Source organism: Dyella sp. S184, assembly GCF_009766065.1.
Classification (GTDB): domain Bacteria; phylum Pseudomonadota; class Gammaproteobacteria; order Xanthomonadales; family Rhodanobacteraceae; genus Rhodanobacter.
This window is the reverse complement of record NZ_LMUE01000009.1, coordinates 563,995-619,700: the sequence shown is the minus strand read 5'-3', so window position 1 is coordinate 619,700 and position 55,706 is coordinate 563,995. Positions and strand designations below refer to the sequence as shown.

The window sequence follows — 55,706 nt, the reverse complement described above, 5'->3', positions numbered from 1 at the left end:
CACCCAGCTGCTGGCGCAGTTGTTCGACGGCACGCCGTACGCGCACACGCCGCTGGGAACGCGCGAGTCGTTCAACAAGACCAGCGCGGCGATGCTGCGCACCTTCCACGACAGCTGGTACACGCCGAACAACGCGATCCTGGTGATCACCGGTGATGTCGACCCGGCAGCGACCTTGGCCAAGGTACAGGCGCAGTTCGGTGACATTCCACGCAAGCAGCTGCCGGCGCGGCCGACGTTCGATTTCAGGCCGGTGCAGGCGAAGACCGTGAAACTGCCTACCGACAGCCCCTATGGGTCGGTCTATATCGGCTACCGCATGCCCGGCATGCAGGACAAGGATTACGCCACGGCACTGGTACTGAGCGAAGCGATGGGCTCGCAGCGGGCAGCGCTGTTCGGAATGGGCATGGATGGCTCCGCACTGTATGGCGGTTTCTCCGGGGAGTGGATGCCGCGGGCGGGCGGGGCCGTGGCGATAGGTATCTTCCCGCGCGGCGGTAACCCGCAGCCGGTGCTGGCAAAGATGCGGTCCATTCTCGCCGAAGCAGCGACCAAGGGCATCGATCCGGCCTTGGTCGAGGCGGCCAAGCGCAAGGCGATTGCCGGGCTGGAGTTCAAGAAGAATTCGGTCGAGGGCCTGGCCAACGCATGGTCGCAGGCGCTGGCATTCCAGGGGCTGGATTCACCTGACGCGATGAAGCAGGCACTCGAGGCGGTGACGCCCGAAGCGGTGAATGCGCTGGCCAGGGCCACGTTCGATCCGGCGCATGCGGTGACCGCCATCCTCACCCCGGAAAGTTCCGGCAAGCCGGTGGAAGGCAAGGGCTTCGGCGGTGCCGAAAACTTCGCCTCCAGTCCCGACAAGCCGGTGACGCTGCCGGACTGGGCCGCGCAGGCGTTCGCCAAACTTGAAGTACCGCAATCCACCCTCAAGCCGGTGTCATACACGCTGTCCAACGGCATCCGGCTGATCGTGCAGCCGGAGTCGATTAGCGACACGGTGGAGTTGTTCGGCCGGATCAAGACCAACCAGGATCTGCAGGCGGGCAAGGATGAAGAGGGCGTGGCCGACGTGCTCGATGGCCTGTTCCCGTTCGGCACTGCCAGCATGAACCGGCTTCAGTTGCAGCAGGCGCTGGATGCGATCAGCGCGAAGGAATCGGCCGGCACCAGCTTCTCGCTGTCAGTACCTTCCGCGCATTTCGCCGATGGCATCGCGCTGCTGGCCGACAACGAGCTGCACCCGGCGCTGCCGGCACAGGCCTTCGCGGTGGTGCAGAACCAGATGGCCGGCATGGTGGCGGGCCAGTTGCAGTCGCCGGACTTCCTCACCGAGCTGGGTCTGGCCAAGGCCTTGCTGCCGGCGAATGATCTGCAGTTGCGCCATCCCACCCCGCAAAGCGTGACCGGGCTGACCCTGGCCAAGGTGAAGAGCTATTACGCGCAGACGTTCCGGCCGGACATGACCACCATCGTCATCGTTGGCAAGGTCGATCCGGCGCAGGCGAAGCAGCTGGTGGAGCAGGCGTTCGGCGCGTGGAAGGCGCAAGGTGCGAAGCCGGATGTGGACTACGTCGCAGTGCCGCCGAACAAGCCCGGCCAGTTCAACGTGCCCGATACCAGCGCCAGCCAGGACAGTGTGCAGATGGCACAGACCATCGACGTGACCCGCAACGACCCGACTCGGTATGCCCTGAACCTGGGCGACCAGGTGCTCGGTGGCGGCTTCTACGCGTCGCGGCTGTACCACGACCTGCGCGATACTCGTGGGCTGGTCTACAACGTCGGCACCAAGTTCGACCTGGACCGGTACCGCAGCACCTATACGGTGTCGTTCGGCTCCGACCCGGACAAGGTCGCCGCCGCCAGCGCCATCGTGGTGCAGGACCTGAAGCTGATGCAGCAGGCACCGGTGTCCGACAGCGACCTCAAGCGCGCCAAGGGCATCCTGCTGCGGCAGATCCCGCTGGGTGAATCCAGCTTCGGCGCGATCGGCAACCAGCTGCTCATGCTGTCGATCGAGGACAAGCCGCTCGATGCGATGACCATTGCCGGCCAGCACTACCTCAAGCTCACCGCGCCGGAAGTGCAGCAGGCTTATGCCAAGCACGTCCGACCAGACGCGTTCGTCACGGCGGTGAAGGGACCGGCACCGAAGGGGTGAGAGTCTTTCTGCGGTGCCTAGTCGTCAGGCATTGCCTGTGAAAAAGCGGCGCTGCTTTTGAAGCAGCGCCGTTTCTATGTTGTTTGATCGATCCGTTTTTACTTCAGCAACGAGCGCAGCATCCAGGCCGTCTTTTCGTGTGCTTTCAGTCGTCCGGTGACCATATCGGCCGTCCCCTCATCGCCCGCTGCATCTGCGGTCTTGATGGTGCCGCGGGCGGTGTGGGCGGCGATCTCGTGACCCTCGACCAGCTGGTTCACCATCTCCTTCCACTCCGGCGCGCCGGCCTCCTCCTTGATCGAAGTGAGTTTGCCGAACTGGCTGTAGGAGCCCGGCGCGAACACGTCGAGTGTGCGGATGCGTTCGGCGACTTCGTCGGCGGCCAGCCACAGTTCGTTGTACTGGGTCTCGAACATGGTGTGCAGGCTGTTGAACTGCGGGCCGGTGACGTTCCAGTGGAAGCTGTGCGTCTTCAGGTACAGCGAATACGTGTCGGCCAGCAGCTTGGATAGATGCCTGGCGACCCCTTCGCGGTCCTTCCTGGCGATACCGATGGAAATGGCCATGTGCTGCTCCTTCCGGTTTGCGAATGCGTTGTACAGACAGTAGCGGTTCGATCGGTGGCCTGGAAATGAATCCTTCCGATGCCGTTGATAGTTTCAGGCTATCAAGTGAGTGAGTCGCCAGCGGCTATCATGTGCGGCCCGATGAACGATATCCGCATGCCCGCTCCCGACTCCGCCGCCGATCCCGGTTTGCGTAATTTGCGCAAACAACTGGATACGGTCTCCAGCCGTGATTTCGGCCGCCTGCTGGGTCGCTGGCGCACGTTGTCGCGCCGGCCGGACGAGAAGAAGCTGGCAGCGCTGGTCGCGGATATCGAACGTTCTGCCGCCAGACGCCGCGCGCGCGCTGCGGCCAAACCGGTTATCCGGCTGGAAGAGTCGCTGCCGATCAGTGCGCGCGGCGAGGACATCATCAAGCTGATCCGCGAACACCAGGTGGTGGTGATCGCCGGCGAAACCGGTTCGGGCAAGACCACCCAGCTGCCGAAGTTGTGTCTGGCCGCCGGTCGCGGCGAAGCCGGCATGATCGGCTGCACCCAGCCGCGCCGGCTGGCTGCACGGTCAGTGGCGCGCCGCGTCGCCGAGGAGCTGGATACTCCGCTCGGCGACCTCGTCGGTTTCCAGGTGCGCTTCAACGATCAGGTGTCCGAGCGCAGCCTGATCAAGTTTATGACCGACGGCATCCTGCTGGCCGAGACGCAGGGCGATCCGTGGCTGTCCGCCTATGACACCATCATCATCGACGAGGCGCACGAGCGCAGCCTCAACATCGACTTCCTGCTCGGCTACCTGAAACAGCTGGCGCTGAAGCGGCCGGAGCTGAAGATCATCGTCACCTCGGCGACGATCGACACGGCGCGCTTCTCCGAACATTTCGATGGCGCACCGGTGGTCGAGGTGGAAGGGCGTGCGTATCCGGTCGAGCTGCGCTGGCGCTCGCTGGACGAAGTCGCGGCGCGACAGGGCCGCAACAAGGACATGCAGCAAGGCAGCGCAGAACATATCGCCGCGGTGCTGGATGAAATCAGCCATGACGATCCGCGTGGCGATGTGCTGATCTTTCTGCCTGGCGAGCGTGAAATCCGCGACGCACATCTGCTGTTGTCACGCCGGCAGTACCGTGAAACCGAGATCACGCCGCTGTACGCGCGGCTGTCCGCCGGTGATCAGGATCGTGTGTTCAAGCCGGGCATCAAGCGTCGCGTGGTGCTGGCGACCAATGTCGCCGAGACCTCGCTCACCGTGCCGCGCATCCGCTACGTGATCGACACCGGCACGGCGCGGGTGAAGCGTTACAGCCAGCGCAGCCAGCTTGAGCGGCTGCATGTGGAGCCCGTGTCGCAGGCGGCTGCGGACCAGCGCAAGGGTCGCTGTGGCCGCGTGGGTCCCGGCATCTGCTATCGACTGTACGACGAGGCTGATTACGCCAGCCGTGTCGCGTTCACCGATCCGGAGCTGTTGCGTTCGTCGCTGGCGAACGTGATCCTGCGCATGCTGGCGTTGCAGCTGGGCGAGGTGGACGAGTTCCCGTTCCTCGAGGCGCCCGATCCGCGCGTGGTAGCGGACGGTTATCGACGATTGGCGGAAATTTCTGCGATCGACGATGCGCGCAAGCTCACCTCGATCGGCCGCACGCTGGCGCGGTTGCCGATCGACGTGCAGCTGGCACGCATGCTGGTGGAAGGCGAGAAGCTGCATTCGTTGCGCGAGCTGCTGACGATCGTGTCGTTCCTCAGCATCCAGGATCCGCGCGAGCGTCCGTCCGACGCACGCCAGCAAGCCGACGCTGCACATGCTGCGTTCGCTGATCCGAAGTCCGACTTCGTCGGCGTGCTGAACCTGTGGCGTGTGTACCACGACGCGCACGAAGAGCTGACCCAGTCGAAGCTGCGCGACTGGTGTTCGCGACATTTCCTCAGCTTCATGCGCATGCGCGAATGGCGCGAACTGCATCGGCAGTTGTTGCTGGTGGTGCAGGAGTTGGGCTGGAAGCTGGATGGATCGAGCCCTGCGCCGCAAGTCATGGAAAAGAGGGTGGAGCCGAAGGGACATCCTGCTTCGAAACGGAATGGCTCTTCGCGTATCTATCCCGCGCATGAGTCGGCGCCTCCCAAGGCGGCGAGGAGCGAGGACGATGCGAATCGTTTGTACGAAGCGGTGCACCGCAGCCTGCTCGCCGGCCTGCCGACCCAGGTCGGCCGCAAGGACGAGAGGGGCATCTACCAGAGCACGCGTGAGCGCAAGTTCCACGTGTTTCCCGGCTCGGCGTTGTCCAAGGTCCCACCGAACTGGATTTTCTCCGCGCAGATCCTTGATGTCGGTGGCCGCGTGTGGGGCATGATGAATGCGCGCGTGGAGCCGCTGTGGATCGAGCAGCAGGCCGCGCATCTGTTGCGCATGAGTTGCCGCGAGGCGCATTGGTCGAAGAAGCGTGGCTGCGTGGTGGCCTATGAGCAATTGAGCCTGTTCGGGCTGGTGCTGGTGGAGAAGCGTCCGGTGACGTTCCAGCAGCAGGATCCGGCGCTGGCACACGCGATCTTCCTGCGCGAGGCGTTGACCCGTGGCGACATCGACAGTCGCGTAGATTTCGTGCGGGCCAACCAGCGCGTGCTTGAAGAGGCGCAGGGCATCGAGGCGAAGCAGCGTCGCGAAGGACTGATCCGCCACGAGAATGAACTGGTCGCGTTCTTCGAAGGCAAGGTACCCGAAGAGATCGCCAGCAGCCGCGCACTGGACGCGTGGTATCGCAAGGCACGCCCGGCTGAGCAGGCGGCTTTGCGCTGGTCGCTGGATGACGTGATGGTGGGCGGCGCCGGGCTGGATGCGAAGGCGTTTCCGTCAACGCTGGAGTTGTTACCGCTGGCCATGGATGGACGAGTGCCGCGGGCGCAGGATGCGCAAGAGCGGCCCCAACGCTACCGGCTGGAATACCGCTTCGTGCCCGGCGACGAGGCCGACGGTGTGACCTTGCATCTGCCGCTGGCGATGTTGAACGCGTTGCCGGCCGCCCGCTGCGAATGGCTGGTGCCCGGGCTACTTGGCGAGAAGGTGGCAGAGCTGATTCGTGGTCTGCCGAAAGCGCTGCGGCGCAACTTCGTGCCGGCGCCGGATTTCGCGCGTGCCTTCATCGAGGCCGAGCCGCCGCGCGACGAGCCGCTGGCGAAAGCGCTGGCGACATTCCTCAAGCGTGCCACCGGTGTTGACATTGCGGCGGCGGAATTTGCCGGTGTCGAGCTGCCAGCGCATTTCCGCATGCGCTATCGCCTGCACGAAGAGAACGGAAAAACGCTGACCAGCGGCCGTGATCTCGCTGCGCTGCGCGGGCAGTGGGAGGGTCAGGCGCGCGAGGCATTCTCGCGCAAGACCGATATCGAACTGACTCGCGAAGACGTCGCCAGCTGGGACTTCGAGGAAATTCCCGCGCAGGTGCGGTCGGATGGTGGCCTGACGGCGTTCCCTGCGCTGGTCGATCTGGGCGAGGCGGTGGCACTGCGCGTATTCGAGCGTGCCGACGAAGCGCGCGCGGCGCACCGACAAGGCGTCGTGCGCCTGCTGCGCAATGCGCTGGCCGGCGACGCGAAGCAGGCGCGGCGACGCTTGCCGATCGGCAATGCGTTGGCACTGAAATATGCACCGCTGGCCATGGATGGCCGAGTGCCGCGGGCGCAGGGTGCGCAGGAGCGGCCGCTCGGTGGCGTTGAGGGATTGCGCGAGGACCTGCTCGAAGGCGGCTTCAGCGATCTGCTCGACCGGCATGAACTGGATGTGCGTACCGCCGGGACGTTCGAGGCACTGCGTTCGCAATGTTCACGCGAGTTGTTTGCTGCCGGTGTCGAGCGCTTGAAGCTGGCCGAGCCGATCATCGAGGCGCAGGCCGAACTGAAGCCATGGCTGCAGCCGCCGCTGCTGGGTTTCGCCCGTGCCAGTTACGACGACCTGCGCGAGCAGTTCGATGCGTTGCTCACACCGGGGTTCCTGCGCGAACTGTCGCCGGCGCGACTGGTGCACTACCCGCGTTACCTGAAGGCGATGCGTTTGCGTGGCGAGCGGCTGCGCCAGGATCCGGCAAAAGACCAGCAGCGCATGCTGCAGGTCATGCCGTACTGGCGAGCATATCTGCAGCATCGTGCCGCCGGTACCAGCGCGGCAGATTTGGCCGAGCTGCGCTGGTTGATCGAGGAGTGGCGTGTGTCGCTGTTCGCACAGGAGCTGAAGACCGCCGAGCCGGTATCGGCCAAGCGGCTGGCGAAGGCGCTGGCTGCGCTGGCCTGAACTACGCGGTCAATGCACCCGTTCGACGTGCGCGTCGCCGTTGCAACCATCCACGTACATCAGCCAGCTGCCCATCAGTGACGGCTTGAGCTTGACGAGCGGATGGTCTGCGCTCATGCAGGAAGGCGCGTCGGAGCTGACCTGTTTCCACACCTGGCCATTGTCCAGGGTGAACTCGTCCTGGCCATGCCAACCGCTGAAGTGCCCCACGATATGCGCGTTGAATTTGACGCGTTCGCTTTTGTCGGCATAGAACACGGGCTTGCCATTGGTATCGACCAGCTTGGTGGTGACCTTGCCGTGTGTACTCAGCCAGCTGTCGAGGTTGGCCAGTTCCTGTGGCGACAGCTTGTCCAGTCCGGCAGCCTTGAACTCGGCGTCACTCATGCGTTGCTGCAGGCCATTGGCCTGTTGGGCATGCAAGGACAGGGAGCACAACGGCAGCGCCAGCAGCAAGGACAGGATCAGGTGACGTGGGCGGATCGGCATGGGTGAATCCTCTGGGCACGATGGGCGGTGGAACGGAATGATGGGCGATTCTGCGCGGTAAACCGTCTCCAAGCCAAGCATCGCGGCCGGTTCGTCCGTGCAACGGCTGCCGGTGCATGGCTGCGGCTACCATAGAGACCTATACCGGACACCTAGTCTCATGGCCCGTGCCGTCAAATCCTCCAGCTTGCTGCAATGGCACGATCGTGCCGGCATCCCCTCGCCGCTACTGGCCGAGGCGCTGCAGGCGTGCGTAGCGCAGCCGGTGCCCGAAGCCGAGTGCTGCGACGTGCTGGACCTGCTCGGCATGCTCGGTTGCGATGCACAGACCCAGGCCGCGGCGCTGTGGTTCGAGCTGGCGCGGGTCGATCCAGTGCTGTGGGCAGCGAAAGCTCCGACCCTGCCGGCAGAACTGCAGCGGTTGGTCGGCGGACAGCAGGCGGCCGAACAGGTGTGGGCGCTGCATGCGCAACGTTCGCCTGATGGCGCTGCGGAAGGTTTGCGGCGGCTGTTGCTGGCGATCGTGCGCGATCTGCGCGTGGTGTTCGTGTTGCTGGCGCGCCAGCTGGCGCGGATGCGCGCGGTAGCAGCGCTGCCGCCGGAACAGAGCGCGGCGCTGGCGCGGCTGACCCGCGACATCCATGCGCCGCTGGCGAACCGGCTCGGTATCTGGCAGCTGAAGTGGGAGCTTGAGGATCTGGCTTTCCGCTTTCTGCAACCGGAAACCTACCAGCGCATCGCGAAGCTGCTGGACGAACGCCGTGCCGATCGCGAAGGCTTCATCCGCGATTCGCTGGCGGAATTGAAGGAGGCGCTGGATGCGGCCGGCATCCCTGCCGAGTTGGCCGGGCGGCCCAAGCACATCTATTCGATCTGGAAGAAGATGCAGCGCAAGGCGCTGGATTTTTCCGACCTGTACGACATCCGCGCAGTGCGCGTGCTGGTCGACAACGTGACCGACTGCTACGCCGCGCTGGGCGTGGTGCACGCACGCTGGCCGCATCTTCCGGACGAATTCGACGACTACATCGCACGACCCAAGGGCAACGGCTACCAGTCGCTGCATACCGCCGTGCTGGGCCCCGCCGGACGCACGCTCGAGGTGCAGATCCGCACCCACGAGATGCATCGTGCGAACGAGCTGGGCGTGGCTGCGCACTGGCGTTACAAGGAAGGCGGCAGCGCCGATGCGGAGTTCGAGGCGAAGATCGCCTGGATGCGCAAGCTGCTGGAGCCGCGCGGCGAGGATGACAGCGCGTTGGCCGCCGACCTGCACACCGAGCTGCTGGAAGACCGTGTCTACCTGTTGACGCCCAAGGGCGAGGTATTCGATCTGGCGCGCGGGGCCACGGTGCTGGACTTCGCCTATCTGGTGCACACCCAGGTCGGTCATCGCTGCCGCGGCGCCAAGGTCAACGGCCGCATCGTGCCGCTGACGTTCCAGCCGCAGAGCGGCGACCGTGTGGAAATCCTCACCACCAAGGTGGCCGATCCCAGCCGGGACTGGTTATCGCCGCATCACGGTTATCTGCACACGGCGCGAGCGAAGGACAAGGTGCGCGCGTGGTTTCACCGAATCGCCCAGGACACCAATCTCGCGGTCGGCCGCGGCATGTTCGAGCGCGAACTGAAGCGCCTGGCGCTGTCGACCGCGGACGTGGCGAAACTGCCGGCATACTTCCACCTGAAGAACCATGACGAATTGCTGATCGCGCTGGCGCTGGGCGAGATCACGTCGGGCCAGATCGCCCGCGTGCTGCAGGAGGCGGCGCAGCCGGCGGAGCCAGCGCCGTCGGTTGCGCCGGTCGGCGCACGCGCGAGCGCGCCCGAGCACGGCGCACTCAGCATCGAGGGCATTGGCAACCTGTTGACTACGCTGGCGCGCTGCTGCCAGCCGTTGCCGGGCGATCGGGTGCGTGGCTTCATCACCCGGGGGCGTGGCGTGTCGGTGCATCGTGCCGATTGCGGCAGTCTGGCGCGCTTGGCGCGGCGTGACCCGGATCGGGTGATCGAGGTCAGCTGGGGGCGCTCCGCGAGCCAGGCCTACGAGGTCGACATCGAGCTGCGTGGCTATGACCGCAAGGGCCTGCAGAAGGATGTCACGGGCGTGATCAGCAACGCCGGTACCCACATCATTGCCTCGTCCAGCCGGCTGATGGCGAACACCGGCGAGGTGGAGATGCGCTTCACCCTGCGAGTGCGCGATTTCGACCAGCTGTCGACCTTGTTCGGCAGGTTGCTGGCATTGCCGAACGTGGTCGATGCGCGACGTATCGGCGTCGGCTGAACTACTCGACACCTTCACGAGTCTCAATCTGGACAGCTATGCCGTCAGGCCAGCGCGCAGGCGCCTGCAGCGCAAGCTGAACGCCCGCTCCAGCGACGCGAAGTGCGCCGACGGCCCGATGTTAAGCTGCATCCGTTGCTTTCACAGACATGGATCATGAGCGGACGCCGAGACCAGCACGACGCGGATTCACACGGTCGCACCGAACCCACCCTGGGTGATCTCGATCACCTGGATGCGCCGCCGCGCGCGCCATTACCATTAAATGATGGCCTGCCGCAGGTGACGGTCGAGCCGCGCCATGGGCGCACGCGGACGACACCGCCGCCACGCCGGGGCGGTCGACGTGGTTGGTTGGTTCCATTGTTGCTGGTGCTGGTCATCGCGTTGGTCGCCGGGTTGTGGTTTAGCCAGAATCGCCTGCGCGGCATGTTGCCGCGTACCGATTTCAACAACGTGCTGGGGCAGGCGCAGCAGGCGTTGCAGGCTGGCCATCTGGATGGCCAGGACGGCACCAGTGCACGCGAGCTGTTCCAGGCCGCGCTGGCACTGGAGCCGGACAACGACGGTGCCCGTGATGGCCTGCACCAGGTGGGTCAGGCCGAACTGTCACAGGCCGATGCGGCGCTGCAGGCAGGCAAGCTTGACCAGGCGGCACAGCAGGCCGGCGTAGCCCGTGAACTGCTCGGCGGCGGCAGCGACATCGACCGGCTCGATCACGCGATCAGCAGTGCGCGCACTGCACAGGTGCAGACCGTGGATCTGGTCGGCCGTGCCCAGCAGGCCCTGGCGGCTGGCCAGTTGGAGGGACCGCAGGGTGCCGGCGCGCTGTACAAACAAATGTTGCAGGCTGATCCCAGTAACGCGGTGGCATCACACGGACTGGATCAGGTGGGCGACGCGCTGGCCGCGCAGGCGCGCAAGGCATTCGATGCGAACGACAGCGCAAAAGCGAGCACCATTGTCGAACAACTCGCTGCGCTGCAACCGAACAATGGCGCATTACCGGCATTGCGCGCACAGCAGGCGCAGGTGCAACAGCAGGACAGCAGCGCACTGGATGCCGCACTCAGGCAGGGTCAGGATGCGCTGCGCGCAGGCCGCATCGGCGGCTCCGGCGACGATACCGCGCTGGCCCACTACAAGGCTGCGCTTGCGCTGGATCCGGACAATGCACAGGCCAAAGCTGGCCTCGGTGATGTGGCGGAGGCGCTGACCGTACAGGCGAGTGCGGCGATCGACGCCGGTGACACGGCGCAGGCCGGCCAGCTGCTCGATCAGGCTGCAGCGCTGGCGCCGAAGTCGGCTGACCTCGCGGCAGCGCGTGCGCGCCTGACCAGTGCCGTACAGGCACCAGCAGTTGCCACGGCGACTCCATCCGATGATGGAGTCGCTCCCGCAGCAGCATCGCTATCGCCCGAACAGGCCGCGGCGGTGGCAACGCTGGTGCAGCGCGCGCAGATCGCCACCAGCAATGGCGACATCATGATGCCGCCCGGCGACAGCGCATATGACCTGTATCGCAGCGCGCTGGCGATCGACGGCAACAATGCGGCCGCCCAGCAGGGATTGCAGGCGCTGCCTGGCCAGGTCGAGCAGCAATTCAACCAGGATCTCGCCAGCGGCAAGCTGGGGCCGGCCAACGACATGCTGGCCAACCTCGCCGATCTGGCGCCGGGCGATGCCTCGCAGGTGGCGCTCAGCAACCGGCTGGCATCGGCATGGCTCGATCAGGCCGAGCAGCAGTTGTCGAGCGGCGATCGCGTGGGCGCCTCGCAGTCGCTTGAGCGGGCCCGCAAGCTGGCACCGACTCACCCGCGCGTGCTGGACCTGAGCGCACGCCTGCAGGCCAGCCAGTGAGCGCGGAATGACGGTACTGGTTCTTGGCGGCAGCAGTCAGATCGGTCACTTCCTGCTGCCACGGCTGCAAGCCAGTGGCGAGCATGTGCTGGCGCTCAGTCGCCACCCACGACCGCTGCAGACCGGCGTGGACTGGCTGCAGGGCGCGCTGCCCGATGCCGTGCCGGAGCTGCCGCCGTTGTCGGCAATCATCAGCTTCGGGCCGCTGTGGGCACTGGCCGCATGGTTGGCGCAGGCCCCGCTGCGCGACGCACCACGGGTGATCGCCACCAGTTCGATGAGTGCCGAGACCAAGCGTGATTCCAGCGTGCCGGCCGAGCGCGAGATCGCACGCCAGTTGCGTGACGGCGAGGCCGCATTGGCCGCAGCCTGCGCCCGCCACGGCTGCGCCTGGACAGTGCTGCGGCCGACCTTGATCTATGGAGCCGGGCTGGACAAGAGCCTGACCCCGATTGCGCGTCGGGCGATGCGCCTGCGGCTGTTCCCGCTGCCGGCCGGCCATGGTCTGCGCCAGCCGGTGCATGCGGACGATATTGCGCAGGCGGTGCTGGCCGCGCTGGAGTGTCCGACGGCGGCAGGGCGAATCCTGCCGATCGGTGGCGGCGAGCGTCTGCCGGCCGCGGAAATGTTTGCGCGGGTACGTCGCAGCCTGTCGCGACCTACCGTCCCGCTACCGCTGCCGGCATGGCTGTTGCGGCTGGGCCAGCGTGCACTGCCGCCGTTGCGAGGCCCGCTGAACCGGCTGGATGCCGACCTGATTGCGGACAACGGGGAACTGCAACGATTGCTCGGCATCAACCCTCGTCCGTTCCGGCCCGAGTCCACGATGTGGATGCCGTCGCCATAGCGACACCCGCCACATTGCCCGCGTTCTGCCCCGAAACCGGCCGCGGCGTTCATTTGCCCGCCGGGGTGCAGGCCCTATGATCGAAACACTTTGCTGCCGGATTCACCCACGTTGGATTTCCTGACCCGTCTAGGTTTGTTCGCGCGCCGTTGCTGGCCATGGGTGCGCATCCCGTTCTGGATCGGCATGGGCCTGTTGCTTGGCTTCGTGCTGCCGTACACGCTGGTGCTGAACAAGCGCGTGCAGGATCGTTTCAACGATCTGGTATTCGCGGTGCCCACCCGCGTCTACGCGCGCCCGCTGCCACTGGCCGCCGGCATGCCGATGACACCGGCTGCGCTGGAGCTGGAGCTGACCTTTGCCGGCTACAGCAACGACGGTCATGGCGAGGTGGCCGGCAGCTGGGTGAAGCAGGGCACGCGCTACACCATCGTCTCGCGTGGCTACGCCGGCCCCGATGGCGGCGAGTTGCCCAAACGCATTCGCGTGACGCTGGGCAACGGCACCGTGCAGCAGGTGCAGGACACCGCTGGCGACAAGAACATCGCGCTGGCGCATCTGGATCCGGCGCGCATCGCCACGCTGTATGGCGCCAGCCAGGAAGAACGTCGGTTCGTGCATCTGGCTGATGTGCCGCCGCTGTTGCTGAGTGGCCTGCAGGCAGTCGAGGACCGTGACTTCAAGCATCACATCGGCATCGATTTCAGCGCGATTCTGCGCGCCGCGTTCGCCAACATGCGTGCGGGGCATACCGTGCAGGGTGGTTCCACGCTGACCCAGCAGTTGGTGCGCAACCTGTTCCTGAGCCGCGACCAGAATTTCACGCGCAAGATCAATGAAGCGCTGATGTCGATGCTGTTGGAGGCGCACTACAGCAAGGGACGCATTCTCGAGGCCTACGTCAACGACGTCTTCCTCGGTCAGCAGGGCGACCAGGCGGTGCATGGGTTTGCTGCAGCGTCGGAGTTCTACTTCGGGCGCCGGCTGGAGGACTTGCGTCCGCAGGAGATCGCGCTGCTGGTCGGCATGGTGAAGGGGCCGAGCTATTACGATCCACGCCGTGCACCGGACCGTGCGCTGACCCGGCGCAACCTGGTACTGCAGGAATTCGCCAATACCGGCCTGCTCACCGCCGCGCAGACCAATGCTGCGCAAGCCACGCCACTGGACGTTGTCAACAACGGCCAGCTGCCGCATAACCGCTTCCCGGCGTTCATGCAACTGGTGCGCACGCAGATCACCGCCGATTTCGACGATGAGACCCTGAGTCAGGGCAACCTGTCGGTATTCACCACGCTCGATCCGGCCGCCCAGCTGTACACCGAGCAGGCGATCACCAGCGCCATGAAAAGCCTCGGCAAGCGTGCCGACATGCTGCAGGCGGCAGCGGTCGTGACCAATGCGCAGACCGGCAGCGTGCTGGCCGTGGTCGGTAGCAAGATTCCGGGCGACCAGGGTTTCAATCGCGCGCTCGATGCGCGCCGTCCGGTCGGTTCGACGATAAAGCCGTTCGTCTACCTGGTGGCGCTGACCGAACCGCAGCGCTGGAATCTGGCCAGCCTGCTCGATGACAGTCCGCTCAGCATGCGCCAACCCGACGGCAGCGCGTGGACGCCGCAGAATGACGACAACCAGAGCCACGGCCAGGTACCGATGGTCGATGCGCTGGCGCATTCGTGGAATATCGCCAGCATTCGCCTGGGCCTGGCCGTGGGCTTGCCGCGGATCAAGTCATTCCTCGAATCGTTCGGCCTCACCAACGTCAATCCCGGTCCCTCGCTGCTGATTGGTGCGATCGATCTGGCGCCGCTGCAAGTGGCGCAGTTGTATCAATACCTGGCGGCTGACGGCCACGCCTTGCCGCCGCTGGCGGTGAGCGGTGTTGTCGACGGCAACGGTCGCACCATCAAGCGCTATCAGGTGCAGGGTGGCAACGGCGAATACCAGGACGCGGTGCACCTGACCACTTGGGCGATGCAGCAGGTGGCGCTGCGCGGCACCGCCAGCGCGATCGGCAGTTCCGGGCTGGCGTGGCTGCATGCCGCTGGCAAGACCGGCACCAGCAACGACACCCGCGATAGCTGGTTTGCCGGCTTCACCGGCGAGCATCTGGCGGTGTTCTGGATGGGTCGCGACGACAACAAGTCGACCGGCCTGTTCGGCGCTACTGGCGCGCTGCGCGCCTGGCGCGAACTGTTCGCCAAGTTGCCGACCCAGCCGCTATCCGCCGCGCCGGCTGCGGGACTGGAAATGGCCTGGATCAACCCGGCCGACGGCAAGCGTACCGAGTCGCAGTGCGAAGGTGCGCTGCAGGTGCCGGTGATTGCCGGCACACTGTCCAGTGATACCGAAGGCTGTTTCTGGCAAGGTGTGCAGAGCCTGTTCGGTGGCGGCGAGCATCCAGCGTCTGCCGCCAGCGTTGCGCCTGCCGCAACCGACACACCCATCCGGAATTGACTATGCTGCATTCCTCGAAGCAATTATTCGTATTTCCCATCCTGCTGGCCGTCAGCTTGCTCGCCGGTTGCAGTCAGACGCAGGCGCCGGTCAAACCGACCGTCGTGCCGGATCAAGACATGATTGGTGCGATCCATGCCGCCGGTGATCGCGAAAAATCCGTCATCGACGTCAACCCGCTGCGCGATCCCGGTGTCAGCGCATTGCAGGACGCGGCAAAGAACGATGAGCAGGCCGGCCGCTACGCAGACGCGGCAGTCAAGCTCGACCAGGCACTCAAGCTCAGCCCGGACTCACCCGACCTGCTGCAGGACCGCGCCGAGATCGCGATACGCCTGAAGGATTTTGCCGGTGCCGAAAGGTTCGCCCACCAGTCATGGTCACTCGGTCCCAAGCTCGGCCCGTTGTGCGCACGCAACTGGCAGACCATCGTGGAGATGCGCCTGCAGGCCGGTGACGAGGCCGGTGCCGACACCGCACGCAAGTGGGTACCGCATTGTCACAAGGCGGGCGTGCCGCGGTATTGAGTTGTGGATGCCTGCAATCAGCGGCCATTATTCGTTCGCTATTTGTCGATGTGCTGACGCAGCCCTGCGCTGAGTTCACGCAGGTTGCCGCGATACAGCCATAGGACTCCACACAAGCCATACAGAGAAAGTGAGGCTGGCAAATTGGCGTCGCGCATCAGATGGAGCGCGACGGGGCTCCTATAATGCCAATAGAGCCAGTAACAACCATCGACACTGAACCAGGTGACGAACAGCATCGCGGGCCAGAGCTTCCAGCGGCGTTCGAGAATGACCCGCAGTGACCATGGTGCGGTCACGTAGGTGAGGGTGGCCATGATCAGGCTGATCGGAATGTCCCAGTCGGGCGCCCGATAGTAGAACGCGCCTGCCACCAGCAAGGCGATGCCACCCGCGAGCGTCAGCAGCTTCCAGGGCCTGCAGTATTCGCTCAATGGCAGCCCCATGTTTTCTGGTAGCCGATGCACGAAGCAGGTTGTCAGAACAGTACTGTCAACAGCAACACGATGCCGACGATGCTTCCTGCCCAGATCAGGGTGCGCAAATAAGGGATGCCCGCGGCATAGACCGGCACATAAGCCAGGCGTGCCCAGAAATAGAGTTGCGCACCGAGCACGGTCATGCCGCTGTGAAGTTGCAGCAGGTGGGCGATCAGTACGACGGCGACGAAGAACGGAAAGGTCTCCAGGAAATTGGCGCGGGCACGATCCAGTCGGGCGGTGACGCCGGTCAGCGGTGGCGCGATGCCATCGCGTGCACCGGCGGCCCAGCCCAGTCCGCGTTGATTGGTCGAACAGGTTGCGGCAAGCGCAATCTGCACCAGTCCAAGCACAGCACTCCATACCAGCATGGTCAGTTCGGTCGTCATGATGTGTTCCCCGTGGTGGTGTTGGCATGGTGAACCTTTGCGATTGCCCGTGCCAGTGGGCAGCCTGGTTTGCCGCGCTGGCCCACTCGGCCATACTTGATGGATGACTGATCTTGATGACACTGGATCCGACGACACTGGCGCCCTGCTTGGTGCGGATGGCCCGTTCGCGCGTGAGCTGCCGAACTTCGCGCCGCGCCTGGCGCAGCAGGCGATGGCGCGCGCGGTGCAACACGCGATCACCGGGCGCGACACGCTGATTGCTGAAGCCGGCACCGGCACCGGCAAGACGTTCGCCTATCTGGTGCCGGCGCTGTTGTCGGGCGAGCGGGTGATCATTTCCACCGGCACCAAGACGCTGCAGGACCAACTGTATTTTCGCGATCTGCCGAAAGTGCGTTCGGTGCTGGGCGCGCGGCTGAAGACGGCGCTGCTGAAAGGGCGCGCGAATTACCTGTGCCTGTACCGGCTCGACCAGACCGTGCGTGAGGGCGCCACCTACGAGCGCGCGCAGGCGGCGCAGCTGGCGACGATCCGGGCGTGGTCGGCGCGCACGCGCCGCGGCGACCGGATGGAGCTGGCCGAGGTACCGGAAGAATCACCGCTGTGGCCGCGTGTTACCTCTACTCCGGAAAACTGCCTCGGCGCGGAGTGTCCGTTCTTCGACGACTGCCATGTGGCGAAGGCGCGCCGCGAGGCCATGGAGGCAGACGTGGTGGTGGTCAATCACCATCTGTTGTTTGCCGATCTGGCGCTGAAGCAGGAAGGCTTCGGCGAAATCCTGCCGGGCGCGGCAGCCTTCATCCTGGATGAGGCGCACCAGATTCCCGAACTGGCCGGGCAGTTCTTCTCGCAAAGCATCAGTGCGCGCCAGCTGACCGAGCTGGCGCAGGACGCGCTGACCGAATGCAACGGCATCACCGGCGCGATCGGGCTGCTGCTGGAGCCGGTCGAAGCGCTGCAGGATGCATTGCGCAAGCTGCGGCTGGCGATGGATGCGTTGCCGTCGCGCGGCGCGTTCCAGCAACTGGAAGACCGCACCGGTGTGCGCGAGTCGCTGCATGACCTGCGTGAACTGCTCGCCACGCTGGCCGAACTGCTCGCCTCGCAGGCCGAGCGTTCGCGCGGCTTCGCCAACCTGCACGAACGGGCCGAGTTATTCACCGGACGGCTGGATCGCATCGTCGAGTCACACGGTGATCGTGATGTGCGCTGGTACGAGACGTTTCCACGTGGCTTCGCGCTGTATGCCACGCCGCTGGATCTGGCGGTGCCGATGCGCGGTCTGCGCGAGCGCACCCATGCAGCGTGGATCCACACCTCGGCCACGCTGTCGGTGGCCGGCAACTTCGATCATTTCGCGCGCCAACTCGGGCTGGACGATCCACAGACGCTGAGTCTGGAAAGTCCGTTCGACTATGCGCGACAGGCGCTGTGCTATCTGCCGTCCGGCCTGTCCGATCCGAACGCACGCGATTACACCGAGCAGGTGATCGAGGCGGTGTTGCCGGTGCTGCACGCCTCGAACGGTCGCGCGTTCCTGCTGTTCACCTCGCATCGTGCGCTGCGTCGGGCGGCCGAACTGCTGCAGGACAAGGTGCCGTGGCCGCTGTTCGTGCAGGGCACCGCACCGCGGCCGCGACTGCTGGAGGAGTTCCGTGCCAGCGGCCATGGCGTATTGCTGGGTGCGGCGAGTTTCTGGGAAGGCGTCGACGTGGTCGGCGAGGCGCTGAGCGTGGTGGTGATCGACAAGCTGCCGTTCGCCGCACCCGATGATCCGGTGCTGATGGCGCGGCTGGAGGCACTGGAAGAATCCGGCATCAACCCATTCATGGGCTGGCAGGTGCCCAGCGCGGTAATCGCACTGAAGCAGGGCGCCGGCCGACTGATCCGCGACGTGCATGATCGCGGTGTGCTGGTACTGTGCGATCCGCGGCTGACCACCAAGGGCTATGGCAAGCTGTTCCTGGCCAGCCTGCCGCCGATGCCGCGCACGCGCGAACTGGCAGATGTGCGGGCATTCTTCGATGATGCGTCCGTCGCTGCGACCGAGCAGGTCGCAGGGCAGTAGCGGCACGCATGGTGGCGCGGTCAGCGACCGATGATCGCCATGTTCCCTTCGTCGTGGCGCTCGCCGACGGCTGGTGTGAGTTTGTTCAGCCGCTCGATCTGCCCGGCGCTCAGTGCAATGCGGTCGGCGGCAGTGTTCTCCTCGACGCGGGCGACACGCTTGGTGCCGGGAATCGGGGCAATGTCATCGCCCTGTGCGAGCAGCCAGGCCAGAGCGATTTGTGCCGGTGTCGCTCCCACCTCGGCGGCCACGGCCTTGACCTCGTCAACGATGCGCAGGTTGCGCTGGAAGTTCTCGCCGGTGAAGCGCGGGTTGGTCTTGCGCCAGTCGTCGTCGGAGAGTTGCTCGGGGGAGCGGATCTCGCCGGTGAGGAAGCCGTGGCCGAGCGGTGAGTAGGGAACGAAGCCGATGCCCAGTTCGCGCAATAGCGGCAGCAATTCCAACTCCGGGTCGCGGGTCCACAGGGAGTATTCGGTTTGCAGCGCGGCGATCGGGTGCGTGGCATGGGCACGACGGATCGTGGCAGGGCCGGCCTCGGATAGGCCGAGGTAACGGACCTTACCCTCGGCGACCAGCTCGGCCAAGGCGCCGACGGTATCCTCGATGGGGGTGTTCGGGTCCACCCGATGCTGGTAGTACAGGTCGATATGATCGGTGCCCAGCCGTTTCAAGGAACCCTCGATCGCGACGCGGATGTTCGCCGGGCTGCTGTCGAGCACTCCAGGGCCGCCGCTGGCATGCGAGACGAGACCGAACTTCGTCGCCAGCACGACCTGATCGCGACAACCTCTGATGGCCCGGCCGACCAGCTCCTCGTTGATGTAGGGACCGTAGATCTCGGCGGTGTCGAGGTGGGTGACGCCCAGCTCGAACGCGCGGTGGATGGTTCGGATGGACTCGGCGTCGCTGCCCGCGCCGATGTTGTAGTAGCCGGCCATCGACATGGCGCCGAGACCTATACGGGAGACGTCAAGTCCGCCGATCGAGATGTGCTTCATGGTGATTGGCTCCGGTTTTGATGTGGCCAGTGTCGGCGCACCGGGCAACGAACGTTTGCCGGATTTGCCGATGTTCTTGCCCAAAACGCCGATTAACGCTCAGAAGTACGCGCGTGCTGCATCGATGGGTGCTACGTTTGACTCGTCGAAAAACTCGCATAAACCCCTATGAATAAGCCATCTGCGCAGAATGCTGCTGGAGTCCCGGCCCTCTACCGGCTGGCGCGCGCCGTCGCGCATATTGCCCAACTCGACGGTGATCACGCGACCGCCATTCCGGCGCTGACCGTCCACCGTCGCAAGGCGCCGACAGAGCCGCTGCATTGCATCTACGGCCTCGGTCTGGGCGTGATCGCGCAGGGACACAAGCAGGTGATGCTTGCGGATGAGGTGATCGACTACAGCCCCGGCCAGTCCATGCTGACCACCATCGATCTTCCCGTCGTCTCGCACGTCACGCGGGCCAGCCTGCGGGAACCGTTCCTTGGCCTCGTACTGACGCTTGATGCCCGTCACATCACGCAACTGGCTTCCGAGATGGACACGGCCCAGCGCCCGCGCGAGCGGGCCTTCCAATCCATCTCGATCGAACCGCTGGACGAAGCCCTGGTCGACGCGCTGATCCGATTGGTTGAAGTGCTGAACGAGCCGGCCCTGGTGTCTTCGCTGGCGCCCCTGATCCAGCAGGAGATCACCATCCGCTTGCTGGCCGGCCCGCACGGTGCGCAGCTGCGGCATCTCGTCGCTGTCGGATCCCCTCGCCAGCAGATCGCGAAAGCCGTCACTTGGCTCAAGCAGAACTTCACACAGGCGTTGCATGTGGACGAGCTGGCTGATCGTGCACACATGAGCCCATCCACCTTCAGGCAACACTTTCGCGCTATTACAGGCATCAGCCCGTTACAGTTCCAGAAGCAGCTGCGCCTGCAGGAAGCGCGGCAATTGATGCTCAACCAGAACCTTGACGCGAGTAACGCCGGTGGACTCGTGGGTTATGAAAGCCCCTCCCAGTTCAGTCGCGAATACAGCCGCCTGTTCGGCTCGCCACCCCAGCGGGACGTCAGGCGCATGCGGCTGGTCTAGTCTCGCTTTTCGAGATGTGACCATCACCCAAACGTGCGAGCGGCTTCAGCCGCAATGCTTCTCAGGCGGGTACGATAGGCAACGCAGCCGCGGCCGAAGCCGCCCGCACAAAAACAGCATGTGTATGGAGGCAAGCGATGGCCAAGGCAATCGGACTCGGCGGAATCTTCTTCAAGTCGCGCGACCCGGTGGCACTCAGCGCGTGGTACGCGAAGCATCTGGGCCTGCCTCTCGAAGACTGGGGTGGCGTGCGTTTCGACGAGGATGCTGCACGTCCCGGCTCCACGTTGTGGGCACCGTTCGCCGCCGACACCGGTTACTTCGCGCCGAGCACGCAGCCGTACATGATCAATTTCCGCGTGGACGATCTCGATGCGTTGCTTACGCAGCTGCGCGCCGCCGGAGTCACGGTGGACGAACGCACGGACAATAACGAACTCGGCCGCTTCGGCTGGATCATGGATCCGGACGGCACGCGGATCGAGCTGTGGCAGCCGCCGGCCTGAAACATCAGTCCAGGGCTGCGCCGAAGCGATGCTCGCGCGGCAGGTAGTGATGCTGCGGGTCCAGTGAAGCGACCACATAGCGTGAGCGCCCGACGATTTCGTTGCGCGGGAAGAAGCCGAAATAGCGCGAATCCATGCTGTTGTCGCGATCATCGCCCAGCAGAAGATACTGACCTGCGGGCACTTTTGCCGGTCCGAAGCTGCTGGTTGGGCTGGGCCAATTCACCGACAGCCGTATCGCGTGGCGCATGTCGCCGTAGCGTTCGATTTCGTAATGCGCCGGATTCTTCAGGTCGTCGTGGATGCCGCTATAGCTGCCCAGGGCATAGCTGGCTGCGTGGCCGTTGATATAAAGCACGTTGCTGCGCATCGCCACTTCATCGCCGGGCAGTCCTATCACCCGCTTCACCAGCCGCTCGTTGGCGGCGTGCGAATCCAGCACCACGATGTCGCCGCGTTGCGGGTCGGCCAGATGCAGCAGCGAGATATGGGTCAGCGGCAGGCGGATGTCGTAGGCCGCCTTGTCGACGAGGATGCGGTCGCCGATCTTGATGGTGGGCTGCATCGAGCCGGTCGGCACCACGTTCCAGTCAGCCACCGCGCTGCGGAACATGATCATGCACAGCATGAAGGTGATGAAGCCCTTGTTGCGGGTCAGAAACTTCGCCATCGCGTGCATGGAATCCCCTGCCTCGGTTGGATGGAACGCATGGCGCCGGTTTCGGCACGATGCAGTTACCTGCCAAAGGGTGACCATGCAAACCGCGCGAAGTTGCACGAACCTGCCCACCCCGACTGGAGTGCAAACAGCGTAATGCCATGCCGCGGTCAGCAAGTGGCCTGTCCTTGCCCGACATGCCGCCGCTGCGGCTGCTGTCATCGATGCTCCATTCCAGGGAGTGCGATCCGATGAATGCATGGACACAGACGGTGACGGCCAAGGTGCTGGGTATCGGCGTGCTGGCGTTGCTGATGACGATACCGCTATTGCAGGTGAGCGGACTGGTGCACGAGCGCCAGCAGTTGCGCGAGACGGCGATTGCGCAGATCGCGCAGGGTTGGGGCGGGGTACAGGTGCTGGGTGGCCCGGTGCTGACGGTGCCGACGCTGCATCAGGTGACGGTGGCGGATAACCAGCCACCGCAATGGCGCACCGGCAGCGAAAGCATGCTGGCCGACACATTGACTACGGACGTGTCGCTGGCGGTGCAGATGCGCCGCTACGGCATCTACGACGCGCCGGTGTTCGTCGCGACGGTGAAACTGGACGGCAGCTTCCGGGCGGAAGATCTGGCGCAGTTCAAGCAGGCCAGCAACGCACAGTGGCAGGGCAGCAAGGCCGAGCTGCGGCTGCCTATCAGCGATCTGCGCGGGTTGCAGGAAATCAGCGAATTGCGCATCAACGGCAGACCGACACGCTTCGATTCGTCGGCCGACCGTCTCGGCCAGTGGCCGAACGTGGTGGTGCCGATCGATCTGGACGCACTCGGCAACCAGCCGATCCATGTCGAGATCAGTCTCAAGCTGGCCGGCACCGAGTCGCTGCAGTTGCTGCCACTGGCGCGCAGCACCGACGTGACGATGCGCGCGCCATGGCGCGACCCGAGCTTCGTCGGCGCGGCACTCCCGCTGGAGCATCAGCTCGACGCGAAGGGGTTCAGCGCGCACTGGCACCTGCTCGATCTCAACCGCAGCTATGGCCAGCACTGGACGGATGATGGCGATGGCATGGACAAGTCGCTGCAGGCATCTACGTTCGGCGTGCAGTTGTACCAGCCGGTCGATGTCTATCAGCGCAATGAGCGTGCGGGTAAATACGGGCTGCTGTTCATCGCGATGACCTTCGTCGCGTTTTTCCTGTTCGAGGTACTCAAGCGACTGCGCGTACACCCGGTGCAATACCTGCTGGTCGGCGCCGCACTGGCCACCTTCTACGTGGTGCTGCTGGCGCTGTCCGAGCAGATCGGCTTCGGTGCGGCGTATGCGGTGGCTGCCGCGGCCGTGGTGCTGATCATTGGCGGATACGCGACGGCGGTGTTGCGTGCGCGCCGGGCCGGCCTGCTGCTGGGCGGCGTGATCGCGTTGATCTACGCGATGCTGTACGGGCTGATCGCGGCCGAACAGTACGCGCTGTTGATCGGCGCGCTGGTGTTGCTGGTGATGGTCGCGCTGATGATGTACCTGACCCGCCGCATCGACTGGTACGCGTACGTACCGATGACATTGGAGCCGGTTGTACCGCCGCCGGCTCCGCCAGCCGCTATCATGGTGCAACCATGAACCTGCTCGCGATCGAAACCGCCACCGAAGCCTGCTCCGTCGCCCTGATCCACGGCGACGAACTGATCGCGCGCAGCGAGATCGCGCCACGCCGGCACACCGAGCTGGTGCTGCCGATGGCCGATGCCTTGCTCGCCGAAGCCGGCATCGGCCGACATGCGCTGGACGCGATCGCCGTGGGCCGTGGCCCCGGTGCATTCACCGGCGTGCGGCTCGGCGTGTCACTGGCGCAGGGTATGGCGTTGGCGCTGGACCTGCCGGTGATCACGATTTCATCGCTGGCCGCGCTGGCGCTGGAAGCGCCGGAAGAGGAAGGCACGGCGATCCTCGCCGTGATCGATGCGCGCATGGGCGAGATCTACGCCGCCTGTTACCGCCGCGACGACAACGGCGGATTGATCGCGCTGGACGACGAACGCATCTGCACTGCCGATACCCTGCAGTTACCGCAAGCCGCCGCATGGCAGGTCGTCGGCAGCGGCTGGGCCACCTATGCCACGGTATTGTGCGAGCGCCTTACCGGCACCCTGCATTCGGCCGATGGCCTGCGCTATCCACAGGCTGCGCATGTTGCGGAGTTGGCGCTGCGCGAATTCAGAGCCGGTCGCGCGCAGGCACCGGAGCTGGCGTTGCCGGTGTATCTGCGTGACAAGGTAGCGCTTACTCTGGTGGAGCAGGGCAAGGCTTGAGTTTTTTCGCTCCCTACTGTGGGGGAGCTGGATGTTGCTTTTGCCAAGGTCGTATTGCTGGGATAAATACACCGAAGTTCCGCTTTCGGTGGCAGACTCAACCGCTGAGCGCAACTCAAAATAATCATTGGCCAAGACGTGTCGACGACATGTCCTCAGAAAATGAACATCCGTCATTACACTGAATTTTCATCAAAGGCGACATCGTGCGACTCACCCCGACCATTGCGGTGTTGCTGACCATCTGGGCCTCTATCGCCTTCGCGGCCGAGCCGTGTCAAAAAATTCATGGACGCATGATTCTCTATACGGCAGACGGCCAACTCCGTCTATGGCACATCGGGACCCACCACGAATTTGAGCCGGATTACGATGGTAGCGACCAAGGTTCATCTTGGGATAAAGCGGTCGATCTGCTGAAGTCGGGAAATGATGACGCCGGAGCCGCGGGTGACAATGCCCTGTTCGCAGATTTCTTGGTGTGTCCAACGAAACCGCTGCAGAAAGGAGCTGTCCAGCCCGCGGTCATACGCGGCATGATCCATCCCCATGTAGTGCCTCGCGACCAAGATGGAGAAGGTCGGTAGGCCGTGAATGTCCGCTCCTGGCTGCGAGAGCTGACATGCAGAAAGAGGCACTACGCAATCGGCAAATGAGTTGAGTAATGTCGGACAGCCAGGCGTCGTCACATCTGCCCGATCACCAACTGCACCAGCAAACTGCTCACTGACACGGCAATCCACACGCCCAGACCCAGCAGGATCGGTCGTGCACCGCTCGCAGCCATCCGACGCAGGTTGGCTGACAGACCAATCGCGGTCAGCGCCACGATGATCAGGAATTCCGCCAGCAGGTGGATTGCCGGCTGGATGACGATGGGGATCAGCCCGGCGGTGCGCACTGCCGAGGCAATCAGAAACCACAGGATGAACCACGGGAAGATGCTGGCGAGGCTGAAATGGCCGACGCTGCCTTCCTGCTTGTGCCGGCGCTTTTCGCGGGCGGCGACCACGAAGGCCAGCACCAGGCAGACCGGGATGATCAGGGTGGCGCGGGTCAGCTTGACGATGGTGGCGTAGTCGCCCGCGGCGTGGCTGTAGCTGTAGCCGGCGGCGACCACCGACGAGGTGTCGTTGATCGCCGTGCCGGCCCACAGGCCGAAGCCCATGTCGGACATGTGCATCAGGTGGCCGAGCAGCGGGAACAGCAGCACCGCGACCAGGTTGAACAGGAAGATGGTGGAGATCGCGAACGCGGTGTCGTGGTCGTCCGGTCGGATGATCGGGGTGACCGCGGCAATTGCCGAGCCGCCACAGATTGCGGTGCCCACGCCGATCAGGATCTTCAATTTGTCGTGCACGCCGAGCCAGCGCCCGAGCAGCCACGCGGCGAGGAAGGCCACGGTCATCGTCACCAGGGTCACCGACAGTGATTCGAGGCCGGTCTTCGCCACCTGGCTGAGGCTGAGTCCGAAACCCAGTGCGATGATCGACCACTGCAGCACGTACTTGCCGGCGAACACGATGCCTGGCTGGTAACGCTCGCCTGGAGACAACAGGTTACGCACGAGGATGCCGAGCACGATACCGATCACCGGACCGCCGATCAGCGGCGCGTAACGTCCCAGCACCATGGCCAGCACACCAATTGCCACCGCCAGCAACAGGCCCGGTGTGCGCATGCGCATCGTGGGGTGGGTAAGGGCAGCAATGGATGACGCGTTCATGCATGGGCTCCGGCAATGGCGTCATTGTCCGCGCCCACATCCATCAGGAAAATTTGGAATATCTGATGATATGTATAAGATAGGCTGATGATCAACATCAGCCCGCGCCAGCTTCAGGTATTCGTGCAGATCGCGCTGCACGGCAGCGTGCGTGCCGCCGCCGAGCGGCTGCACCTGACCCAGCCCGCCGCCAGCATGGCGCTGGCGGAAATGGAGCGGCAGCTGGATGCGCCGGTATTCGCGCGCGAGCGCGGCCGACTGCGCCTGAACGCGCGTGGCCGCGAACTGCTGCCACTGGCGCAGGAGCTGCTGGAGCGGCATGCCGAATTCGGTCGCCGTGGCAGTGACGACGGCATGGCGTTGGGCGGCGAATTACGCATCGGCGCCAGCAACACCGTGGGCAATTACCGCGTCGGTGAACTGCTTGGCGCGTTTGTGCGTGCCCATCCGCAGGTGGCGATCCGCCTGCGCGTGGCGAATACCGAAGCGATTGCTGCCGGCGTCCTCGATCACAGCCTGGATATCGGTTGTGTCGAAGGGCCGGTGACCCATCCCTTGCTGGAAGTGCGGCCGTGGCGCGATGACCTGCTGGTGGTATGCGCGCCGCCGGAGCACCCGCTGGCGCGCAGGCGCAGCCTGAAGCCGGCGGATTTTGCCGGCGCCCGCTGGGTGCTGCGTGAACCTGGTTCGGCCACGCGTGCGATCAGCGAGCGCGTGCTGGCGCAGCTGCCGCCCGGTGAAACCGTGCTTGAACTCGACCAGATCGAGGCGATCAAGCAAGTCGTGGTGGCCGGGCTCGGCATTGCCTGCCTGCCGGCGGTGGCAGTCGTCGATGCACTGGCGACGGGGCGACTGAAGGCATTGAAAACCCCGTTCCTCGACCTGCGCCGCAAGCTCTCGTTATTGCTGCACCGGCAGAAATACCGCGGCACTTTGCTGGATGCGTTTCTAGACGGCACCGATCTCGACGGCACTGGCTTCGGCCGCTGAGTAAAGGCTTGAGTAACTCAGCCCAGCGCCGATGAATCGATGATCTGACCCAGCAGGGCCTCGGCCTGTTCATGCGTATGCGCACGCAGCAACCGGGAGGCATGGCGGCGCAGGTGGGCATGATCGAGTGTGGCCAGGCGGTCGCGCACCTGCAGGATCTGGCCCGGATGCATGCTGAATTCGCACAGGCCAAGCATCAGCAGCAGCGCGGTGAAGTTCACGTCGCCGGCGATCTCGCCGCACAGGCTCACCGGCTTCTTCGCGCGGCGGCCGGCGCTGATCACGTGCGACAACAGCCGCAGCAGCGCCGGTTGCAACGGGTTGTAGATGTTTTCCAGCGCATCGTTGCCACGATCGGCGGCGAGTACGTACTGGGCCAGATCGTTGGTGCCGATCGCGAGGAAGTCGGCATGCTCCAGCAGCGCGCGCACGTTGATCGCTGCTGCCGGCACTTCGATCATCGCGCCCAGTGGCAGCTTCTCCGGCAGGTCGATGTTTTCGCGCTTCAGATCCTGCCGAGCCAGCTTGAACAGTGTGCGTACCGCAATCAGTTCATCCGGCTGGGTCACCATCGGCACCAGCACGCGCACCGGGCCGTAGCAGGCGGCACGCAGGATCGCGCGGATCTGGGTGGAGAACACTGCGGGGTAGCGCAGCGACAGGCGTACACCACGCACGCCGAGCGCTGGATTGTCCTCCCCGCGCAGTACGAGTCCGGCGGCATCGGCCTTGTCGGCGCCCAGATCCAGCGTGCGGATGGTCACCGGCAAACCGCCCATGCCCATCACCAGGTCGCGATAGGCGATGAACTGCTCGTCTTCCGACGGCAGTCCCTTGTGCTTGAGAAACAGGAATTCGGTGCGGTACAGACCGACGCCATCGGCGCCACGCGCACGCGCACTGGCCACGTCGGAGGGAGTTTCGGCGTTGGCGAGCAGGCAGATCTCGACGTTGTCACGGGTGCGCGTGGGCGCATTCGCGAGTTTGGCCAGGCGGCGCCCCTCGATCACCGCCTCACGCTGCCAGGCGCGGTAGCGCGACAGATCCTGCGCGGTGGGATGCACCACCGCCTCGCCGCGCTCGGCGTCGAGCAGGATCAGGTCATCGTCATGGATGTTCGACAATGCATCGCGGGTACCGACCAGCATTGGCAGGCCGAGACTGCGCGCGAGGATCGCACTATGCGAATACGGGCTACCGGAACTGCCGACCACGCCGAGCAGGCCGTTGCCGGCCAGTTGCGCCATGTCGGCCGGCGCGATGCTGTCGGCGATCAGGATCTCGCCGACGCGCGCGGCCAGCTTGCGTTCTTCCGGGCTGGTCTGCCGCTGCAGGGCGGAGATCACCCGGTTGATCACCTGTTCGACGTCTTCCTTGCGGCTGCGCAGGTACGGATCATCCATCGCTTCGAACACGGCGGATAGACGGTCGCGCTGTTTCTTCAGCGCGGCGCCGGGACGGTAGTGGCCAATCCGCACCAGGTCATCCAGCCCGCGCAATAACTCCGCGTCGTCCAGCAACAGGCTGTGCGCGTCGATGAACTCGTTGACCTCACGCGCCAGTGCGCCATGCAGCTTGCCGCGCAATTCGCGCAACTCCTGTCGTGCCGTGTCCAGTGCGCGATGCAAGTGACCGATCTCGACCTCGATCTCTTCCTCGGCCAGCGGCCGGGTATCGACGGTGTAGCGGCTCGGCTGCACCAGCCGGGCCCGTCCCAGCGCCATGCCGTGGGCGGCGATCGTGCCGTTGAGCACATGCCTCATGCGTGCCGCTTCTCATGCCGGACCGGCATGGATAGCAGAATCACCAGCTTGGCAGACGCACGATCCATTCAGGCTCCTTCGTCGAATTTGCGCTCGAACAGCGCGGCTACGGCGGTCAGCGCGGATTGCTCATCCGGGCCATCGACGCGGATGGTCAGCGAGGTGCCAATACCAGCGGCCAGCATCATCACGCCCATGATGCTCTGCGCGTTGATCTCGCGACCCTTGCTGACCAGCCACACGGTGGATTTGAAACCCTGCACTAGTTGCACCAGTTTGGCGGATGCGCGGGCATGCAGGCCGAGCTTGTTGGAAACGACGATTTCTTGTTCAAGCATGATCGATGAAAATTCCCCCGCGGCCACCGCTGGCCGCAATCTCGGCCAGTTCGTCCAGTGGTTTTTCCGCATAGTTGAGTACGCGCAGCAACATCGGCAGGTTGAGGCCCGACACGCAGCGAAGATGGACGCCCAATGCACCGAGCGACAGGCCAATATTGCATGGTGTGGCGCCATAGAGGTCGGCCAGCACCAGCACGCCTTCGCCCTGATCCAGTTCGCGTGCATGGCGCACCGTTAGCGTGCGCATCACGTCCGGGTCGGATTGTGGTGGTATTTCCACCGCTGCCACTTGTAATGGCAGTTTCGGCATCACGTGATGCGCGGCGGAGATCAGCGCCTGGCCGACCGCCTCGTGAGTCATCAACAGCACGCCGACGCTCATGACCAGCTATCCGTGAGTCTTGCAAGCGGCATGATCTTTACTCCAGCTCGCGATGGAAGGTGAGCACGCCTTCGCGACGCGCGCGGTAATGGGCGGCGAGTTTCTCGACCAGATAGACGGAACGGTGTCGGCCACCGGTGCAGCCGACCGAGATCGTCACGTAACTGCGGTCGTCCTGCTCGAAGCGTGGCAGCCACGCATCCAGCCAGCGTGCGGTATCGGCAAAGTATTCGGCGACCAATGGCTCGGCGTCGAGGAAATCGCGCACGGGTGCATCCTTGCCGGACAGCGGGCGCAGGTGTGCATGCCAGTGCGGATTCGGCAGGCAGCGCGCGTCGTACACGAAGTCCGCATCCAGTGGCAATCCGCGGCGGAACGCGAACGACTGGAACATCAGGGTGAGTCCTTCGGTCGCCTGGGCGTACCCGGTTGCGACGAGACGGCGCAACTGGTGCACGTTGAGTTCGCTGGAGTCGATCACCTTCTCGGCAATCGCCATCAGCGGGCGCAGCAGGCGACGCTCCTCGACGATCGCGTCGGCCAGTGACAGTCCACGCGTGGCTAGCGGATGGCGACGTCGGGTTTCCGAATAGCGCTTGATCAACACCTCGTCGCGGCAATCCAGAAAGATCAGGTGCACCTGTACGCCGGCAGCGGCGAGTTCCGACAGCACGGTCGGCATGAGTGCGAAATCCGCGCCGCGATTGCGCACGTCCACGCCTACCGCGATGCGCCGGTGCTTGCTGCCGCCTTCGGTCGCTGCATTGACCAGCTGCGGCAGCAGCGCCGAGGGCAGGTTGTCGACGCAGTAGAACTCGAGGTCTTCCAGTGCACGCAGCGCCACCGTCTTGCCGCCGCCGGACATGCCGGTGAGCACGATCAGGTGGATCTCGTGTGGATCGACCAGCGGGTTGAGCAGGGGTGTGTTGTCGTTGCTCATGAATTCACCACGGAGGCAGCCGGCGCAGCTGGTGGGCCTGCCGGTCGATGAAAGTCTGCGCCGGGTCGATACCCTTGCTCTTCAGCGCGTGACTGCGCACGGCGGCTTCGACCAGCACGGAGAGGTTGCGTCCCGGTGCCACCGGGATGGTGATCATCGGCACCGGCACATCGAAGATTTCGCGATGGCCGATATCGCCGGTGAGGCGGGTCAGCGCGTCCGTTTCTTCGCCATCGCGCATCGGCTTGAGATGAATCACCAGACGCAGGTACTTGGAGGGCTTGACCGACATGTGGCCGAACATCTCGCGTACGTTGAGCACACCCAGGCCGCGCACCTCAAGCAGGTCCTGCAGCAGTTCGGGACAGCTGCCGTCGATCACGTCCGGTGCGATCAGGGTGAACTCGGTGGCATCGTCGGCGACCAGACGATGGCCGCGGCTGATCAGTTCCAGCGCCAGCTCGCTCTTGCCGGAACCGGCTTCGCCGGTGATCAGCACACCGATCGAGAACACTTCCAGGAACACCCCATGCAGGGTGGTCTTCGCTGCCAGCATGCGCGCGAGGTGGTACTGCAGGTAGGTCAGCAGCTCGTGCCCACGTTTGGGGCTGATCCACAGCGGCGTATTGGTTTCCTCGGCGACCTCGCGCAGGTCGGCCGGTACCGTCTGGTCCTTGGTCACGATCAGCGCCACCGGCTGGTAGGCGGCGATCTTGTGCATCACTTCCCAGCGCTGGCGCGAATCCAGGGCGTCGAGGAAGCTCAGCTCCTCGGTGCCGATGATCTGGATCTTGTTCGGATAGATGACGTTGAGGTAGCCGATCAGGGAAGGCCGGCGCGACTGTGCCGCACCGGGTTCGATGACACGCGACTCCCCGCGCATGCCAGACAACCAGCGCAGGGCCATGCGCTCGTGGACGCCATCGTAGAGTTGTCGCGCGCTGATCCGGTCCAAGCGAAGATCCCTTGTGCCGCATGGAAAGCCCGGTGGGCCTGTGCGGCAACGTGACCATTGTGCCAGCTTGGATGCTTATGCGCCTTCGGTCATAACGAAAGCGGCCCGCCGGAGGGGCGGGCCGCGGGGAGAGATCAGCCGTACAGGCGAGCTTCGCGTGCTTCGTGCTGATGCTTGTCGCTGACTTTTTCACGATGTTTGCGCAACTGGTTGACCAGCTTGTCAAACAGCATGTCGATGGAGGTATACATGTCGACCTCGGTGGCTTCGGCATGCAGGGTGGCGCCGATCACACCCAGTGTGCCTTCGGCACGTTGTCGGAGCTTGTCGACGGACAGCACGATGGCAAGGCTGATCAATTTATCGTCGAGGCGCGTGAGGCGGTCGAGCTTGGCGGTGGCGTGTTCGCGCAGGGCCTGGGTCACTTCAATCTGCTGGCCGCTGAGTTGGAATTGCATAGGGCGCCTCCTCTGGTGGTGCAGTGCCGCTTTTCGCGGCGGGTAGACGTACCGTGGCCAAGGTGGCGGCGGCACATCGTCAATCATTCTGTGTCAGGTATGGGAACGCTTTAGTGATAACCAAGTTCCCGCCGATGTTTCATGCGAGGCTCAGCTGGCGCGCTGGCGTTCGCTGGAGCTGGGAATGCGCAGTCCCTCCCGGTATTTGGCCACGGTACGCCGGGCCACCTGGATACCCTTGCGTTGCAACTCCTCGGCAATCGCCTGGTCGGAGAGCGGTTTGCGCGCATCCTCGGCGCCGATCAGCTTGCGCAGCATGGCCTGGATCGCGGTAGCCGAGGCGCTGCCGCCATCCTCGGTGGAGACGCCACTGGAAAAGAAGTATTTCAGCTCGAAGGTGCCGCGCGGGGTATGCAGGTATTTGCGGGTGGTCACGCGTGAGATGGTCGACTCATGCATGGCCACTTCCTCGGCCACTTCGCGCAATACCAGCGGATGCATTGCTTCGGGGCCATAGTCGAGAAAGGCGCTCTGCCGACGCACGATCGCCTCGGCCACCTTGAGCAGGGTTTCGGCGCGCGATTCCAGGCTCTTGATCAGCCAGCGTGCCTCCTGCAGCTGACCGCGCATCCAGCTGGCGTCTTCGCCACGCGCCTGTGCGATCAGGCCACAGTAATGCTGGTTGAGTCCCAGCCGCGGCTGCGCATCCGGGTTCAGGCTGACCCGCCAGCGGCTGCCGTCGCGCAACGCGTAGACATCCGGTGCCACGTATTCCACCGGGGTTGCGTCGAGGGCGGCACCCGGGCGCGGATCGAGGCTGCGGATCAGCACGGCGGCGGCGGCCACGTCGTCTTCGCTGGCACGCAGGCGGCGGGCCAGCCGCGTGATGTCGTTGCGCGCGAGCAGTTCCAGCTCGCTGTCGACCATGCGCAGGGCCAGCTCGCGTTGTGGCGTGTTCGGGTCGAACTGCTCCAGCTGCACGCGCAGGCAATCGCGCAGATCCAGGCTGCCGACACCTGCGGGGTCGAAGCCCTGCAAGCGCCGACGCACGGCGTCGATTTCCTCGATGCTTGCCTTCAGGTCCGCTGGCAGCACGGCGAGCATCGCCTCCAGTCCTTCGGTGAGGTAGCCGGAGGCATCCAGTGCATCGATCAGCACCGTGGCGATCAAATGCTGGCGGGGATTGAACGAGGCCATGTTGAGCTGCCACAGCAGGTGCTGCTGTAGGGTCTCCGGCGCGGCGTTCTGCGGCTCGAAATCGTCGTCCCCGCGTGAGCCGACGCTGCCGCTGCTGCCGACGCTGCTGCTGGAGAAGTCGATCGGCGCCTCGACGGTGCCGCCATCGGCCCATTCGCCAGTGTCGTCATTGTCGGTGGTGCCGGCCGCAGCGACGCTTTCGGCGCTCGGGTATTCGCTTTCGGCGCTTTCGCGATCGACTGCTTCCTCGTCCTCGATTTCTTCGGCGAACTCCAGCAACGGATTGCCTTCAGCGATCTGACGCAGTTCGGCCTCCAGCTCCAGCTGCGACAATTGCAACAGACGTATCGCCTGCTGCAACTGGGGCGTCAGGGTCAGCTGCTGATGGAGGCGAAACTGCAGTGCGGGTTTCATGCCAGCCAGGTCGAAGGAACTCGCGGCCATCGTAGCGCTTGCCCGCAGACGCGGCCATAGCCGCATGCAACCGATTGCCGCGTAACGGCAAATCCAAGGTTCAGAGGCGGAATTCGCGACCCAGGTACACTTCTCGCACCCTTTCGTCGGCGAGAATGTGCGCCGGAGTACCGCGGGACAATACCTCGCCTTCGCTCATGATGTAGGCACGGTCGCAGATTCCCAGCGTTTCGCGCACATTGTGGTCGGTGATCAGCACGCCGATGCCGCGTTCCTTGAGGTGTCGCACGATGCGCTGGATTTCGCCCACCGAGATCGGGTCGACGCCGGCGAACGGTTCGTCCAGCAGCATGTAGCGCGGCTGCGCGGCCAGCGCCCGGGCGATTTCGACGCGGCGACGTTCGCCGCCAGACAGGCTGACGCCTTTCTGGCCGGCAATATGGCTGATCTTCAGCTCGTCGAGCAGGCTTTCCAGTTCGCTGTTGCGCTGCTGCTCGCTCAAACCTTCACGCAGCTCCAGCACGGCCAGGATGTTGTCCGACACGCTGAGCCGACGGAACACCGAGGCCTCCTGCGGAAGGTAGCCGATGCCCAGCTTGGCGCGGGCATGCATCGGCAAGCCGGTGATGTCCTGCTTGTCCAGCTGGATCCTGCCTGCATCGGCTTCGATCAGGCCGACCACCATGTAGAAGCAGGTCGTCTTGCCCGCACCGTTGGGGCCGAGCAGGCCAACCACTTCGCCTTCGCGAATCGAAAAGGCAAAATCCCGCACCACTTTGCGTGCTTTGAAGCTTTTCTGCAGACCTTCGGCGGAGAGCATCGGTTACGGTTGTCCGTGCGTGGATGTCGAGGTGCTGGAAGCTGGTGCCGTCACTGGTGCTGTCGTCGGTGTGGTCGACGCACTCGACGCCGAAGCCGGTTTGGTAACGGCAGGCTTGGCGGGGTGCGCCGGCGCTGCGGCTGCGGGGGGCTTGGGTTTGGGCAGGATCACGCCGTGTACCAAGCCATCGGCACCGGCTACGCCGGTGATCAATTGGGTATTGGAGTTGTAAGTCAGCTTGTCACCGTGGAACTCGCCGCGACCCTGCTGTTTCACCCAGGCGTTGGTGGTGAGTACGGCGATGCTGTTGATGTTGTCGTAGTCGAGTGTGAGGCCATCGCCCTGCACCAGTTGATCGTTCTCGTCCAGTTCCTGGATATGCGCCAAGTGCGCCGGACTGCCGGTAACCACGATGCGGGCGATCTGGGTGTCGCCGTCCAGATACAGCTTGGCCACGTCGCCGGTGACCAGCAGCGTGCCCTGGGTGATCTTCACGTTGCCAGTGAGAGTGGTGATCGTGTTCGGTGCGTTGAACGCGTTGGTGGTCTTCGCCACGTAGTTCATCGGCAGATCGCGATCGGATTTCTTGGCCAGTGCGAGCGCAGGCAGCAGGCTCAGCAGCGCTGCCGAGAGCAGGCCGATGGCGAACTTACGACTTGCGCTTGCGCGGCGGGAACGAGCCGTGGGTGTCATCGAGTAACTCCAGGTGATTGTCGTTGAGATTGGCACGCATGCCGATCCCGGCCATTGTAGTGGCGCCTTGGATCATGTGCGCCGGGGCCGCGGTTTCCATGCGGTTTTCCTTCGGCCACGCGGTGATATCCGTGGTGTACATGTCGGCGACGGCGGTGTCAGCGTAGGCTGCCCGATGCATGTGGACTGCCCCCTGCAGCTTGAGCAGGGTGCCTGGCTGGTTGACCCAGCCGTACTGCGACTCGCCATCCCAGTCGGGGACGCCAGGTTTTTTCGCCGGCATCTGGAAGGTCGGCGAATTGAGGTATAGCGACTCATCACCTTCGCGGCGCTCCAGGTGCGGGGACTGCACTCGCAGCCCGGGCTGCCCGTCGACGTCGTATTCGGTAACGCGGGAGTTGATCAGCGTATAGCCGGAACGTGGCGGTCCGACAAAGTCGTGGTTTGCCGTTTCGGGCCCCAACCACCACTGCAGCGCCTGCAGAATGCCGGCTGCCAAGGCGATCGCGATGATCGCGGCCGGCAGGCGCCGGTCGCGCAGCCAGAGCCACAGTTTCACTGCCAGCGCTCCCGCTCGGCGTCGCTCTTGCCCTGCGCGTGCAGGATCAGGTCGCACACTTCGCGGGCGGCACCCAGGCCACCGCTCTTGCTGGTTTGCCAGTGCGCCTGCTCGGCGACCCATGGATGCGCATTGGCTACCGCCACCGCCAAGCCGGCAATGCGCATCGGTGGCAAGTCAGGCAGGTCATCGCCGATGAAGGCGACCTGCTCAGTTGTGAGATGCAGCGCGTCCAGCAGTTCCAGCAGGCTGGCGCGCTTGTCACTCTGCCCCTGGTAGACGTGGGCGATATCCAGTTCCTCGGCGCGTAGCGCGACCGGGTGGCTGATCCGTGCAGTGATCAGTGCCACCTGCACGCCGTTTGCCTGCAGCTGTTTCAGGCCAAGGCCGTCATGTACATGGAATACCTTGGTTTCGCGGCCATCCTCGCCGTACCACAGGCGCCCGTCGGTCAGGGTGCCATCCACGTCGAACACGGCAAGACGGATCCTGGCGGCACGGTCGAGGACGTCAGCGGGGAGGTCAGCCAGATACATGGGAGGTCGTGGGCTCGTGCCGGATGAAGGATGAGAACGCGTAATCAGACCACACGTGCACGGAGCAGATCATGAATGTTCAGTGCGCCGACCACGCGTTGTTCGTCATCGACCACCAACAAGGCGTGAATCTGGTGCTTTTCCATCAACTGGGCCGCTTCCGCGGCCAGCTTGTCGGCGCCGATGGTCTTCGGGCCGCGGGTCATCAGTTCGGCCACGGTGGCGCCACGCAAGTCCACACCTTCATCGTCCAGCGCGCGGCGAAGGTCGCCGTCGGTGAATACACCGAGCAGTCGCTGGTCGGCATCGACCACGGCGGTCATGCCCAGGTGCTTGCGGGTCATCTCGACCAGGGCGGCGGTCAGGTTGGCGTCTGGCGATACCCGGGGCACGTCGTCGCCCGTATGCATCACGTCGCCGATGTGCAGCAGCAGGCGCCGGCCGAGGCTGCCTGCCGGATGCGAGCGGGCGAAATCGTCCGAGGTGAAGCCGCGTGCCTCCAGCAGCGCGATCGCCAGCGCGTCCCCCATGACCAGTGCCACGGTGGTGCTGGTGGTCGGCGCCAGACCCAGCGGGCAGGCCTCGCTGGAGATGCTGCCATCCAGATGCACGTCGGCCTGGGTCGCCAGCGAAGAGCTGGGCTTGCCGGTGATCGCGATCAACGGAATGCCCTGACGCTTGATCACCGGCAGGATGAACAGCAGCTCGTCGGTTTCGCCGGAGTAGGACAGCGCCAGTACCACGTCCTGCGGCAGGATCATGCCGAGGTCGCCATGGCTGGCTTCGCCCGGATGCACGAAGAATGCCGGGGTACCGGTGGAGGCCAGGGTGGCGGCGATCTTGCGCGCGACATGCCCGGACTTGCCCATGCCACTCACGATCACGCGGCCCTTGCAGGCCAGGATCAGCCGGCAGGCCTCGACAAAATCCGGCCCGATACGCGATTCCAAGGCGTGCACGGCGCGTGCTTCGGTAGCGATCACCGTGCGTGCGCTGCGCGCGATGGCATCCATGTCCAGGTCGATCGGGGTGGTTGGGGTGATGCGTGCGTTCATGGGGGCTCGGAAGAGGGAGGGCTGACGCCGGGTCGCCGTGGCGACAAGGCATCGGTCATGCCGATCTGCGGTCACTGTCGTTTCTGCGCCAGCGTATTTCCATTACCATGGCATATTCGCATTTTAACGTCATAAGTCCGCGCGTTGGATTCAACAAGCGACTGAATCCACCTTTTCGCCGACTCACGCTTCAGTATGGACTTACCCCCGATGGACTCAGCCAGCATCCAGGCAATGATCGAAAATGGCCTGCCCGGTGCGCAGGCCGAGGTCACGGGTGCCGATGGCGTGCATTTCGAAGCAACCGTGGTCGCCAGCCAGTTTGCCGGCAAGTTGCCGCTGGCGCGTCATCGGCTGGTCTACGCCACGCTGGGCGAATTGATGGGCGGCGCGATCCACGCGCTGGCGTTGAAAACCCTGACACCCGAGGAAATCGCGGCGCGCCGTTGAGAGCTGCAGCCGGATTCTCCCCAATTACCGAAGGAAAACGATGGCCAAGATCCTGATCAGTGGCGGCGTGCCGCTCCATGGCGAGGTCGGCATTTCCGGCGCCAAGAACGCCGTGCTGCCGATCCTTGCCGCCTGCCTGCTCGCGGATGAGCCAGTCAGCATCGGCAACGTGCCGCACCTGCACGACGTCACCACGTTCATCGAGCTGCTCGGCCAGATGGGCGTGCAGCTGGTACTGGACGACCGCATGAAGATGCATGTCGATCCGCGTACCACCAGCACCTGCGTGGCACCGTATGACCTCGTCCGCACCATGCGCGCCTCGATCCTGGTGCTGGGTCCGTTGGTGGCGCGCTTCGGCCAGGCCGAGGTCTCCCTGCCGGGTGGCTGTGCGATCGGTTCGCGTCCGGTCGACCAGCATATCCGCGGCCTGCAGGCGCTGGGTGCCGACATCACCGTCGAGAACGGCTACATCAAGGCGAAGGCGAAGCGGCTGAAAGGCGCGCGCATCGTGATGGACATGGTCACCGTCACCGGCACCGAGAACATCATGATGGCGGCGACCCTGGCGCAGGGCACCACGGTGATCGAGAACGCCGCGCAGGAGCCCGAAGTGGTCGACCTGGCCTATTGCCTGATGGCGATGGGCGCCCAGATCGAGGGCGCCGGTACCTCGACCATGATCATCCATGGCGTCGAGCGCCTGCACGGCGCCGAGTACGAAGTGCTGCCTGACCGCATCGAGACCGGTACCTTCCTGGTTGGTGCGGCGATGACCGGCGGCAAGGTGCGTACACGGCATGCTCGTGCCGACACACTCGATGCGGTGCTGGCCAAGCTGGAGGAATCCGGTGCACACATCTCGACCGGCGACGACTGGATCGAACTGGACATGGGCGGGCGCAGGCCGAAGGCGGTGAACATCAGCACCGCACCGTATCCGGCCTTTCCGACCGACATGCAGGCGCAATTCACCGCGCTGAACTGCGTCGCCGAGGGTACCGGCGTGGTCATCGAGACCGTGTTCGAAAACCGCTTCATGCATGCGCAGGAACTGCAGCGGCTCGGCGCGGATATCCGCCTCGAAGGCAATACCGCGGTGATCCAGGGTGTGCAGCAGATGAGTGGCGCACCGATCATGGCCACCGACTTGCGTGCGTCGGCCTGCCTGGTGCTGGCCGGACTGGTGGCCAAGGGCGACACCATCGTCGATCGCGTCTATCACATCGATCGCGGCTACGAGAACATCGAGGAAAAGCTCGGTGTACTCGGCGCGAAGATTCGGCGTCTGCCGAACTGAAGGATCACGCTGGCAATGTGCTGGTGCCAGCTGGAGTGGGTGGCGCCAGCTAGCTGAGTCACCCGGCGCGCCGCAGGCTCCATGCCAATGCCAGCCAGCAGGGCAGCGCGAACAGCAGCCACGGCTGGTTCTGCTGCACGACGCCAGGCAACAGATGCAGCAGGATCGCGATCAGGGCGGCGAGCAGCTGCAGCGCGATCACGCCATCGATGAAGCGTGAGGCAGCGAGGCCGCGACGCGATCGCCACAGTGTGGGCAGCAGCAGGAACGCCAGCGGATTGAACAGCAACAGGTTGGCGTTGGCCCACGCCGAGTGATGCGCGGTCAGCGTCCACAGCACCAGCAGCAGGATGCCGACGAGGCCGGCCGCTAGCAGGTACAGCGTGCCGAGCAAGGCGTAACCGGTGTGCCACCAGCGTCGCGTCGCGACGATCAGCGCGGCGATCAACAACCCAGCCAGTGCTAGCGGCAGGCGCAGGTCGGGTGCGGTGGCTGGCGGTACATCGAGCCGGTTCGGTGACAGCAGCTGTTCACTCAGCAGCAGCGGCTGGCCGTTGTCGAGGTGTACATCGCGCAATTGCGCCTGCAGCACCATCGGCAGAAAACTTTCCTGCCAAGCGTTGAGCGGCTGGTCGGCATACGGCCCCAGACCCAGATCCATGATCAGCATCAACCACGGTTGCGCGCTCATCAGGCGTGCGGTCTGCTGACGATAGGTCATGCCGCCGGCGCGCGCAGTGAGCTGTGTTTTCAATATCCCACCGAGTGCCTGGTTCAGCGCATCGCGCACGCGGGTGGTGCAGTTGTCGGCGTAGTAGTCGTAGTTGTAGCCGGCGTTTTCCGGGCGCAGGTTCCACAGCAGAAAGTCGCGTAGTGCGCCGGCCTGGTCGGCATTCAGCGCCAGCCGCTGGCGGGTCACCGAACGGCCATCCTCTACATAGCTGGCCTGCTCGGGTGCGCTGTACCCGGCGTCCATCAGGTAATGCATGCGGCCGCGGGCGAAGTTGAGAAAGAAGTTCGACTCGTTGAAGTCGAACACGCCGTAGTTGAAGTCGACCGCTTCGCCCGAAACGCTGTCGCGCAACTCGATCGCATCGTGGCCGAAGCGCTCCCAGTAGGTTGCGCCGGGGCCGTAGGTGATCAGCGATACCTCGAGGTTGGCGCCGGGTGCATTGGCGACGCTGGCATGGGCGCTGGACAGCGTGCCGAACAGCAGCAACGCGAACAGCAGCAGGATGGAGCCGGTGCGATGCATGCGACGGGAGCCTTGGCAGGAGAGCGCGGGATGTTGTGCGAAGAGCGTGTCAGGCCGCCACGTCGTCAGTCAGCTGCAGGCGCCCGCGCAGCGAGTTGCTCATCGCTTCGGTGATCACCACGTCGACGAACTGGCCGATCAGGCGCGGATGGCCGGGGAAGTTGACGAAACGCATGTTCTCGGTGCGACCGGTCAGCTCGCTCGCATCGCGCGTGCTGGGTTTTTCCACCAGTACGCGCTGCACGCTGCCGATCATCGCCTGGCTGATCTTCTTCGCGTTGGCGTTGATGGTTGCCTGCAAGCGCATCAGTCGTGCGTGCTTCTCCGTCGCTGGTGTGTCGTCGGCGAGATTCGCCGCCGGCGTGCCGGGACGCGAGGAGAAGATGAAGGAGAAGCTCTGGTCGAAACCGATGTCGTCGATAAGCTTCATGGTCTTCTCGAAATCCTCAGCAGTCTCGCCGGGGAAGCCGACGATGAAATCGGAGGACACGCAGATATCCGGACGCACCGCGCGTAGCTTGCGGATCTTCTGCTTGAACTCGATCGCGGTATAGCCGCGCTTCATCGCGCTGAGGATGCGGTCCGAGCCGGCCTGCACCGGCAGGTGCAGGTAGTTCGCCAGCTGGGGCACATTCGCATACGCCTCGATCAGCGAGTCGGAGAACTCCAGCGGATGCGAGGTGGTGAAGCGGATGCGGCCGATGCCGTCGATCTGCGCGATCGCGTGGATCAGCACGGCGAGATCGGCAATGCCGCCGTCGTGGGTCGGGCCGCGATAGGCGTTGACGTTCTGGCCGAGCAGGTTCACCTCGCGCACGCCTTGCGCGGCGAGCTTGGCGACCTCGACGATGACGTCGTCGAATGGACGGCTGATTTCCTCACCGCGGGTGTACGGCACCACGCAGTAGCTGCAGTACTTCGAACAGCCTTCCATGATCGAGACGAAGGCGGTCGGGCCTTCGGCGCGCGGTTCGGGCAGGCGGTCGAACTTCTCGATCTCGGGGAAGCTGATGTCCACTTGCGGCAGGCCGCTGGCGCGCTGCTTCTCGATCAGCTCGGGCAGGCGATGCAGCGTCTGCGGTCCGAACACCAGGTCAACGTAAGGTGCACGCTTGACGATGGCGTCGCCCTCCTGGCTTGCCACGCAGCCACCCACCCCGATCAGCACCGGCTTGCCGTCCTTCTTGTGCTGTTTCCAGCGGCCGAGCTGGCTGAACACCTTTTCCTGGGCCTTCTCGCGGATCGAGCAGGTATTGATCAGAATCACGTCCGCCTCGGACTCGTCCTGGGTCAGTTCCATGCCATGCGACGCCTTCAGCACGTCGGCCATCTTGGCCGAGTCGTACTCGTTCATCTGGCAACCGTGGGTCTTGATGAAAAGCTTGCCGCTCATGGCGTGGGAATACCGTGGTTCGTGAAGCAGTAGGTGCAATCCGCTGAACCGTGCAGTTTACCTGCCTGCAAGCCGGCCTGCCAGTCGACCTGGCATGACATATCAAGCACTTGCGGCAACTGGCGCGGTGCCGGGCGGGCGTCCCGGGTGTCGCGTGATCCAGGCATTCGGCGAACGCTGCATGGCGCACGAAATGGCGACGGCGCACTTGGCGCCAGAGGCGCGTGGCGGCACACTGCGTCCATGCTCGACGTTGCAAGCCACGGGGGAAGCGTCGATCGGCCTGCCGGGGGCTTCCCAATTCGCTCGATCCTGTTCCGGGTCGGGCTGGGCTGTGCGCTGCTGTGGGCCGGATGCTGGTGCAGCAGCGCGCGCGCCGGCACGCTTTACCAGTGCACCGGTGCCAGCGGCGAAGTGGCATTCAGCAGCAGCAAGGTCGGCTACCACGGCTGCAAGGCGATCAGCACCTATGCGGCGCCGGCGCCACGTCACCAGGAACTGCCGCCGCCACGGACCTCGTTGATCGGGGTGACGGGTTCGGTCGAGACCACCGCGCGCAGTCTTGCCGCCGATGGGAGCCGGCCGACCGCGCTCGCCAATGTTCAAGGCTCGGCCACGACCAGCGCGCGTGGACTCGGTGAGGCGAAGGTGCAGCGCGTTTCACTGGCTGCGGTGCAGGGTTCGGTCGAAACCACCGCGAAGCCGCCGTTGGCAACAGCCATCACCGGCACACCAGGCAAGTGGAGCTATCACGAATCTCGCGGTACCGAGGCGCCGCTGCCAGCGATCGCGGATGCACCGGACACCCGTGTCCTGCGCGGTGCGGTCTATCGCATCGTGCAGGCGGACGGCAGTGTGGAATACACCAACCTGCAACCAACCGGCCAGAAAGGTCACACCGTGACCATGTTGTTCACCTACATCGCCAGTTGTGTTGCCTGCGACCTGCACTCAACGATCCGCTGGGGTAGTGTTTCACTGAACCTGATCGCCTACGCCGACACGATTCGCGCCGCCAGCATCGAGTATGGAGTCGACGAGGCATTCCTGCGCGCGATCATCCATGCCGAGAGCGCGTTCAATCCGCGCGCACTGTCGCTGAAGGGGGCGCAGGGCCTGATGCAGTTGATGCCGGCCACAGCCAGCGACATGGGTGTGCTGGATGCATTCGACACCGACCAGAACATCCGCGGCGGTGCACGTTACCTGAGCCTGCTGCTGCATGATTTCAACGGCAGCGAGCGACTGGCTGCGGCTGCCTACAACGCCGGCCCTGGCGCGGTGCAGCGCTACAGCGGGGTGCCGCCGTACGCCGAAACCCAAGTGTATGTAGAGCGCGTGGAAACCCTGCGCAAGCGCTACGGCGCGGTGATCCATCCACCGCTGGCTGCCGCGGGCGGACGCGGCTGAATCAATCGCCGAGCGAGGGCCCGGCGCTTGTCGGTGGTCGTTGGACCAGGGTGACCTCGACATGGAGCGGGACTCCATCGCGCAGGCCGGAGACCTTCACTACGCTGCCAGGCTTCAAGGCGGCTTCGCGCCGGCGTAGATCGGCTGGATCGAGGATGTCGTCATTGCCGATGCGCAGCAGGATGTCGTTGGGCTTGATGCCGGCTTGCGCCGCCGGGCCCCCGGGATCGACCTCGGTGACCTGGACGCCGCGCGCCGCTGCCGGCAGGCCGCCGTTGGCCGCCAACGGCACGAACGCATAATCGGCGCCCAGCCAGCCGCGCACGACGTGTCCCGTAGTGATGAGCTGATCCAGTACCTTGCGCGCGGTGGCCACCGGAATCGCGAAGCCGATGCCCTCGGCGCCGGAGGTCTTGCTGATCAGCAAGGTGTTGATGCCGACCAGCTCACCCTGGGTGTTGATGAGTGCGCCACCCGAATTGCCCAGGTTGATGGCGGCATCGGTCTGGATGAACTCTTCGGGGCTGGTACTGTTCAACTGGCGCCCCACGGCACTGACGATGCCCATGGTCACGGTCTGGTTGAGGCCGAGCGGGTTGCCGATCGCCAGCACCACGTCACCGGCACGCAGCAACTGGTGGTCGGCCATCTGGATCACCGGCAGATTGTTGGCGTCGATCTTCAATACCGCCAGGTCGGTTTCCTCGTCCGCACCGACGAGGGTGGCCTTGGCGACGCGACCGTCGTACAGCAGCACCTGGATGTCGGAGGCGTGGGCGATCACGTGGTTGTTGGTCAGCACGTAGCCCTGACCCTGCGCACTGACGATGACGCCGGAGCCGAGGGTCTGCTCGCTATGCTGGTAAGTCGTGGGCTGGCCGCCGAACAATTGCTGCAGCACCGGGTTGTCGTACATCCGTACGGCTGGCTCTGTGACGACCTTGTTGGCGTAGATGTTCACCACCGAGGGTGCCGCGGTGGCCACCGCGTCGGCGTATGAAACCGGGCCGTTGACCGTATGCGTGGCGACCGCCGTCGATGAGGACGGCGGCGTGGTCAGGCCGAAACGCGCGCGCAGACGCTCGCCACTGCCGGGCCAGAACAGGCTGATCACGAACGCTACCGCCAGGCCGAGGACGACGAAGCGGGCGATGAAGGCAAGCGTGCCGGCGGCATGTTTCATGTCGAAAGAAGAGGGTTCCGGCAAATCATGGCGAGGGTCACGGCGGATCGGCTTTCGCCGGGATGCGGTTTTATTGTACGGGGCAGGGCCTGACGCTACACTAACGCGATTTTTGCGGGGCCCAAAATCCCACCATGTGCAAGTACCGGAGAGCCTGATGGCGAACGAAGTCGTCGATCACGGCCGCCGCCGTTTCCTTACAGCAACCACTGCGGTGGTTGGTGGTCTTGGAATCGTGTCGGCAGCTGTGCCCTTCATCAAGTCGTGGGAACCCAGCGCGCGTGCGAAGGCCGCTGGTGCTCCGGTTACCCAGTCGTTGAAAAAAATCGAGCCTGGTCAGCAGTTGATCGTGGGCTGGCGCAGCCTGCCGGTGTTTATCGTCAATCGCACGCCGGCCCAGTTGGCGGCATTGCCACAGCAGGACCCGCGGCTGGTCGATCCGAAGTCGGACGGCAGCTCGGCCGCGCAGCAGCCGAAATATGCACAGAACGAGACCCGTTCGATCAAGCCCGAGTGGCTAGTGATGGTGGGTATCTGCACCCATCTGGGTTGCGTACCGAACTTCGTGGGCGAGATGAAGCCGGAGCCGTTCGATCCGAACTGGCAAGGTGGCTATTACTGCCCGTGCCATCACTCGCGCTACGACATGGCCGGTCGCGTCTATCAAGGGGTACCGGCGCCGAAGAACATGGAAATCCCGCCATATAACTTCATTGACGATTCGACCATCCAGATTGGTGTGGATCCGAAGGGAGCTGCGTAATGGCCAACGTATTCACGAAAATCGGTGACTGGGTCACCGAGCGCGCGCCGAACATGATGCCGATGTACCGCAAGCACATGACGGAGTACTACGCGCCGAAGAACTTCAATCTCTGGTACTACTTCGGTTCGCTGGCGATCGTGGTGCTGATCAACCAGATCGTCACCGGCATCTTCCTCACCATGAACTACAACCCGAGCGCGGCGGGAGCCTTCGACTCGGTGCAGTACATCATGCGTGACGTGGAGTGGGGCTGGTTGATCCGCTACATGCATTCCACCGGCGCCTCGCTGTTCTTCGTGGTGGTGTTCCTGCACATGTTCCGCGGCATCATGTACGGCTCGTACAAGAAGCCGCGCGAGCTGGTGTGGCTGCTCGGCATGCTGATCTTCCTGGTGCTGATGGCCGAGGCGTTCATGGGCTACGTGCTGCCGTGGGGCAACATGTCGTTCTGGGGTGCCAAGGTGATCGTGTCGCTGTTCGGCACCATCCCGGTGATCGGCAGCACCTTGGTCGAATGGATCATGGGCGACTTCCTGCCGGCCGATGCCACGCTGAACCGCTTCTTTGCACTGCACGTGATTGCGTTGCCGCTCGTGCTGCTGCTGCTGGTAGTGCTGCACATCGCCGCGCTGCACGAAGTGGGTTCGAACAACCCGGATGGCGTCGAGATCAAGAAGGGCCCCAAGGGCAACCGCTGGGACGCATTGAAGCCGGCCGACGGCATTCCGTTCCACCCGTACTACACGGTGAAGGATCTGGTCGGCGTGGGTTTCTTCCTGCTGATCGCGGCCTTCATCATCTTCTTCGCGCCGACCTTCGGTGGCTGGTTCCTCGAGCACGACAACTCGATCATGGCCAACAATCTGGTCACTCCGGCCGAGATCAAGCCGGTGTGGTACTTCACTCCGTTCTACGCGATCGTGCGCATGATCCCGTCGTTATTCGGCACGGCCGTGTGGGGTGTGCTGGCGATGTTCGGCGCGATAGCCGTGTTGTTCCTGTTTCCGTGGTTCGACCGCGGCCAGGTCAAGTCGATCCGCTACCGCGGCACCGGTTACAAGGTGGCGCTGGGCGTGTTCGTGATCGCGTTCCTCGGTCTCGGCGCAGTCGGAGCCGGCATCACCGCCGAAGTGATCCCCGAGTGGTTCGGCAATGTCGACCTGACGACCTGGGAAAACGCGTTTGGCCGTCTGATGACCCTGCTCTACTTCGGCTTCTTCGCGTTCCTTTGGGCCTACACGCATTTCGGCTGGGAAAAGACCAAGCCGGTTCCTGATCGGGTGACGATGCATGACTAAGCGGCAGATCACGATGAAGCATTTCCTCTCCTCGGCCGCGCTGGCGCTCGGGCTGCTGGTTGGCACCATGCCGGCGCACGCCGAAGGCGAAGGCGGGCTGCTCAAGTCCGGCTCCGACGTACGCGACCAAGCCTCGCTGCAGCGTGGCGCCAGGCTGTTCTTCAACTACTGCGTCGGCTGCCACTCGCTGAAGTATGTGCGTTATTCGCGCATCGCCGAGGACCTGGGCCTGTCCGAACAGGAAGTGATGCAGAACCTCGATTTCACCGGCGCCAGGTTCGACGACCCGATTGTTTCGCACATGCCGCCGGAGTCGGCCGGCAAGTGGTTCGGCAAGGCGCCGCCGGATCTGTCGTTGGAAGTGAGTGCGAAGGGTGCAGACTGGGTCTACACCTACCTCAATACGTTCTACCTGGATCCGAAAAGCCCGATCGGCTGGAACAACACCACCTTGCCGAATGCCGCCATGCCGTTCCCGCTGTGGGAGCTGCAAGGGATGCAGACGGCGGTGATGAAGCCGGGTACCGACGAGGTGGAGAAACTGGAATTGACCAAGCCGGGCAAGCTGACGCCGGCGCAGTACCAGCAGGCTACTCGTGACCTGACCAGCTTCCTGGAATACGCTTCGGAGCCGGCCGCCTTGCAGCGCCATCATTACGGCATCTGGGTGCTGCTGTTCCTGGCGTTCTTCACCTTGCTGGCCGCCATGCTCAAGAAGGAATACTGGAAGGACGTCCACTGACGCCGCCAGGGATCATCCGACTGCGGCGGCCACGAGCCGCCGCAGTCGTCTCATCGATGAGGAAGTGCGCATGGTTCAAAGCGTTCGCTCACGTACCGTACTGACGCTCTACACCACGGCGGATGACATCCAGTGTCATCGCGCGCGGTTGGTGTTGGCCGCCAAGGGGGTCAGCTATGAACGGGTGCTGGTCGATCCGGCCAAGCCGCCGGAGGATCTGATCGACCTCAATCCCTATGCCAGCACGCCAACCCTGATCGATCGTGATCTCACCCTGTTCGACACCGCCGTGGTCTGCGAATACCTCGATGAGCGTTACCCGCATCCACCGCTGATGCCGATCGACCCGCAATCGCGCGCGCGCCTGCGCGTGGCGGCGGTGCGCATCGAGAAGGACTGGCTGCCTGAGGTGGATACCATCCGTGCCGGTGGTCGCCCGGTCGAGGCCGCGCGCAAGCGCCTGCGCGAGCAACTATTGTCCACTTTGCCGCTGTTCAAGGCGTCAAAATTCTTCCTCAATCCGGAAATGAGCCTGGCCGATTGCCTGGTGGCGCCGGTAATCTGGCGGCTGCCCTGGCTCGGGGTCGACCTGGGCCGTGAAGGCAAGCCGATCATCGATTATGGTGAGCGCCTGTTCCACAGCCAGGGTTTTGCGCGCAGCATGACCGACCAAGAAAAGGTAATGCGGCAACTCCATGAGCAAGAATGAAACCGTGCCGATGAGCTCCAATCGCCCGTACCTGCTGCGGGCGATCTACGATTGGATCAGTGACAACAATCTCACGCCCTACGTGCTGGTCGACGCCACTTTCAAGGGTGTGCAGGTGCCCCCGCAGGTGATCAAGAACGGTCAGGTCGTGCTCAATCTCGCCATGCGTGCGGTCGCAAGTCTGGATCTGGGCAACGAGTGGGTCAGTTTCCAGGCGCGCTTTTCCGGTGCCAGCCAGACCATCCACATCCCGGTGCAGGCAATCCTGGCGTTGTATGCCCAGGAAAATGGGCAGGGCATGATGTTTCCGGCTGATGAAGAAGAGGGTGGTGGTGACATGCCGCCTCCGTCAGCCCCGGAACCCGACGACACGCCACCTGCGCCCGGTGCTGGCGGTGACAAGCCCAAGCGTGGCGCACCGCATCTGCGCGTGGTCAAGTAACGGCTGCGCGATGCTGCGCCGGCGCTCATGCCGGCCGATCAATGTAGCCGGTCACCCGTGCGTGGGCGGGAGTGCAGCATCACGACATTGCTGGTCGGGACGGGCAGGGATGCTCCGGGAGCAGCTTCATGCGGTGGCAGCAATTCGATCGTTGGCAGACTCAGGCTGCTCAGCGAGTCGCCGAGCATCCACAGGCGACCGGGTTCGCGGTCGTGTCCGTCGATGCTTACCTCGAAGCTGTAGCAGCGTTCGAGCCGGTGCAGGCCATTGACGCGGCGAAGACGCACGCCGCGCAGGCCGACCGTCTCGTCCAGCAGCTGCAGACCATGCTGCTGGCATTGCTGCCGTGCTTCCCGCATTGCGCGCTCACGCGCGACGCTGAGCTTCAGCCACAGCCCGACGATCGCGCCCAGCACCAGCAACAGCAGCAGGTTGGAAACATCACTCATGCCAACAGTGTGTGGGCGCAGGTGCCCGTGTGCAAGCCAGTGAATAGCTGGATCAGGTCAGCTGCAGCCGTAGCGACAGGTCGACTGCACGCACATGCTTGGTCAGTGCGCCCACCGAGATGAAATCCACGCCGGTTTGGGCAAACGCACCGATCGTCTGCAGAGTGACGTTGCCGGATACTTCCAGTGGCACGCGGCCGGCCGCGAGCTGCACAGCTGTGGTCATCTGCGGCAGGCTGAAGTTGTCCAGCATGATCCGATCCACGCCTGCATCCAGCGCCTGCGCCAGCTCATCGAGGTTTTCCACCTCGACCTCCAGCAACAGGTTCGGGTGCAGCCGACGCGCCGCCTGCACCGCGGCAGTAATGCTGCCGGCAGTGATGATGTGGTTTTCCTTGATCAGGATCGCGTCGTACAAGCCGATGCGGTGGTTGTAGCCACCGCCGCAGCGTACCGCGTACTTCTGCGCGAGGCGCAGGCCGGGTACGGTCTTGCGGGTGTCCAGAATGCGCACGCCGGTACCGGCGACGGCGGCTACATAATCGGCGGTTACCGTGGCGGTGCCGGACAGCAATTGCAGGAAGTTCAGCGCGGAGCGCTCGGCACTGACCAGCGAACGGGCATGGCCAGACAGGCGACAGATGATCTTGCCGGCATCGACCCGCTGCCCGTCATGCGTCTGCCAGTCGATCCGTACGGCCGGGTCCAGCTTGCGGAAGCAGGCATCGAACCATGCCGTGCCGGCAATCACCGCCGAGTCGCGACAGGTCAGTTCGGCCTGCGCACGGGCATCGATCGGCAGCAATTCGGCAGTCGCGTCGCCCTGGCCCAGGTCCTCGGCGAAGGCGCGCTCGATATCGGCGGCGACCAAGGTGGCATCCGGTGCCGTAGACGGTGGACTCATTCGGTATCCGTGGCAGGTGCAGGAGGGCTATCTGTCTGGCTGAGTCGGCCGACGATGGCGCTCAGCGCGCGATCGAACAGCGCATTGGCGGCGAGTACGCGGGCGTGGCCGTCGATCAGCAAGGCAGCCAACTCCTGTGGCGAGTAGTCGGCTACTTTCAGGCCGCGCCGGTTGACGAACAGATAGCGTCCGCTCATCGGGCTGATCCACGACAGCTTGGCGCGGGTCATCGCCTCCTCGACGTGACTGAACTCGAGCCAGGTACCCGGCTGCAAGGCCTGGACCTGCTGCCATTCGGGGCTATCTGGTGGCACCACGACGGCGTCGTCGTCCACGTGTTCATCCAGCTCGGCGTCGCGGTCGATGACCGGCTGGATGCTGTCCGGGATCGCCAGCATCGCGGTGTCCTCGTCGACGATGACGGTCTCGCCAGTCTCTGCCGTTTCACCGAGCTGCTGCCGGTAGTAGGCATGCAACTGGCTCAGCAGGCGATCGATGTCGTGTTCCTGGAAAGCCACATTGGTCAGGCCCATGCGCAGCGCGCGTTCGATGCTGGGAATCATCTGCCGCAGTCGTTGCCGGCTTTCCGGATCCTGCGCGGGGCGTGTGCTGACGATGAGATCGTCGACGAAGTGCAGTGCGCTCCTGTACTCGGGCGAAGCCTCGCCCTGGCGCAGCAGGGTCAGCACCAGATGATTGGCCCATGCGCGTGCCAGCACGCCATGCACCAGTGGTGGAAGTTTGTGTTCGCCGATGCGGTCGAGGATTTCACGGGCGGCACGGCGGCGCGCCTGCTCCAGCTTCTCGCGTCCGCGGGTGGATTCGGCCACGCGTTGTTCGGCCAGTTCGGAACGCCGCTTGTTGACGTCCTGGAACTGCTGCAGGTCGGCCAACAGGCGCTCGAAGATGCCCATGTCGTCGTCGAAATCGTGCAGCAATTGCTCGACGATCGTTTTTACCTTGTCGTGCAGGCGACGGTCACGATCGGATTCCTCCGACCAGCTCTTGGCCTGCTCGGCCAGACCGTCCAGCAGCCGGCGCGCCGGGTGCTGGCGATGTGCAAACATCTTGCGGTCGAGGATCGCCGCCTTGAGATAGGGGATCTGCAACCGTGCCAGCAACACTTGCATCTCGGCGGGGAGGTTGCGGTCCTCCAGAATGAATTCGAACAGCATGCCGACCAGGTCGATGGTGTCTTCATCGATGGTGGCTACATGGCTTGGACGTTCGCCACGCAAGGCGCCAATCTGGCTCAGCAGCTGTCCCTTCAGCTGCATGACTTCGCGGCTGAGTTCGATCGCGTCGTTGGGCTGTGCGTAAGGCAACGGGCCGGCACTGGCGATCTGGCTTTGCAACACGCTGAGTGCACCAAGCAATTCGTTTGCCGAAGGCAACGGGCCGCTTGGCATCGCCGGCATCCCACCACTGCCAACAACGGTGGCACCGGTGGAACCGCGGCGGGCACTGAACAGCGCATGCAGGGTCTGCAACAGGTCGCTCGGTATCTCGCCGGCTTCCTCGGCAGTTTCCGCCGCCGCCCCGGCAGCTTGTGCGTTGCTGCTAGCAGTGGCGGCAGCTTTCGCACCACTACCGCGCACGATCTCGTGCCGCAGTTGCGGGAGCACGCCCGCGCGGGCCAGTTCGGTGTTGATTTCCTGGTAGAGCTCTTCCAGCGACGACAGCAGGTAGCGATCGAACAGCTTGTAGATGATCAGCTTGACGCGCATGTCCGCGCTGAGCTCCTGCAGCGCGAGGCGAAATGCCTGCGACAGGATGGCCGGTGCCACCGGGTTGCTGGTGTCGTCGATCTTGTGGCCACCGCAGATCACCGACAGTCGCTGGTTCACCGAGAACAGGTCGCGCGACAGGCGCGATTCGTTCTTGCTGATCATGCTGGTGATGGCCAGCGACTCTTCCAGTTCGTTGTCGGCCACCAGTGACAGCTCGACGGTGCCGGGGGTTGCCGGCGTGGGCACGCTTTGCTGCTGCGCAGGATGGGTCAGTTCGCCGAGATGCCGGCTGATCGCGCCGAGGAAGTTGCGCTCCACCGCCGGGCGGCGCTTGCGTACTTCGCGCATGCCGTCGAAGTAGTGCATCTGGGCGGCGTTGTTTTCGGCCTTCTCGGCCAGGTCGAACAGCGCGTCATCGACATGTTCGAAGGCGTTGCCGACCCATTGCTGCAGCCGCCGGTTGGCAATGCCACGCACCGCGTTGAGCAGCTCGCCCACACGCTCGCTGGCGGGGTCCATCCGCTGGCTCAAGTTGACAACTCTGGATGGATCACTGGCTTCGCTCATCGCCAACCCCCTGAAGCATTGCTAGTGCGGCTGAACCAACCGATGTGCCGCACGGATACTGACGATAAGTCAAAGCGTGTGTCCGTGTCATGCGCGGGCCGCAGCGAGTCATGGTTCGCAGGATTTTACGGCGTGACAGGGAAGGCCGTCAGTTGCAGGGTGCCGATGCCTTCCTCCGGCAACATCACCGGAATGCCGTCCTCGATCCGGTAGATCACCTTGCGGTCAGTGGTGATCAGCGCCTCGGTCACCCGCTCACGGATGCCTACGCCGGCGACGGAATCCACCTTGCCGGCCGCGATCGCGTCATTCAGGGCATCGAGCTCGTGCTTGCTCAGCGGGCGCACCGGCGTTTTGCTGACTGGGCAGCACAGGATGTCGAGTAGACGCTTGTCCATAATGGCTATTTGGCGTGTGCCGGGGCAGGATTAAAGACCGTACAATAGCCGTTTTTGGATGGCTGGGCCATGACAGGAACAACCAAGGCGCCCCGTGTTGGCGTGGTGATGGGGTCGCGTTCGGACTGGGACACCATGCAGCATGCGGCCGATGTGCTGACCGAGTTGGGCGTGCCGCATGAGGTGCAGGTCGTCTCCGCGCATCGCACGCCGGATCTGCTGTTCAGCTATGCCGAGAAGGCAGTGGCGCGTGGTATCCAGATCATCATCGCCGGTGCTGGCGGCGCCGCGCATCTGCCCGGCATGTTGGCAGCCAAGACCCGGCTGCCGGTGTTTGGCGTGCCGGTGCAGTCGAAGGCCCTCAACGGCATGGATTCACTACTCTCGATCGCACAGATGCCAGCCGGTATCCCGGTAGGTACCTTGGCGATTGGCCGGGCCGGGGCGGTGAACGCCGGTTTGCTGGCGGCCGCGGTGCTGGCTCTGCACGACTCCGCGCTGGCCACGGTACTGGAGGCCTGGCGCACACGCCAGACCCAGGCGGTCCTGGAGCAGCCGGATCCGCGTCAATGAACGATCGGCGCCAACCCGTATTGGGCATCCTGGGTGGTGGCCAGCTGGCGCGCATGCTGGCGCTGGCGGCGGCACCGCTGGGCGTGAAGACCTTGGTGGTGGACAGCTCGGCCGATGCCTGCGCGGGGCAGGTCGCGCCGCTGGTAGTGGCCGACTGGGCTGACTATGCCGCGCTGGAGGCTTTCGCAGCAGAGGTCGACGTAGTCACTTTCGATTTCGAGAACGTGCCGGCCGAGACGGCGCACTGGCTGGCCGCGCGGGTGATGGTGTCGCCGGCACCGCAGGCATTGGCGGTGGCGCAGGATCGACTGGCCGAGAAAACCCTGTTCCTTGAATGCGGCTTGCGAACGCCCGAGTTCATGGCGGTGGATACGCGTGCGGGACTGGATCAGGCACTCGCGGCGATCGGTGCGCCGGCGATCCTCAAGACCCGCCGACTCGGCTACGACGGCAAAGGCCAGTTTCGCCTCAGCAGCGTGGCGGATGCCGACGCCGCATGGGCGGCGCTTGGCGCACAGGCATCGAAGCATGGCCTGATCCTGGAAGCGTTCGTGCCGTTCGAGCGCGAGCTGTCCGTGATTGCGGTGCGTGGGCGCGATGGCGATTTCCGCACTTGGCCGCTGACTCGCAACTGGCATACCGACGGCGTGCTGGCGATGAGTCTGGCACCGGCGCCGGATATCGAGCAGTTGCAGCAGCGCGCCACGACACTGGCACGCACGCTGGCCGAACGGCTGGATTACGTGGGCGTGTTCGCACTGGAGCTGTTCGTCAAGAATGGCGAACTGCTCGGCAACGAGATGGCGCCACGGGTGCACAACTCCGGTCACTGGACCATCGAAGGCGCGCATACCAGCCAGTTCGAGAACCATGTGCGCGCGGTGCTTGGTCTGCCGCTGGGCGACACCGGCGCGCGCGGTGTGTCGACGATGTTCAACTGGATCGGTGAACTGCCCGAGGCGGCGCCGGTACTGCATGCCGTCGATGCGCATTGGCACGATTACGGCAAGCAGGCGCGACCCGGGCGCAAGGTGGGCCATGCCACGTTGTGCGCGCCGGATGCCGCGCAGTTAGGCATCCGACTGGCCGTGCTGGCCGACCTGCTTGGGCGCAAGGCGCAGGCTGCGCCGGTGTTGCAGCTGCTCGGCTGAGTTCGGGTTGGGTAGCAGCAACAAAAAACGGAGCCGCGAAGGCTCCGTTTTTTGTTGCTGCGGACGAATCAGGCCAGGTTGCTGGCCGCGAAGTCCCAGTTCACCAGGTTCCAGAACGCTTCCACATATTTCGGGCGAAGGTTGCGATAGTCGATGTAATAGGCGTGTTCCCACACGTCGGCAGTGAACAGCGGCTTGTCGCTGCCGGTGATCGGCGTGGCCGCATTCGACGTGTTGACGATGCCGAGCGAGCCGTCCGGCCGCTGCACCAGCCAAGTCCAGCCGGAGCCGAAGTTGCCGGTCGCCGACTTGGTGAACTCTTCCTTGAACTTGTCGAACGAGCCAAACGCCTTGGTGATCGCGTCGGCGAGCTTGCCGGCCGGTGCACCGCCACCCTTGGGGCTCATCGAGTTCCAGTAGAACGTGTGGTTCCACACCTGCGCGGCGTTGTTGAACACACCACCGGACGATTTCTTGATGATCTCTTCAAGCGAGGCGCCGGCGAACTCGGTGCCTTCGATCAGCTTGTTGAGGTTGGTCACATAGGCCTGGTGATGCTTGCCGTAGTGATATTCAAGCGTTTCGGCGGAAATGTGCGGCTCCAGTGCGTTCTTCTCGTACGGAAGCGGGGGAAGTTCGATCGCCATGAGTGGCTCCTTGACGGTGGCTGGGGAGATGGGCCGGCGCAGCGGGCGGCAGCCGGCGGCTGACTGATACAATATCGGTCTGTCTGCATTGTAAAGATGAAACGCTGCGCTATGGACATCAACGAACAAATCAGGTCGACACTGGCCGAACATCCCATCGTGCTTTTCATGAAAGGCACGCCCGAATTCCCGATGTGCGGTTTTTCCAGCCGCGCTGCGCAAGCGTTGTCCGAAGCCGGTGTGACATTCCATGCGGTAAATGTGCTGGCCGAGCCGCAGGTGCGCGCCGCGTTGCCGCATTTCGCCAATTGGCCGACCTTCCCGCAACTGTTTATCCAGGGCGAATTGATTGGCGGTTGCGACATCATCGAGGATCTGAACTCCGCCGGTGAGCTGGCCCGCATGGCCAGCGACGTGGCCGGAGTGGCGCATTGATGAGCTTGCCTGTTGCCCGCTTGCCGGCGGCCTGGATGGCGTGCGCCGACACCCTGGCCGATCGCGTAGTGCTGGTGACTGGCGCCTATGGCGGTCTGGGCGGCGCGGTGGCGCGTGCGGCATCGCGTGCCGGTGCCACCGTGGTGGTGACGGGCAAGCGCAAGCGCCAGCTTGAGCAGCTGTATGACGCGATGCTGGCCGAAGGGCTGTCCGAGCCGGTAATCCATCCGCTGGACATGGAAGTGGCTACGCCGCGCGAGTACACCGCGCTGGCCGAGGGGCTGGAACGTGACTTTGGCCGGCTCGACGGCATCGTGCATTGCGCCGCCAGTTTCACCGGGCTGACCCCGATCGCGATGCACAAGCCGGACGACTGGCTGCGCGCCTTGCATGTGAACGTGTCGGCGCCGTTTGCGCTGACCCAGGCTTGCTTGCCGCTGCTGAATCAGGCCAGCGATAGCTCGGTGGTGTTCGTGCTGGACAACCCCGAGTTGTTGCAGCGTGCGCATTGGGGCGGTTATGGCGTGTCGAAGGCCGCGCTGGAGCGCTTCGTGGCGATCCTGCATGAAGAAACCGACAATGGTCCGCTGCGCACGCATGCGCTGCTGCCGGCACCGATGCGCACGGCGCTGCGACGTCAGGCGTATTTCGGCGAGGACATCATGCAGCGGCCGCCGCCGGGTGCCACGGCCGCGGCAGCCATCTATCTGCTCAGCGCACAGGCCATGGCGGCGCGCGGCGCAGTGCTGGATCTGCGCGTCGACTGAAAGAATTCACTGATATCGGATATCGTCGGCGCGGTGCTGGCCCCACTTAGGATGGAGTCGAGATGGAAACGCAGATGACCACGTTGTCCGCGGGAATCATGTTGTTTCTGATCATGGATCCGCTGGGCAACATCCCGTTCTTCCTGAGCCTGCTCAAGCACGTGCCACCCAAGCGCCGTCGTCGGGTGATGGTGCGCGAACTGCTGATCGCGCTGGGCGTCTTGCTGGCCTTTTTGTTTGGCGGCCAGCACCTGTTGCAGTTGCTGCAATTGAAGCCGGATTCGATCAGCATCGCCGGTGGCATCGTGCTGTTCCTGATCGGCATCAAGATGGTGTTTCCA

55 protein-coding genes (2 of these 55 only partly in view) are annotated in these 55,706 nt (G+C 64.3%); 28 read left to right on the top strand and 27 right to left on the bottom strand.

Annotated features, from left to right (window positions below):
* On the top strand, positions 1–2,167 hold the 3' portion of the coding sequence (locus GSQ75_RS15070; protein ID WP_158755662.1) for a pitrilysin family protein. It extends 497 nt beyond the left edge of the window; the window shows 2,167 of its 2,664 coding nt (coding positions 498–2,664); its start codon lies beyond the left edge, outside the window; the stop codon is at positions 2,165–2,167.
* 98 nt (positions 2,168–2,265) lie between these two features.
* Here GSQ75_RS15070 and GSQ75_RS15065 read toward each other — a convergent pair whose 3' ends face one another.
* A complete protein-coding gene (locus GSQ75_RS15065; RefSeq protein ID WP_158755661.1) occupies positions 2,266–2,733 on the bottom strand; it encodes a Dps family protein in 468 nt (155 codons plus the stop codon).
* A 141-nt stretch (positions 2,734–2,874) separates the two neighbouring features.
* Between GSQ75_RS15065 and hrpA the strand changes: the two genes are divergently transcribed.
* Positions 2,875–7,005 carry an ATP-dependent RNA helicase HrpA gene (hrpA, locus tag GSQ75_RS15060; RefSeq protein WP_158755660.1) on the top strand — a complete coding sequence of 1,377 codons (4,131 nt, stop codon included), beginning with the start codon at positions 2,875–2,877 and terminating at the stop codon, positions 7,003–7,005.
* A 9-nt stretch (positions 7,006–7,014) separates the two neighbouring features.
* Here the strand turns inward: hrpA and GSQ75_RS15055 are convergent, their stop codons facing one another.
* Complete coding sequence (locus GSQ75_RS15055) at positions 7,015–7,494, bottom strand: hypothetical protein (RefSeq protein ID WP_158755659.1); 480 nt, start codon at positions 7,492–7,494, stop codon at positions 7,015–7,017.
* 160 nt (positions 7,495–7,654) lie between these two features.
* Between GSQ75_RS15055 and GSQ75_RS15050 the strand changes: the two genes are divergently transcribed.
* The 5 genes from GSQ75_RS15050 to GSQ75_RS15030 all read left to right on the top strand — a co-directional run bounded on the left by GSQ75_RS15050 (position 7,655) and on the right by GSQ75_RS15030 (position 15,472).
* The gene (locus tag GSQ75_RS15050) at positions 7,655–9,781 is read left to right on the top strand and encodes a bifunctional (p)ppGpp synthetase/guanosine-3',5'-bis(diphosphate) 3'-pyrophosphohydrolase (RefSeq protein ID WP_158755658.1); all 2,127 of its coding nucleotides are present in this window, start codon (positions 7,655–7,657) and stop codon (positions 9,779–9,781) included.
* Positions 9,782–9,937: 156 nt separating this feature from the next.
* Positions 9,938–11,641 (top strand): hypothetical protein, encoded by a 1,704-nt coding sequence (locus tag GSQ75_RS15045; RefSeq protein WP_158755657.1) that lies wholly within the window; start codon positions 9,938–9,940, stop codon positions 11,639–11,641.
* Between the two features lie 7 nt (positions 11,642–11,648).
* Positions 11,649–12,488: an NAD(P)H-binding protein gene (locus GSQ75_RS15040; RefSeq protein ID WP_158755656.1), complete on the top strand. Its 840-nt coding sequence runs from the start codon at positions 11,649–11,651 to the stop codon at positions 12,486–12,488.
* 111 nt (positions 12,489–12,599) lie between these two features.
* On the top strand, positions 12,600–14,945 hold the full coding sequence (gene mrcB / locus GSQ75_RS15035) for a penicillin-binding protein 1B (protein WP_158755655.1): 2,346 nt from the start codon (positions 12,600–12,602) through the stop codon (positions 14,943–14,945).
* 2 nt (positions 14,946–14,947) lie between these two features.
* Positions 14,948–15,472, top strand: coding sequence for a tetratricopeptide repeat protein (locus GSQ75_RS15030; RefSeq protein WP_158755654.1), 525 nt, complete (start codon positions 14,948–14,950; stop codon positions 15,470–15,472).
* Positions 15,473–15,510: 38 nt separating this feature from the next.
* Here the strand turns inward: GSQ75_RS15030 and GSQ75_RS15025 are convergent, their stop codons facing one another.
* Both GSQ75_RS15025 and GSQ75_RS15020 read right to left on the bottom strand, forming a co-directional pair.
* Positions 15,511–15,918 (bottom strand): hypothetical protein, encoded by a 408-nt coding sequence (locus GSQ75_RS15025; RefSeq protein ID WP_158755653.1) that lies wholly within the window; start codon positions 15,916–15,918, stop codon positions 15,511–15,513.
* 32 nt (positions 15,919–15,950) lie between these two features.
* Positions 15,951–16,340 carry an MAPEG family protein gene (locus GSQ75_RS15020; protein ID WP_158755652.1) on the bottom strand — a complete coding sequence of 130 codons (390 nt, stop codon included), beginning with the start codon at positions 16,338–16,340 and terminating at the stop codon, positions 15,951–15,953.
* A gap of 103 nt (positions 16,341–16,443) precedes the next feature.
* On the opposite strand from GSQ75_RS15020, the gene GSQ75_RS15015 reads away from it, so the two are divergent.
* The gene (locus tag GSQ75_RS15015; RefSeq protein WP_158755651.1) at positions 16,444–18,411 is read left to right on the top strand and encodes an ATP-dependent DNA helicase; all 1,968 of its coding nucleotides are present in this window, start codon (positions 16,444–16,446) and stop codon (positions 18,409–18,411) included.
* 20 nt (positions 18,412–18,431) lie between these two features.
* Here the strand turns inward: GSQ75_RS15015 and GSQ75_RS15010 are convergent, their stop codons facing one another.
* On the bottom strand, positions 18,432–19,409 hold the full coding sequence (locus tag GSQ75_RS15010) for an aldo/keto reductase (protein ID WP_158755650.1): 978 nt from the start codon (positions 19,407–19,409) through the stop codon (positions 18,432–18,434).
* Between GSQ75_RS15010 and GSQ75_RS15005 the strand changes: the two genes are divergently transcribed.
* The 3 genes from GSQ75_RS15005 (at position 19,408) to GSQ75_RS14995 (ending at position 20,998) form a co-directional block, all read left to right on the top strand.
* Complete coding sequence (locus GSQ75_RS15005; protein ID WP_158755649.1) at positions 19,408–19,581, top strand: hypothetical protein; 174 nt, start codon at positions 19,408–19,410, stop codon at positions 19,579–19,581. The genes GSQ75_RS15010 and GSQ75_RS15005 overlap by 2 nt on opposite strands.
* Complete coding sequence (locus GSQ75_RS15000; protein WP_158755648.1) at positions 19,578–20,492, top strand: AraC family transcriptional regulator; 915 nt, start codon at positions 19,578–19,580, stop codon at positions 20,490–20,492. Before GSQ75_RS15005 ends, GSQ75_RS15000 begins: the two co-directional genes overlap by 4 nt.
* Positions 20,493–20,629: 137 nt before the next feature.
* A complete protein-coding gene (locus GSQ75_RS14995) occupies positions 20,630–20,998 on the top strand; it encodes a VOC family protein (RefSeq protein WP_158755647.1) in 369 nt (122 codons plus the stop codon).
* A gap of 4 nt (positions 20,999–21,002) precedes the next feature.
* On the opposite strand, the gene lepB is transcribed toward GSQ75_RS14995, so the two are convergent.
* The gene (gene lepB, locus GSQ75_RS14990) at positions 21,003–21,668 is read right to left on the bottom strand and encodes a signal peptidase I (RefSeq protein ID WP_254058597.1); all 666 of its coding nucleotides are present in this window, start codon (positions 21,666–21,668) and stop codon (positions 21,003–21,005) included.
* Between the two features lie 239 nt (positions 21,669–21,907).
* On the opposite strand from lepB, the gene creD reads away from it, so the two are divergent.
* The 3 genes from creD (at position 21,908) to GSQ75_RS14975 (ending at position 24,554) form a co-directional block, all read left to right on the top strand.
* Complete coding sequence (gene creD, locus GSQ75_RS14985; RefSeq protein WP_158755645.1) at positions 21,908–23,278, top strand: cell envelope integrity protein CreD; 1,371 nt, start codon at positions 21,908–21,910, stop codon at positions 23,276–23,278.
* Positions 23,275–23,967 carry a tRNA (adenosine(37)-N6)-threonylcarbamoyltransferase complex dimerization subunit type 1 TsaB gene (gene tsaB / locus GSQ75_RS14980; protein WP_158755644.1) on the top strand — a complete coding sequence of 231 codons (693 nt, stop codon included), beginning with the start codon at positions 23,275–23,277 and terminating at the stop codon, positions 23,965–23,967. Before creD ends, tsaB begins: the two co-directional genes overlap by 4 nt.
* Before the next feature lie 206 nt (positions 23,968–24,173).
* Positions 24,174–24,554, top strand: coding sequence for a hypothetical protein (locus GSQ75_RS14975; protein WP_158755643.1), 381 nt, complete (start codon positions 24,174–24,176; stop codon positions 24,552–24,554).
* 98 nt (positions 24,555–24,652) lie between these two features.
* Here the strand turns inward: GSQ75_RS14975 and GSQ75_RS14970 are convergent, their stop codons facing one another.
* Positions 24,653–25,693, bottom strand: coding sequence for a YeiH family protein (locus tag GSQ75_RS14970; protein WP_158755642.1), 1,041 nt, complete (start codon positions 25,691–25,693; stop codon positions 24,653–24,655).
* Between the two features lie 87 nt (positions 25,694–25,780).
* Here GSQ75_RS14970 and GSQ75_RS14965 point away from each other — a divergent pair, with 87 nt between their 5' ends.
* Positions 25,781–26,683 carry a LysR family transcriptional regulator gene (locus GSQ75_RS14965; protein WP_158755641.1) on the top strand — a complete coding sequence of 301 codons (903 nt, stop codon included), beginning with the start codon at positions 25,781–25,783 and terminating at the stop codon, positions 26,681–26,683.
* A gap of 17 nt (positions 26,684–26,700) precedes the next feature.
* Here GSQ75_RS14965 and ptsP read toward each other — a convergent pair whose 3' ends face one another.
* From ptsP to GSQ75_RS14905, 12 genes are all read right to left on the bottom strand, one after another.
* Entirely contained in the window at positions 26,701–28,446 is a 1,746-nt protein-coding gene (gene ptsP, locus GSQ75_RS14960) for a phosphoenolpyruvate--protein phosphotransferase (RefSeq protein WP_158755640.1), read from the bottom strand.
* A gap of 68 nt (positions 28,447–28,514) precedes the next feature.
* Positions 28,515–28,784: an HPr family phosphocarrier protein gene (locus GSQ75_RS14955; RefSeq protein ID WP_158755639.1), complete on the bottom strand. Its 270-nt coding sequence runs from the start codon at positions 28,782–28,784 to the stop codon at positions 28,515–28,517.
* Entirely contained in the window at positions 28,777–29,169 is a 393-nt protein-coding gene (locus GSQ75_RS14950) for a PTS fructose IIA subunit family protein (RefSeq protein WP_158755638.1), read from the bottom strand. The genes GSQ75_RS14955 and GSQ75_RS14950 overlap by 8 nt, the downstream gene beginning before the upstream one ends.
* Positions 29,170–29,206: 37 nt before the next feature.
* A complete protein-coding gene (rapZ, locus tag GSQ75_RS14945) occupies positions 29,207–30,109 on the bottom strand; it encodes an RNase adapter RapZ (protein ID WP_158755637.1) in 903 nt (300 codons plus the stop codon).
* 4 nt (positions 30,110–30,113) lie between these two features.
* Positions 30,114–31,064 carry an HPr(Ser) kinase/phosphatase gene (gene hprK, locus GSQ75_RS14940; RefSeq protein WP_158755636.1) on the bottom strand — a complete coding sequence of 317 codons (951 nt, stop codon included), beginning with the start codon at positions 31,062–31,064 and terminating at the stop codon, positions 30,114–30,116.
* Between the two features lie 134 nt (positions 31,065–31,198).
* Complete coding sequence (raiA, locus tag GSQ75_RS14935; RefSeq protein WP_158755635.1) at positions 31,199–31,522, bottom strand: ribosome-associated translation inhibitor RaiA; 324 nt, start codon at positions 31,520–31,522, stop codon at positions 31,199–31,201.
* Positions 31,523–31,672: 150 nt separating this feature from the next.
* On the bottom strand, positions 31,673–33,133 hold the full coding sequence (locus tag GSQ75_RS14930) for an RNA polymerase factor sigma-54 (RefSeq protein ID WP_158755799.1): 1,461 nt from the start codon (positions 33,131–33,133) through the stop codon (positions 31,673–31,675).
* Positions 33,134–33,233: 100 nt separating this feature from the next.
* On the bottom strand, positions 33,234–33,953 hold the full coding sequence (gene lptB, locus GSQ75_RS14925; protein ID WP_158755634.1) for an LPS export ABC transporter ATP-binding protein: 720 nt from the start codon (positions 33,951–33,953) through the stop codon (positions 33,234–33,236).
* A 3-nt stretch (positions 33,954–33,956) separates the two neighbouring features.
* Positions 33,957–34,646: a lipopolysaccharide transport periplasmic protein LptA gene (gene lptA, locus GSQ75_RS14920; RefSeq protein ID WP_158755633.1), complete on the bottom strand. Its 690-nt coding sequence runs from the start codon at positions 34,644–34,646 to the stop codon at positions 33,957–33,959.
* Complete coding sequence (gene lptC / locus GSQ75_RS14915; protein ID WP_158755632.1) at positions 34,603–35,205, bottom strand: LPS export ABC transporter periplasmic protein LptC; 603 nt, start codon at positions 35,203–35,205, stop codon at positions 34,603–34,605. Before lptC ends, lptA begins: the two co-directional genes overlap by 44 nt.
* Entirely contained in the window at positions 35,202–35,741 is a 540-nt protein-coding gene (locus GSQ75_RS14910; protein WP_158755631.1) for an HAD-IIIA family hydrolase, read from the bottom strand. The genes lptC and GSQ75_RS14910 overlap by 4 nt, the downstream gene beginning before the upstream one ends.
* Positions 35,742–35,785: 44 nt before the next feature.
* A complete protein-coding gene (locus tag GSQ75_RS14905; RefSeq protein ID WP_158755630.1) occupies positions 35,786–36,796 on the bottom strand; it encodes a KpsF/GutQ family sugar-phosphate isomerase in 1,011 nt (336 codons plus the stop codon).
* Between the two features lie 210 nt (positions 36,797–37,006).
* On the opposite strand from GSQ75_RS14905, the gene GSQ75_RS14900 reads away from it, so the two are divergent.
* Together GSQ75_RS14900 and murA are read left to right on the top strand one after the other, a co-directional pair.
* On the top strand, positions 37,007–37,246 hold the full coding sequence (locus tag GSQ75_RS14900; protein WP_158755629.1) for a BolA/IbaG family iron-sulfur metabolism protein: 240 nt from the start codon (positions 37,007–37,009) through the stop codon (positions 37,244–37,246).
* A 40-nt stretch (positions 37,247–37,286) separates the two neighbouring features.
* Positions 37,287–38,546 (top strand): UDP-N-acetylglucosamine 1-carboxyvinyltransferase, encoded by a 1,260-nt coding sequence (gene murA / locus GSQ75_RS14895; RefSeq protein ID WP_158755628.1) that lies wholly within the window; start codon positions 37,287–37,289, stop codon positions 38,544–38,546.
* A 58-nt stretch (positions 38,547–38,604) separates the two neighbouring features.
* Here murA and GSQ75_RS14890 read toward each other — a convergent pair whose 3' ends face one another.
* Together GSQ75_RS14890 and miaB are read right to left on the bottom strand one after the other, a co-directional pair.
* Positions 38,605–39,801, bottom strand: a complete 1,197-nt coding sequence (locus GSQ75_RS14890; protein WP_158755627.1) for a DUF4105 domain-containing protein — start codon at positions 39,799–39,801, stop codon at positions 38,605–38,607.
* A gap of 49 nt (positions 39,802–39,850) precedes the next feature.
* Positions 39,851–41,194, bottom strand: coding sequence for a tRNA (N6-isopentenyl adenosine(37)-C2)-methylthiotransferase MiaB (miaB, locus tag GSQ75_RS14885; RefSeq protein WP_158755626.1), 1,344 nt, complete (start codon positions 41,192–41,194; stop codon positions 39,851–39,853).
* A 243-nt stretch (positions 41,195–41,437) separates the two neighbouring features.
* On the opposite strand from miaB, the gene GSQ75_RS14880 reads away from it, so the two are divergent.
* The gene (locus tag GSQ75_RS14880) at positions 41,438–42,604 is read left to right on the top strand and encodes a lytic transglycosylase domain-containing protein (RefSeq protein ID WP_158755625.1); all 1,167 of its coding nucleotides are present in this window, start codon (positions 41,438–41,440) and stop codon (positions 42,602–42,604) included.
* Between the two features lies 1 nt (position 42,605).
* Here the strand turns inward: GSQ75_RS14880 and GSQ75_RS14875 are convergent, their stop codons facing one another.
* A complete protein-coding gene (locus tag GSQ75_RS14875; RefSeq protein ID WP_158755624.1) occupies positions 42,606–43,787 on the bottom strand; it encodes a trypsin-like peptidase domain-containing protein in 1,182 nt (393 codons plus the stop codon).
* Positions 43,788–43,944: 157 nt separating this feature from the next.
* Between GSQ75_RS14875 and petA the strand changes: the two genes are divergently transcribed.
* The 5 genes from petA (at position 43,945) to GSQ75_RS14850 (ending at position 47,744) form a co-directional block, all read left to right on the top strand.
* Complete coding sequence (gene petA, locus GSQ75_RS14870; RefSeq protein WP_158755623.1) at positions 43,945–44,550, top strand: ubiquinol-cytochrome c reductase iron-sulfur subunit; 606 nt, start codon at positions 43,945–43,947, stop codon at positions 44,548–44,550.
* On the top strand, positions 44,550–45,851 hold the full coding sequence (locus tag GSQ75_RS14865; RefSeq protein ID WP_158755622.1) for a cytochrome bc complex cytochrome b subunit: 1,302 nt from the start codon (positions 44,550–44,552) through the stop codon (positions 45,849–45,851). Before petA ends, GSQ75_RS14865 begins: the two co-directional genes overlap by 1 nt.
* 13 nt (positions 45,852–45,864) lie before the next feature.
* Positions 45,865–46,593: a cytochrome c1 gene (locus GSQ75_RS14860; RefSeq protein WP_158755798.1), complete on the top strand. Its 729-nt coding sequence runs from the start codon at positions 45,865–45,867 to the stop codon at positions 46,591–46,593.
* A 70-nt stretch (positions 46,594–46,663) separates the two neighbouring features.
* Positions 46,664–47,302 (top strand): glutathione S-transferase N-terminal domain-containing protein, encoded by a 639-nt coding sequence (locus GSQ75_RS14855; protein ID WP_158755621.1) that lies wholly within the window; start codon positions 46,664–46,666, stop codon positions 47,300–47,302.
* Positions 47,289–47,744 (top strand): ClpXP protease specificity-enhancing factor, encoded by a 456-nt coding sequence (locus GSQ75_RS14850; RefSeq protein WP_254058596.1) that lies wholly within the window; start codon positions 47,289–47,291, stop codon positions 47,742–47,744. Before GSQ75_RS14855 ends, GSQ75_RS14850 begins: the two co-directional genes overlap by 14 nt.
* A 38-nt stretch (positions 47,745–47,782) precedes the next feature.
* Here the strand turns inward: GSQ75_RS14850 and GSQ75_RS14845 are convergent, their stop codons facing one another.
* From GSQ75_RS14845 to GSQ75_RS14830, 4 genes are all read right to left on the bottom strand, one after another.
* Positions 47,783–48,193 (bottom strand): DUF3301 domain-containing protein, encoded by a 411-nt coding sequence (locus GSQ75_RS14845; protein ID WP_158755620.1) that lies wholly within the window; start codon positions 48,191–48,193, stop codon positions 47,783–47,785.
* Between the two features lie 52 nt (positions 48,194–48,245).
* A complete protein-coding gene (gene nadC / locus GSQ75_RS14840) occupies positions 48,246–49,097 on the bottom strand; it encodes a carboxylating nicotinate-nucleotide diphosphorylase (RefSeq protein ID WP_158755619.1) in 852 nt (283 codons plus the stop codon).
* Positions 49,094–51,394, bottom strand: coding sequence for a DUF1631 domain-containing protein (locus GSQ75_RS14835; protein WP_158755618.1), 2,301 nt, complete (start codon positions 51,392–51,394; stop codon positions 49,094–49,096). Before GSQ75_RS14835 ends, nadC begins: the two co-directional genes overlap by 4 nt.
* A gap of 125 nt (positions 51,395–51,519) precedes the next feature.
* A complete protein-coding gene (locus GSQ75_RS14830) occupies positions 51,520–51,792 on the bottom strand; it encodes a Trm112 family protein (protein WP_158755617.1) in 273 nt (90 codons plus the stop codon).
* Positions 51,793–51,861: 69 nt separating this feature from the next.
* On the opposite strand from GSQ75_RS14830, the gene purE reads away from it, so the two are divergent.
* Complete coding sequence (purE, locus tag GSQ75_RS14825; RefSeq protein ID WP_158755616.1) at positions 51,862–52,365, top strand: 5-(carboxyamino)imidazole ribonucleotide mutase; 504 nt, start codon at positions 51,862–51,864, stop codon at positions 52,363–52,365.
* Positions 52,362–53,516, top strand: a complete 1,155-nt coding sequence (locus GSQ75_RS14820; protein ID WP_158755615.1) for a 5-(carboxyamino)imidazole ribonucleotide synthase — start codon at positions 52,362–52,364, stop codon at positions 53,514–53,516. The genes purE and GSQ75_RS14820 overlap by 4 nt, the downstream gene beginning before the upstream one ends.
* Before the next feature lie 68 nt (positions 53,517–53,584).
* Here the strand turns inward: GSQ75_RS14820 and GSQ75_RS14815 are convergent, their stop codons facing one another.
* A complete protein-coding gene (locus tag GSQ75_RS14815) occupies positions 53,585–54,163 on the bottom strand; it encodes a Fe-Mn family superoxide dismutase (RefSeq protein ID WP_158755614.1) in 579 nt (192 codons plus the stop codon).
* Positions 54,164–54,274: 111 nt separating this feature from the next.
* Between GSQ75_RS14815 and grxD the strand changes: the two genes are divergently transcribed.
* The 3 genes from grxD to GSQ75_RS14800 all read left to right on the top strand — a co-directional run.
* Positions 54,275–54,598: a Grx4 family monothiol glutaredoxin gene (gene grxD, locus GSQ75_RS14810; protein WP_158755796.1), complete on the top strand. Its 324-nt coding sequence runs from the start codon at positions 54,275–54,277 to the stop codon at positions 54,596–54,598.
* The gene (locus GSQ75_RS14805; protein ID WP_158755613.1) at positions 54,598–55,365 is read left to right on the top strand and encodes an SDR family NAD(P)-dependent oxidoreductase; all 768 of its coding nucleotides are present in this window, start codon (positions 54,598–54,600) and stop codon (positions 55,363–55,365) included. The genes grxD and GSQ75_RS14805 overlap by 1 nt, the downstream gene beginning before the upstream one ends.
* Positions 55,366–55,439: 74 nt before the next feature.
* Positions 55,440–55,706 carry the start of a YhgN family NAAT transporter gene (locus tag GSQ75_RS14800; RefSeq protein WP_158755795.1) on the top strand. 333 nt of this gene lie beyond the right edge of the window, so 267 of the gene's 600 nt are visible here — the first part of the coding sequence; it begins with the start codon at positions 55,440–55,442; its stop codon lies off the right edge, out of view.

Bases quoted from the DNA above. Each gene is read 5' to 3' on its own strand.
- GSQ75_RS15010 (WP_158755650.1), bottom strand. From the start codon at position 19,409: ATGAAGCACATCTCGATCGGCGGACTTGACGTCTCCCGTATAGGTCTC.
- GSQ75_RS15030 (WP_158755654.1), top strand. From the start codon at position 14,948: ATGCTGCATTCCTCGAAGCAATTATTCGTATTTCCCATCCTGCTGGCC.
- GSQ75_RS15015 (WP_158755651.1), top strand. From the start codon at position 16,444: ATGACTGATCTTGATGACACTGGATCCGACGACACTGGCGCCCTGCTT.
- rapZ (WP_158755637.1), bottom strand. From the start codon at position 30,109: ATGAGCAACGACAACACACCCCTGCTCAACCCGCTGGTCGATCCACAC.
- GSQ75_RS14900 (WP_158755629.1), top strand. From the start codon at position 37,007: ATGGACTCAGCCAGCATCCAGGCAATGATCGAAAATGGCCTGCCCGGT.
- petA (WP_158755623.1), top strand. From the start codon at position 43,945: ATGGCGAACGAAGTCGTCGATCACGGCCGCCGCCGTTTCCTTACAGCA.
- tsaB (WP_158755644.1), top strand. From the start codon at position 23,275: ATGAACCTGCTCGCGATCGAAACCGCCACCGAAGCCTGCTCCGTCGCC.
- grxD (WP_158755796.1), top strand. From the start codon at position 54,275: ATGGACATCAACGAACAAATCAGGTCGACACTGGCCGAACATCCCATC.
- nadC (WP_158755619.1), bottom strand. From the start codon at position 49,097: ATGAGTCCACCGTCTACGGCACCGGATGCCACCTTGGTCGCCGCCGAT.
- miaB (WP_158755626.1), bottom strand. From the start codon at position 41,194: ATGAGCGGCAAGCTTTTCATCAAGACCCACGGTTGCCAGATGAACGAG.
- GSQ75_RS14850 (WP_254058596.1), top strand. From the start codon at position 47,289: ATGAGCAAGAATGAAACCGTGCCGATGAGCTCCAATCGCCCGTACCTG.
- GSQ75_RS14845 (WP_158755620.1), bottom strand. From the start codon at position 48,193: ATGAGTGATGTTTCCAACCTGCTGCTGTTGCTGGTGCTGGGCGCGATC.
- purE (WP_158755616.1), top strand. From the start codon at position 51,862: ATGACAGGAACAACCAAGGCGCCCCGTGTTGGCGTGGTGATGGGGTCG.
- murA (WP_158755628.1), top strand. From the start codon at position 37,287: ATGGCCAAGATCCTGATCAGTGGCGGCGTGCCGCTCCATGGCGAGGTC.
- GSQ75_RS14955 (WP_158755639.1), bottom strand. From the start codon at position 28,784: ATGCTTGAACAAGAAATCGTCGTTTCCAACAAGCTCGGCCTGCATGCC.
- GSQ75_RS15020 (WP_158755652.1), bottom strand. From the start codon at position 16,340: ATGACGACCGAACTGACCATGCTGGTATGGAGTGCTGTGCTTGGACTG.
- GSQ75_RS14880 (WP_158755625.1), top strand. From the start codon at position 41,438: ATGCTCGACGTTGCAAGCCACGGGGGAAGCGTCGATCGGCCTGCCGGG.
- GSQ75_RS15005 (WP_158755649.1), top strand. From the start codon at position 19,408: ATGGTGATTGGCTCCGGTTTTGATGTGGCCAGTGTCGGCGCACCGGGC.
- GSQ75_RS14855 (WP_158755621.1), top strand. From the start codon at position 46,664: ATGGTTCAAAGCGTTCGCTCACGTACCGTACTGACGCTCTACACCACG.
- GSQ75_RS14835 (WP_158755618.1), bottom strand. From the start codon at position 51,394: ATGAGCGAAGCCAGTGATCCATCCAGAGTTGTCAACTTGAGCCAGCGG.
- GSQ75_RS14995 (WP_158755647.1), top strand. From the start codon at position 20,630: ATGGCCAAGGCAATCGGACTCGGCGGAATCTTCTTCAAGTCGCGCGAC.
- GSQ75_RS15045 (WP_158755657.1), top strand. From the start codon at position 9,938: ATGAGCGGACGCCGAGACCAGCACGACGCGGATTCACACGGTCGCACC.
- GSQ75_RS15055 (WP_158755659.1), bottom strand. From the start codon at position 7,494: ATGCCGATCCGCCCACGTCACCTGATCCTGTCCTTGCTGCTGGCGCTG.
- GSQ75_RS15065 (WP_158755661.1), bottom strand. From the start codon at position 2,733: ATGGCCATTTCCATCGGTATCGCCAGGAAGGACCGCGAAGGGGTCGCC.
- GSQ75_RS14865 (WP_158755622.1), top strand. From the start codon at position 44,550: ATGGCCAACGTATTCACGAAAATCGGTGACTGGGTCACCGAGCGCGCG.
- GSQ75_RS15050 (WP_158755658.1), top strand. From the start codon at position 7,655: ATGGCCCGTGCCGTCAAATCCTCCAGCTTGCTGCAATGGCACGATCGT.
- GSQ75_RS14950 (WP_158755638.1), bottom strand. From the start codon at position 29,169: ATGAGCGTCGGCGTGCTGTTGATGACTCACGAGGCGGTCGGCCAGGCG.
- GSQ75_RS14890 (WP_158755627.1), bottom strand. From the start codon at position 39,801: ATGCATCGCACCGGCTCCATCCTGCTGCTGTTCGCGTTGCTGCTGTTC.
- hrpA (WP_158755660.1), top strand. From the start codon at position 2,875: ATGAACGATATCCGCATGCCCGCTCCCGACTCCGCCGCCGATCCCGGT.
- GSQ75_RS14815 (WP_158755614.1), bottom strand. From the start codon at position 54,163: ATGGCGATCGAACTTCCCCCGCTTCCGTACGAGAAGAACGCACTGGAG.
- lptB (WP_158755634.1), bottom strand. From the start codon at position 33,953: ATGCTCTCCGCCGAAGGTCTGCAGAAAAGCTTCAAAGCACGCAAAGTG.
- GSQ75_RS15025 (WP_158755653.1), bottom strand. From the start codon at position 15,918: ATGGGGCTGCCATTGAGCGAATACTGCAGGCCCTGGAAGCTGCTGACG.
- GSQ75_RS14970 (WP_158755642.1), bottom strand. From the start codon at position 25,693: ATGAACGCGTCATCCATTGCTGCCCTTACCCACCCCACGATGCGCATG.
- GSQ75_RS14930 (WP_158755799.1), bottom strand. From the start codon at position 33,133: ATGAAACCCGCACTGCAGTTTCGCCTCCATCAGCAGCTGACCCTGACG.
- GSQ75_RS14820 (WP_158755615.1), top strand. From the start codon at position 52,362: ATGAACGATCGGCGCCAACCCGTATTGGGCATCCTGGGTGGTGGCCAG.
- GSQ75_RS14910 (WP_158755631.1), bottom strand. From the start codon at position 35,741: ATGTATCTGGCTGACCTCCCCGCTGACGTCCTCGACCGTGCCGCCAGG.
- GSQ75_RS14860 (WP_158755798.1), top strand. From the start codon at position 45,865: ATGAAGCATTTCCTCTCCTCGGCCGCGCTGGCGCTCGGGCTGCTGGTT.
- raiA (WP_158755635.1), bottom strand. From the start codon at position 31,522: ATGCAATTCCAACTCAGCGGCCAGCAGATTGAAGTGACCCAGGCCCTG.
- GSQ75_RS15000 (WP_158755648.1), top strand. From the start codon at position 19,578: ATGAATAAGCCATCTGCGCAGAATGCTGCTGGAGTCCCGGCCCTCTAC.
- creD (WP_158755645.1), top strand. From the start codon at position 21,908: ATGAATGCATGGACACAGACGGTGACGGCCAAGGTGCTGGGTATCGGC.
- GSQ75_RS14965 (WP_158755641.1), top strand. From the start codon at position 25,781: ATGATCAACATCAGCCCGCGCCAGCTTCAGGTATTCGTGCAGATCGCG.
- GSQ75_RS14875 (WP_158755624.1), bottom strand. From the start codon at position 43,787: ATGAAACATGCCGCCGGCACGCTTGCCTTCATCGCCCGCTTCGTCGTC.
- GSQ75_RS14905 (WP_158755630.1), bottom strand. From the start codon at position 36,796: ATGAACGCACGCATCACCCCAACCACCCCGATCGACCTGGACATGGAT.
- lptA (WP_158755633.1), bottom strand. From the start codon at position 34,646: ATGACACCCACGGCTCGTTCCCGCCGCGCAAGCGCAAGTCGTAAGTTC.
- GSQ75_RS15040 (WP_158755656.1), top strand. From the start codon at position 11,649: ATGACGGTACTGGTTCTTGGCGGCAGCAGTCAGATCGGTCACTTCCTG.
- GSQ75_RS14830 (WP_158755617.1), bottom strand. From the start codon at position 51,792: ATGGACAAGCGTCTACTCGACATCCTGTGCTGCCCAGTCAGCAAAACG.
- GSQ75_RS14805 (WP_158755613.1), top strand. From the start codon at position 54,598: ATGAGCTTGCCTGTTGCCCGCTTGCCGGCGGCCTGGATGGCGTGCGCC.
- ptsP (WP_158755640.1), bottom strand. From the start codon at position 28,446: ATGAGGCATGTGCTCAACGGCACGATCGCCGCCCACGGCATGGCGCTG.
- lepB (WP_254058597.1), bottom strand. From the start codon at position 21,668: ATGGCGAAGTTTCTGACCCGCAACAAGGGCTTCATCACCTTCATGCTG.